Here is a 56687-nt window from a genome sequence, read left to right on the forward strand (position 1 = left end):
TCCGCTGAAAAACCGCCGTCCCGAACAAAAAAAGGGCATCTCAAAATGTCGAGGCGGTCTTGCCGCCAAAAACTGGGGCCGCGCTGAAAATCGTCAATTGATCAGTGCTTCCCTAGACAATGTATTTCCTTCCGAATAATTAGGGTCAGGGTCGAATTAAAAGCAATTCTAAGGAATTGCTCAATAAATCTACTCTGACCCTGGGTTGGGGTGGGTGCACGGGTGAAGATTTTGCTTGCGTGGCATGGTGGCTCATATAGAATAATGAATGAGAATCATTATCATCTGATCGGGGGTGTTGCCGGTCGGCCTGCCGCTACCCTTGCGTCGAGAGGAACCACATGTGCGACAAACACGCTGCGAACGTACCCTGCCCTGCTGACAGCCTGCAGGGCTCGCGCCGGCGGCGCGTCTGGGAGCTTTCTCATGCATGCCATTGCCCGCTGGTAGGGGTTGGGTTGCCGCTCAACGGGTTGCGCAAGCTGGTGGAGAAGGTGACCGGAGGGAAGGTGCTGCACGACGACTACGATATCCACGTCGGCACCGTCAGCGAATGCGCGCTGCGTACGCCTGTCGCCGACGCGGTGCAGAAGGAGCTCGAGCGCCGCTATGCGCACCATGTCCAGCGCTTCCGCGCGGCCAAGACGACCGGTCAGGTCGAGGCCTTGTGGGACGCCGCGGTCGCTGCCGGCGATGTCGCAGGCGCATTCTGGGCGGGGCTGTCGCATCCGCGCTGCAGTACGGCCCTCGAAGAAAAGATGTGCCGCGACATCCATATGGTGCAGCACCAGGCCGGGGCCTGCGCGCGCGCCGATATCAACAAGTTCAACGCCGTCGTCGCCGACAACGCGCGCCTCGAGCGCGAAGTGGCGCGGCTGCAGGAACGCTGCAATGCGCTGGGCCAGGAAAAGACCGTCGAGAGCGAACGCCACGAAAACCAGCTGATGGCGGCGCGCGCGGCGACCATCGCACGCGATGCCGATGTCCAGGCCCTGCGCGCCGGACTGGCGCGGCTGCAGGCCAGCGTCCCCGAACTCGATACGCGCGAGCGCCTGGTCGAGCGCGTGGCGCAGATGGAAGCGCGCGAGCAGGCGCTGCGTGCGCAGTTGGCCGAGCTGAAAACGGTGCGTGCGCCGGCACCGGCGCTGGACGCCGAGGCGATGCCCGAGCCGATCCAGGCGGTGCCGGCGGCGATGCCGGTGCGCCTGGAAAACCGCAGCGTCCTGTGCGTCGGAGGCCGCAGCAGCAGCGTGCCGATCTACCGCAATATGATCGAACGCGTCGGCGCCCAGTTCGCCCACCATGATGGCGGCCTGGAGGACAGCAGCAGCCAGCTCGATGCCAGCCTGGCCGCGGCCGATCTCGTGATTTGCCAGACCGGCTGCATCAGCCACAGCGCCTATTGGCGCGTGAAGGACCATTGCAAGCGCCACGGCAAGCGCTGCGTCTTCGTCGACAATCCAAGCGTCTCGAGCCTCGTGCGCGGCCTGCAGGAAGCCGCCACCAGAGAACCCCAGGCCAGCTGAATCACGCGGCCAGCGCGCGGATCGCCGCCACCAGGCGCTCCAGCTGCGCCGTGGTCGTGAAATACGAGGGCGTGACGCGGATGCAGCTGCCGCCGACCGGACCTTCGCGCGCCACCGTAAAGACGCCGTAGCGGTCGAGCAGGGTGCGCGCCAGCGCCACGTTGTCCTCGAACGCGGTCTTGCCTTTCAGGCGGAACGACGTCAATGCGCCCGCCATTCCCGCGTCGTCCGGCGTCAGCACCTCGACCTGAGGCATGCCGCGCACCTTTTCTACCCAGTAGTCGCGCAGCGAGCGCAGATGCGCGGCGCGCGCGGCCAGCGGAATGCGCGCATGGAAGGACAGCGCCTTCGGGATCGTCATCACCGCCGCCACGTTCAGCGTCCCGGCGTTCACCCGCGCGCGGATGTCGGTCGGCGGATACTCGGTATTGCCGCAATCGATATCGATGTCCTGCAGGCGACCGTCGCGGATGTACAGGAAGCCCAGCCCGAGCGGCGCGCCGATCCACTTGTGCAGGTTGGCGCCGACGAAATCCACGCCCAGGTCGGGGATGCGAAAGTCGAGCTGGCCGAACGAATGCGCGATGTCGGCCACCACGTCCACGCCGCGCGCGCGTGCGATGCGCGCGATGTCGGCCACCGGCAGCACCAGGCCGGTGCGGTGGTTCACGTGCGTGAGCAACAAAAGCCGCGTGCGCGGATGCCGCTGCAATGCGTCGGCATAGGCGTCGATGACGTTCTGGCGCGTGGCCGGCTCGGGAATCGTCACCGACACCAGCGCAGCGCCGCGGCGCTGCGCCAGCGCGCGCATCGCGTCCATCACCGTGCCGTAATCGAGGTTGCAGATCATGACCGTGTCGCCTGCCTGCAGCGGGCGGTAGTTCAGGATCAGGTTCTGCAGCGTTTCCACTGCGCTGCGCGTGATCGCGATCTCTCCGGGCGCGACGCCGGCATACGCCGCCAGTTGCGCCCGGATTGCAGCCAGGTCCTCGCGGTCGAAACGCGTGCGCAGATAATGCGTGTTGTGGCGGTTCAGGTAGTCGAGATTGCGCTTGTAGTCCTCCAGCACCGGACGCGCCATGATGCCGTAGTAGCCGTGTTCCAGGTTGACGATGTCACCGGCCACGTCGTACCCGGCATCCTGGCCCGTATCGCGCTCGGCACGGGACGCGGCCGGCGCGCCCCCTCCCAGCGTCAGGCCGGCGGCGCCGCACAGCAGGCTGCGACGGCGATAGGCGAATGGTTTCATGAAAAGACTCCCGCAAGATTGGATGTGCAGGAAAGTATAGGCAGCCGCAAGCCGGCCGGCGCAGCCCCTGGATGATCACCCCATAAGCGCCATTGATACCCCGGTCCCGCACGCCGGCCGCCGGGTTAGACTCCATTTACCCGCCACCACCGGAACACCCCCCATGCTCAGCCGCGACATCGAGATCTTCCGCACCGTGATGACCTCGGGCTCGGCCACCCGCGCCGCACGGGTGCTGGGCTTGTCGCAGCCGGCCGTCAGCATGGCGCTGCGCCGGCTCGAGAAGCGCGCCGGCCTGGAACTGTTCCAGCGCCCGGGCGGCAAGCTGCAGCCCACCCAGCAGGCGCAAGCCCTGCTGGCCGAGGTGCAGCGCCACTTCGTCGGCATGGACGTGATCGAGCAGCGCATCCGCAGCCTGAAGCAGTTTGGCGCAGGCCGGGTGCGCATCGCCGCCTTTCCCGGCCTGGGGACGGGGTTCGTGCCGCGCGTGCTGGCCGACCTCGCGGCCGCGGGCACGCGCAGCATGGTATCGCTTCAAGTCATGGGGTCGCAGGACGTGCGCAGCCAGGTCCTGCGCGACGAGGTGGAGCTGGGCATCGCGGCCCAGGACATCTCGACCGCCGGCGTCGAGCACGCGCTGTTCGCGCACTACTTTGGCGTGGTCGCCCTGCCGCAAGACCATCCGCTGGCGCGCAACAACGTGATCACCCCGAAGCAGCTGGCGCGCCATCCCTTCGTCGCCCTGCATCCGGACGACGCGGTGAGCCTGCGCCTGGACGCGATCTGCCGCGCCCACGGCGTGCAGTTGCAGACGGCGGTCGAAACCTCGTACACCTTCAGCCTGTGCGAACTGGTGCGCAACCAGATCGGCGTCGCCGTGGTCAATCCGGTCACGGCGGTCGACTACCTCGATGCGGGCATCGTGTTTCGCCCGTTCTCGGAACGGCTCGCGTTCACGGCGCTGACGATGTGGCCCGCAGGTCGGCCGCTGTCACCATTCGTACGCCAGATGCTGGCGGCGATGCGCGGGCGGCTGCAGGTCGACATGGATGGCTTGCGCGCGACGATGCCGCAGGGTTCGGCCAAGCCGGTGCTGCACCAGTTCCATTCCGTCATTAGTTAAAAATCGATAACATTGCCTTAACTACCACGATGCTGACGTCAAATGGCCTTGCCTCGTCATTGAATACAACGGTGTCGGCCATCTGACCGCGCACGATTGCAATTCTATTTGCCATCGGAAAACTCTACGCCTATAGTGGCTCTTGTTCCCAATGTGACAATTTGCATTTTAAAAATCACGATCGTATGAAACTCAACCGCATCGGCATCATCCTGATCGCCTGCGCGCTGGCGGCAATCACGCTGGTCGTGGCCTTGCTGGTCGTGCGCCAGCAGGACAGCCAGGCGGCGCAGGTACGGATCAAGGGCGTAGGCCTGGTGAAGTCGCTCAGCACCGTGCCGATGACGCTCCTTACCGACAATGGCAAGAGCGGCGGCCTGCTGGCGGCGCTGCTGGCCTACCACGACAACGGCGACTTCGCCTACGCCACCATCGGCGACGCCAGTGGACGCACGCTGGCCGAAGTCGCGGGCCGCGGCAGCATGACGCCGGCCGTGCCGCTGCCGGCGAGCGCCGCGAACGGTTTCGGTGAACGCACGCTGCCGGCCAGCGCGGGCATGGCCGCCCTGCGCGAGTTCTACGGCCCGCTGGCCGACCGCAGCATGGGCACGGTATTCGTGCGGGTTGGCTTCTACCAACCGAGCTATACGGTGCTGGCCCAGGACGTGTCCTTCCTCGCGGTGCTGGCGTTGGCCATGTTCCTGGTCGTGCCGGTGGTCTACCTCGTCATCAAGCGCGAGATGCGTCCACTGGCCGCGCTGTCGGCCCAGCTGCGCACCCTGGCGGCGCCCACCCGGCGCGACGACGGCGACAGCGGCGACATGCGTGAACTGATCGCCAATATGCAGGATTACCTGACCCAGGCCAGCGCGCGCATCGCCCAGCTCGAACAAGGCGCCCTGAATACCACGGCCGACAACCGCCTGCTGCAATACGGCAGCAAGAAGCTCAACGCCGCGCTGCAGTCGCTGCCCGACGGTCTGCTGATGCTCGATCCGGCCGGCGACGTCACTTTCGCGTCGGGCAAGATCGAACCGCTGCTGGGCATTCCGATGGAGCGCATCGTCGGCCAGCCGGTCGACAGCTGGTGCTGCGACCCGGCCCTGCGCGGCCTGCTGGCCCGCTACAGCGGCGACGTGCGCGACAACGCGCGTTCGCATGCGGTCGGCTTCGCGCCCAGCAACGTCGAGGGCCGCCAGTTGCAGGCAAGCGCGCAGCCGCTCAGCGGCGGCCACGGCACGATGTCCTTCGGCACCCTGGTAGTGCTGCGCGACGTCACCCGCGAACACCTGGCGCGCCAGGCCGGCAATGATTTCGTGGCCCATGTCTCGCACGAGCTCAAGTCGCCGCTCAACGTCATCGGCATGTACGCCGAGATGCTGGCCGACAGCGACGAGGAAAGCCTGCGCGTGGAATCGCTCAACGTGATCCAGGACGAGATCGAGCGCATGAACGCGCTGGTCGGCAACCTGCTCAACGTCAGCAAACTGGAAACAGGCAGCATGAGCCCGGAGCGTAACCGGGTCCGTCTCGACGACCTCTTGCGCGACGCCTATGACCAGGCCTTGCCGCGCGCCGAGGGCAAGGAGCTGCGCGTGCTGCTCGACTTGCCGCGCGAACTCGAGGCGGTAGCCATCGACAAGGACCTGTTCCGCATCGCGCTCAACAACTTGCTCACCAATGCCATCAAATACAACCGCCCCGGCGGCAGCGTGACGCTGGCCGCCCGCAATGAGGACAATGAAATCGTGATCAGCGTACGCGACACCGGCATCGGCATTGCGCCCGCCGACCAGGGCCGCATTTTCGACAAGTTCTACCGCGTCAGCGAAAGCGACGCGCCGGTCAAGCGCGGCGGCCACGGCCTCGGCCTGTATTTGGCGGCCCAGATCGTGGAACTGCACCATGGCCGCATTGTGCTCGACAGCGAACCAGGCATCGGCAGCACCTTCTCGATCCACCTCAAGATCGTGTCGGCTCCCGCCGGCGCCGCCGTGCTGTGAGCGCGCGCCGCATCCTGCTGGTCGACGACGAGCCGCATGTGCTGCGCGTGCTGCGCCTGGCGCTCGAACGCGAAGGCTACGCCGTCGACACCGCCGCCGACGGCCATGCGGCGCTGGCCTGCATGGCCGAGCAGCTGCCCGATGTGCTGATCAGCGATATCCAGATGGACGGCATGGACGGCCGCACCTTATGCCCGCTGGCGCGCGCCACCTATCCCGACCACCCTTTCCTGATCCTGGTCATGACCTCCATGACAGCGCTCGACGAGCGCGCCTGGGCGCGCGAACTCGCCAATACCGAGTTCCTGGAAAAACCCCTTAGTCCGCGCCAGCTCGTGGCGCGTCTGTCCCGCCATTTCGCCGCCCTGGCATCCACGCCAGGCCATCCGCCGGAGCCCGTCCATGCCGCATAAGTTGTTGCCCGCCCTTGATTTCACCCGCCATGCGCGCTGGCTGCAACGCAGCACCGGCAGCGTGCATGCGCTGGCCGTGTGCGACGCCAGCGGCGCGCCATGCTGGAGCGCGCCCGGCCACGAAAGCCTGGCGGACTGGCTGGCGGAACTGAACGCCGGCGGCTTCGCCTGGCCGTGCAACGGCGACGGCATGCAGCGCCACGACAGCGGCGAATCCAGCCTGCTGTACCTGCCGATCAAGGCCAAGGGCCAGCTCATCGGCTACCTGGCGGTGCGCGGCGCGGCCGGCGCCGACGGCGCGCCGTTCGCATGGGATGCGCTGGCCGAGGCGCTCGAAGACATGGCCGCCGCCATCGGCGAAGAGTGCAGCGTGCAGGGCGAACTCGATGCCATGGCCGGCGAACTGTCGGACCGCTACGAAGAACTTCACCTGGTCTATGCGATCGACCGCCAGGTCCAGGACATGACCAGCGGCGACGACATCTTCGGCAGCCTGCTCGAAAGCTGGGCCGCCCACATGGACGCCGACGTGGCCGCCTTCATCAAGCCGGGCGACAACCTGTGCGTGTCGGCCACCAACCTGTCCAAGCCGATCCATAACCTCGACCTCGTGCTGGTGGAAATGCGCGGCGACCTGTATCGCTTCGCGCATTCCTCGCGCCAGCCGATCGTGATGAACGAGCCGGGCGACCCGCGCCGCGCCTACATCTTCACCGACATGCCGTTCAAGATCCTGTGCTGCCCGGTATTCCAGGATAAATCGGTGGTGGCGATCCTCGTGCTGCTGAACCACGCCCACAAGGACGACTTCAGCAACAGCGACCGCAAGCTGGGCGAAGTGCTCGCCAATCACCTGTCGAGCCTGTCGCGCATGCACAGCATGCTGGCCGAGACGAGCAAGTTCAACCAGCAGATGGCGGCGGCCCTGATCGAGGCGGTCGAAGCGAAAGACCCGTACACGCGCGGCCACAGCGAGCGCGTGCACCACATCGCGATGGAGATCGGGCGCGCGCTGCGCCTGCCGGCGCGCGAACTGGACAACCTGTTCTGGGGCTCGCTGCTGCACGACGTGGGCAAGATCGGCATCCCGGACGCGGTCCTGTGCAAGCCGGGCCGCCTGACCCGCGACGAGTTCACCTTCATCATGGTGCATCCTGAGCGCAGCTATGAGATCCTGCGCCACATCGACCGCCTCAAGGGCGCCGTGCCGGGCGCGCGCCACCACCAGGAAAAATACGACGGCACCGGCTATCCGCATGGCCTGGCCGGCAACGATATCCCGTACAACGCGCGCATCATCGCGGTGGCAGACACTTACGATTCGATTACCAGCTCGCGCGCCTACCGCGCCGGCCGCAGCCACGAAGTGGCGCTGGCCGAGATCGCGCGCTGCGCCGGCACCCAGCTCGATCCGGGCGTGGTCGCCGTGTTCGAACAGGTCTGCCGCGCCGAGCCGGACTGGATCGCCGCCTTCGGCATCGCGCGCGACCCGGCGGCCGCAGCGGCGGCCTGCGCCGCATGAGCATCGACGCCGTCTCCGCCGAACGGATCACGAAGAGCCGCATCGGCGCGATGACCTACCTGGCGCCGCTGACGGCGCTGGTGGCGGACGACGCGGTCCAGACCCTGCAGGCGGCGCTCAATGAATGCGTGGCCCAGCACCAGGTGTCGATCGTGGTTGACCTGGGCAAGGTAACGCTCTTGTCGGGCCACGCGCTGGGCATGATGGCCGACATGGGCGAGCGCCTGGCGGGCCTTGGCGGCTGGCTCAAGCTGGCCTATCCGAATCCGCTGCTGCAAGAGATCCTGGCCGCCACTGGCCTGCTCGAGCAGTTGCCGCTGTTCGACGCGCGGCCGGCCACGCCACGCCGCGCGCGCGAGCCGGGCAGCAAACTGGGCGACATCCTGGTCGAACGCGGCGCCGCCAGCGCCGAGCAGGTGGCCGAAGCGGCGCGCCTGCAGGACCAGACCGGCAAGCGCATGGGCCTCATCATGGTCGAGCGCAAGTGGATCACCGAGGCGGCGCTGTACCAGGCGCTGGCCGACCAGCTGTCGCTGCCCTACGTGAACCTGCGCACCGGCCTGTACGATCCGGGCGCGCTGGCGCTGATCGAACGCGACGTCGCGCGGCGCCTGAACGTGCTGCCGCTGTTCCGGGTCGGCGACACCCTGACCGTGGCCAGCGCCGAGCCGCAGGCCATCCACGCCATCGACGAGATCCGCACCCGCACCGGCAACCGGATCCGCATCGTGGTGGCGCCGCCGGCCGACATCCGGCGCCTGGCCGACGAAGCCTATGGCGGCGCCCTGCCCGACTTCATCCATACCGAAGCGAGCGACCTCGAACTGATCGAGTCGACGATTCCCGACGATTACACCCAGATCGACGAGATGGCCGGCGCCAGCCCGGTGATCAATATGGTCAACGCCGTGATCCAGCGCGCGATCCGCGACGGCGCCAGCGATATCCATATCGAGATCTCGCGTAACCGCGCGCGCATCCGCCTGCGCATCGACGGCGTGCTGTACGAAGTCATGTCGCCCAAGGTCGACCAGCATCCGGCCATCGTGTCGCGCCTGAAGGTGATGGCCAACCTCGACATCGCCGAACGGCGCCTGCCGCAGGACGGCCGCATCCAGGTCGCGACCCAGGGCCGCACGGTCGACCTGCGCTTTTCTTCGCTGCCCGGCATCTATGGCGAGAAGGTGGTGCTGCGGGTACTGGACAAGAACCAGTCGATCCTCGATGTCGACAAGCTTGGCATGCAGGTGAACGCGGCCAGCGCCTTCAAGCGCCTGCTCGGCCGCAGCCACGGCCTGATCCTGGTCACCGGACCGACCGGCAGCGGCAAGACCACCAGCCTGTACGCCGCGATCAGCCATCTCAAGAGCATCGAAAAGAATATCGTCACGATCGAGGATCCGGTCGAATACCAGCTCGACATCATCAACCAGAACCAGGTCAACGACGCGATCGGACTGACGTTCCCGAAAATCCTGAAGCACGTGCTGCGCCAGGACCCCGACATCATCATGATCGGCGAAGTGCGCGACCGCCAGACCGCCGAGATCGCGGTGCAGGCCGCGCTGACCGGCCACCTGGTGCTGACGACGCTGCACACCAACGACACGCTGGGCGCGGTGTCGCGCCTGGTGGAGATGGGCGTGGAGCCCTATCTGCTGTCGTCGGCCCTGATCGGGGTGATGGCGCAGCGCCTGGTGCGGCGCGTGTGCCAGGGCTGCCGCACCAGCTATCTGGCCACGCCCGAGGCGGCCGCCGCCTACCGCTGGCAGGGCCAGGGCGACCTGCGCCTGATGCGCGGGCGCGGCTGCCCGTCGTGCTACGACTCGGGCTACAAGGGCCGCATGGGCATCTACGAGCTGCTCGAAGTCGGCCCCGAACTGCAGCGCATGATCGTGGCCAACGCCAGCAAGGACCAGCTGACCGCGCATGTCGCGGCCGCCGGCCACCGCGACCTGTACGCCGACGGCATGGCGCGCGCCTTCGATGGCCACACCACGCCCGAGGAAATCGCGCGCGTGGTGCATTCCTTCTAGACCCGATGCCCATCGAACTCGATCCCCCCGCCGCCGCCCGCGCTGGCGCGGCGCCCGCTCCCTCCCGCCGCCTGTTCGCCGGGCTGGGAGAGAGGCCTCCTGGACTGCGCGAACGCGCGCTGTTCACCGAGCGCCTGGCGCTGCTGCTCGAGACCGGCGTGCCGCTGCACGCGGCGCTGCAATCGCTCCTTGAACAGACCGAACACCCGCAACTGCGGTCCATGATCGCGGCGATGTGCGACGACATCCTGGGTGGCGAGCGTTTCTCCGTCGCGCTGGCGCGCCACCCCCTGTTCCCCAGCACCTATGTCAACCTGATCGCCGCCAGCGAGGCAGGCGGCTTCATGGCCGAAGTGCTGGTACAGCTGGTCGAGATGGACGAGAAAGAAGAAAAGCTGCGCGCCACGCTGGTCTCTGCCCTGTCGTATCCAGTCATCCTGCTGGTGTTCTCGTTCGCCGTGGTGCTGTTCATCCTGGTGTTCGTGTTTCCCAAGTTCGAGACGATGTTCGCGTCGATCCACGACCAGCTGCCCTGGACCACGCGCGCGCTGCTGGCGACCAGCCAGGTGCTCACGGGTCACGGCGCGGTGGTGGCCGCAGCAGCCGCGGCGCTGGCTGGCGCCGGCTGGATGCTGTCGCGCCAGCCCGAGGTGCGGGTGGCCATCGACCGCGCCAAGCTGCGCCTGCCGGTGGTGCGCGAGATTTTCGCCCGTATCTACCTGACCCGCCTGCTGCGCGTGATGGGCATCTCGCTCGAACGCGGCGTGACCATCCTCGCCACGCTCGAAGCCTGCCGCGCCGTGGTGCCCAATGCCGACATCCGGCGCTTCATCCGCGCGCTCGAGGACGATGTTACCGAGGGCAAGGGCATCGCCGCCGGCTTCCAGGCCAGCGGCTTCGTGCCGGTGGCGGTGCGCCAGATGATTACCACCGGCGAGGCGACCGGCACGCTGGGGCGCGTGATGACGCGCATCGCCGACGCCTACGACCGCGAATTGACGCGCGAACTGGCGCGCCTGTCGAAGATGGCCGAGCCGTTCATGCTGCTGGTGATGGGCATCGTGGTCGGAACCATTGTTAGTTCATTAATCTTGCCGATATTTAAATTATCACGAAGCATGGGATGAAGTGTTAACCAAACACCACACCTCCCCACGCACTGTTGAATATTGATGACATGAGGCAACACGTGCGTGTTACGCTTGAGCATTAATAATTTCAATGAATAAAGTCACATTCTGGGCTTTATCAAATAGGGCGGAAAATCCATGACCACTTCATTCAAGCGCACCGCGATGGCCGGTTTTACCCTGATCGAATTGCTGATCGTGGTGATCATCCTGGCGATCATTTCGGCGATTGCGATCCCACAGTTTTCGTCGGCGACTGGCGATGCGCAGCAGGCGGCGCTCGACGCCAACCTGGCAACCGTGCGTAACTCGCTGGAACAATACCGCGCCCAGCATACCGGCAACGTGTATCCGGGCGCCACTGCAGCCACGGCTGGCACCGGCTGCACGCAAGCCCCGCCTGCGCCCGAGGGCGGCGTCACCACCGCCGGTTCGGCCGGCGCGATGCTTAATCAACTGCGCTATCCGACCAATGCCGCAGGCGAAACCTGCGCGGTCGGCGACGCGACCAACTTCCGCTTCGGCCCTTACCTGCGCCAGGGCCTGCCGGTGGAACCAATCAATAATATCGCCACTGTCGTCGTGACCGATGACGGTGTGCCGATCACCGCGACCGCCGCCGGCGGCTGGGCCTACGATACTCGCTCGGGCCAGTTCATCATGAACAGCACCGTCGAGTTCAACGGAGTCCCTTACTCGCAGCGCTGATCGATCAGCTCCTTTCGGGATGGAAACGGGGTGCCAGGACGGCTATACGCTGCTCGAGCTGCTGGCGGTGGTGGCGATCCTGTCGATCGCCGCGCTCGTCGCCATTCCGTCGTCGCATCCGGTGGCCGAAGCGCGCGCCGACGCCGCGGCCGGTGAAGTGGCGCTGGCGCTGAAGTTCGCGCGCGACGATGCGCGCCGCACCGGCCAAGAGCGCCTGTTCGGCTGCGACCAGGCGCTGAACCGGATCATGGTGCGTCCGATCGCGAGCGCCGGCGCCGATACCGTTGTTTCTTCAGCCTATGTCGACCACCCCGCCAGCCGCGCCCCATACCTGGTGCGGCTGGCTTCCACTCCCGCGGGTAACACGATGACCCTGACGCGCTGCACCTTCACCTTCGCTGACAACACATCGGCCGCCACCGTCGTCTTCGACGCGGACGGCAACCCGGTGCGCGGACTGGGCAAGGCGGCAATGCGCACGCAAGCCCTGCGCAGCGGCACGGTCGTCCTCGGCGCCGGCAACGCCACCCGCACCGTGGTCGTCGACACCACCGGCCGCATCACGATTTCCTGACGATGTCTGTTTCGCTGTCCAAGCGCGTCTGGCGCCACCGCTGCGCCGGCATGACGCTGCTCGAAGCCGTGCTGGCCGTGCTGCTTCTGTCCATCTGCCTGGTGCCGGCGGCCAACGCGCTGCGCGGCGCCATCGCGGCGCCGCTCGACAACGAAAGCGCCGCGCGCGACCTGGACTGCGTGAGTTCGCGCATGGAAACCGTGCTGGCCGAGCCCTACCAGCGCCTGCTCGCGGCCGCCGGCGACCCGGCCGCGCCATCGAGCTACTCCAGGCCGGCAAGCGGCGCCTGTCCAGCGGTCGCGGTGGTCATCACCCGTTACGGGAACGACGTGACCCGCCGGATGGGGCCGGCCGGCAACGGCGAGCACCTCCTATACGTCGGCGCCGAAGTGGCCGATCCCGCCGCAGCCCACCGTTTTCCACTGGCGACGCTGGTGACCCGATGAGCGCGCCGCGTCTCCACGCCGGCTACACGCTGGTCGAGCTCATGGTAGGCCTGGCGATCGCCGCCATCATCCTGCTGCCGCTGGCCGACCTTCTGCGCTCGAGCGCCGACAGCGCGCACCTGGTGCGCACGCGCCTGGACCTGCACGCCGACGCCGGCTTCGCCCTCGACCGCATCGCGGACAAGGCGTCCCGGGATGATACGAGCATGCAGGAAGCGGCCGGTTTCAGGGTGACCGTGCCGGCTGACGCCAGCGCAACCATCAAGGCTGAGGCGATCAGGGAAGAAACGACAAAATGGCTCACGAAGCTGGGCTTTTGCGAATACCACGACGTGAAAAAGAAGATTCCTCCCGAGTTGCGTGAAGCCGTTAGCTGTACTGGTCCCTCGGGCAGCGGCGTCATCGCATCGAACCAGACGCGGCTCGAGGTGACGTCGCCCGATACCGACGTCGCCGCGCTCACCGTGCGCATCGTATTGACGCTGGCCACTGCCGATGCCGCAGTGACGCGCAGCCGCACGGTGCGGATTGGAGCCTATCGATGAGACGCCGACTCCAGGATGGCGCGGTGCTGCTGGTGGTCTCGCTCGCGCTGGCCACGATCGCGGCGCTGGCCGTCGGCATGAACCGCGCGGCCGGCGCGCAGGCCGGTTCGGTGCGCGTCGACTACGAACAGCGCGCGGCCGGCTACCTGGCCGAAGCGGGCGTGGCGGCGGCCAAATGGAGCAGCCAGGTCAGCGGCTGCACAAGCGCCTCGGTGGCGGCGACGCCACTGGGAGCCGGCAGCTTCGCCGCCGAGGTGCCATTCCAGAACGGTCGCGTCAAGAAAATCCACATCGTCGGCACCGGTACCGTCAACGGCGATACGGTGCGCAGCGTGGCAACGCAGGGGTCGGTTTCCCTGTTCGACCTGTCGAAACAGGAGCCGGCGGCGGCGCTCAAGGGATCGAGGGACATCACGATCGATATCCTGCGCAGCGAATCCGACGACGAGGACGAGCGCCTGACGCTGGTCCACGAGGGTGCGCACGCACTGCTGCAATTTTCGACCGCCGAGATCAAGAACGGCTGGCAGGTGCTGGCGGCCACGCTCACGCTGACGCCGTACGGCAGCAACGGTGTGGGCGGCGCGGTGGCGGTGCACCGCCTGACGACGCCCTGGAACGACGATGCCAGCTGGAGCCGACCGACTGAAGAAGGCACGCGCTGGAACGGCGGCAACTACGTCGGCCAGCCAGCGGCCAGCGCGCTCGTCTCCGGCACCGCCAGCACCAGCTGGGACGTAACGGCACTGGTCGACGACTGGTCCAGCGGCCGGGCCTCCAACCATGGCATGCTGCTGCGCCTGGCCGCTCCTTCTTTCCCCGTGCGCTTCTACAGCCTCGACGCCTCGTCCAGCCGGCGTCCGCAACTGCGCGTGTTGAGCGCCAAACCATGCTGACCGACGACACAATGATCAAGCGCTTTCTTGCCCGGCTGCGCCCCGGCCTGCGCGGCGCGCCGGCGCGTCCGATCGGCGCCGACTTCGCCGCTACCCGCCTGAACCTGGTGCAAGCCGAGCTGCAGGGCGACTGCTGGCAACTGCGCGCGGCGGCCTCGGTCGTCTATCCGGCGCCGCGCGAGACGCTCCTCGCCAGTCCGCGCGAACTGAAACGCTTCGTCGACGCCGCGCTGGCGATGGCCCCGTTCGCCGGCCGGCGCGTGGTGTCGGCACTGGCCCCGCATGACGTGCGCATCCTGCCACTGACGGTGCAGGTGCCGCAGGGACAGAGCGAGGCGCAGGCGGTGGCGCGCGCGGCGAGCGAGCAGCTGGGCGAGCGCGCCGCGCAGCACGTGGTCGACTATTACCAGGTGCGCGGCGCCGACCAGGATGGCGGCGAGCGCCAGGTGCTGCTGGCGGCGGCGCCGACCGAGCGCGTGCTGGCTCACCTGGCGATGCTGGAAAGCGCGCGCCTGACCCCGGTGGCGCTGGACATCGGCCCGGCCGCCATCGGACGCCTGCTGGCCGCACTGCATGGCAGCGACGTGGGCCAGTCGGTGGCGCTGCTCAACTTCGGCGCCGCCAGGAGCTACCTGACCGTGATCTGGGGCCGGCGCCTGATGCTCGACCGCGAGCTGGCCTTCGGCGAAGACATGCTGGCCACCGCCGTGGCAGGCGCGCTCGAACTGCCGTACGACACCGCCGCGCGCCTTCTGCGCGAGCACGGCATCGGCGCGCGCGACGCGGTGCTGGACGATGGCGCGCACGGCGAGCTGCGGCGCACCATCCGCGCCATCCTGCACCCGGCCTGCCAGGCGCTGGCCGACGAACTCGCGCACACGCAGGTGTACGTGGCATCGCGCACGCGCGGCAGCTCGATCAGCCGCGTGTACCTGAACGGCAGCCTGGCGCGCTACCCTGACATCGAGTCGCGCATCGCAGAGCTGATTGACGTGCCGGTTCACCTGCTCGACCCGTTCGACGCCTTCCCCGCATCGACGCCGACACCCGGCGCGGCGCAGGCAACGACCGCGATCGCGCTGGCGACCGGCCTGGCCCTGCGCGGAGACGCCAATGGCTGATATCGACATGATCCCGCGCAGCTACCGCGACCGCGTGCGCCTGCGCCACACGGCGCGCCGCACCGGCGCCGCCCTGGCCGCGATCGTCGTGCTGGCCGGCGCCGGCCAGGCGGTGCTGCGCTGGAACGGCGCGGCTATCGACCGCAAGTCCGCGGCGCTGCGCACCGCCGCCGCCAACGCACAATCGACCCAGGCACGCGCCGCGACCGAACGCGAGGCCAGCCTGCGCGCGCAGCAGCGCGCCGCCCTGCTCGGCGCCGTGCGCCGCGAAGGCGAGCTGGCGGCGTTCGCCCGGGCGATCGACACCGCCCTGCCGGCCGATACCTGGCTCACCGCGGTGATGCTGCGACGCAATACGCGCGCGGCGCCACCGGGCGCTGCGCTGCCGAAGGGCAGCTCCGCGCACGAAGCCTTCGCCACCGGCAGCGCCGACGGCGCCGTGCTCCTGCTCGACAGCCAGGTGGAGCTGAGCGGCCAGGCCGCCAGCTATGAAGGCGTCACGAGCTTCCTGGCAAACCTCGGCCGCATCCCCGGCCTGAAGTCCGTGCAACTGCAGTCGAGCGGTGCCAATCTCGAGGCAGGAGCCATCGAGTTCCACGCCACCCTGACGCTGGCGCGACAAGGGGACGCCCAGTGAAACCACGCATCCACGAAGCGCTGGCCGCGCTGCCAGCCAGGCAACTGAACCTGCTCGCCATCGGCCTGGTATTCATTGCCCTGGCGCTGGCCTGGAGCGTTGGCCTGCGTGGCCCGCTCGCGGCCTACCGCCAGCAAAGCGCCGCGCTGGCCGCGCTCGAAGCCTCGCTGGCCACCGCGGAGGGGGGAGCGCCAAGCACGCCTGCCCCATCCAATCCAGCGCTGCCCGCCGCGCCGGTACTGGCCCCGGCGCCGCTGGCGCTGATCGCGGCGGTCAGCGCCAGCGCCGCGCGCACGGGCGTGGCGGTCTCGGCGGCCGCCCAGGGCGCCCAGTACCCGCTGGCGGACCTGCAGGTGCACCTGCTCGACATCACCGCCAGTGGCAGCTACACCGCCATCGTCGACTGGCTGGCCGACATCGAGGCAAGCCAGCCAACGGTCGGCATCGTCCAGCTCTCCCTGCAGCCAGGCGCCGCTACGGACACGCGCACGATCAAGCTGCAACTGGCCATTTATGACATGGGAACCGCGCCATGATCCGCCTACATCTCCTGACCGCGGTGCTGCTCCTGGCCCATGCCTACGCCGAGGCCACGCCCCGCGCAGTGCTGCGCGATCCGTTCGTGCGCCCGGCCGCGGCCCGCCTCGCGCCGCCCGCCGACACTGTCCAGCCAGCGCCGCGCCTGCGCGCGCTGGTACTGGGCGGCGCGCGTTCGCTCGCCAATATCGATGGCCATATCGTGGCCGCCGGCGAGCAGTTCGCCGGCTACACCGTATTGCGCATCGACGCCAACGGCGTGCTGCTCGCGCACGCCGGCCGCGAACTGCGCCTGACCATGCAAGACAAGGATCCCCAATGAAAACGCGCCCGCTCCTTTGTGCGCTGCTCACTCTCCCCGCGTTCGCGTGCGCCGAGGGCGCCGTGGCGCCGGTCAGCGCTGGCGCGCCAGCGCCAGTGGTGCTGGCGGCGCCGGCAACCATGTCGTACACCTTCCGCGACACGCCGATCAGCGAACTGTTCAACATGATCGCGCGCAGTGCGCGCGTGAACATCATGCTTGGCCGCGGCGTGGGCGGCACTGTGTCGATCAACCTGTACGACCTGACGGTGCGCCAGGCGATCGAGGCGATCGCCCAGGCGGGCGGCTACACCGTCACCGAGCGCGCAGGCGGCTTTCTGGTGGAAGACCCGAAGACGGCGCCGAAGGAAGGTGCCGTGCCACTTCAAGTGAAGGCGCTCAAGGTCCGCTACGCGGACGTGACGAAGGTCGGCGCCATCCTGGCGCGCCAGGTCGAGCCGCTGGGCGCGGTGACGGTGCTGGACCAGACCAAGACCGTGGTGATCGAGTCGGACGAGGCCGGGCTTGCACGGGCGACGATGGTCTTGCGCGAAATCGACCGCGCACCGCAGCAAATCCTGATCGAGGCGAAGATCCTCGAGATCACGCTCGACCAGACCGAGAATTTCGGCGTCGACTGGTCGCGCGTGTTCAGCGAGGGGCCTGACATGTTCGGGGCGACCGGTTTCGCCACCCGCGCCGGCCCGCGCTTTTTCCTGAACGTCGTCAACAAGAATATCGAGGCCTACCTGAGCGCGCTGAGCAACAAGGGCCGCGTGCACACGCTGGCCACGCCGCGCCTGCTCGCGCTCGAGGACCAGGAAGCGACGACCAATGTCGGCGACCAGCTCGGCTACCGCCTGACGACGACGATCAACAACGTCACCTCCGAATCGATCCAGTTCCTCGATACCGGCGTGATCCTGCGCGTGACGCCGTCGGTCGACGCCGACGGCCGCATCATGCTCAAGGTACGCCCGGAAGTGAGCTCGGGCTCGGTCTCGGCCGGCATCCCGTCGAAGAAGACCACCGAGGTCAATACCCAGTTGGTGGCCAACGATGGGCAGCCGGTACTGATCGGGGGCCTGATCAAGCGCAGCGCGACCTACCGCCGGCTGGGCGTGCCGCTGCTGTCGGACATCCCCGTCATCGGCGGCATCTTCGCCAGCACCGACGACGGCGGATCGGCCACCGAGACGATCGTCGTCATCACGCCGCGCATCGTGCCGGTTGGCGGCGTGGCGATCGACGGGGTGACCGAGCGCACGCTGGAACAGGCCGAGCAGGCCATGCGCACGCGCAACGAGGTGCTGGACCGGAAACTGGACAGCATCGCGCCCTGAACGCGTCGCGCGGTCAGTCCAGCGCGAGCGAGGTGCTCAGCATGCCGACCAGTTCCACCATTTCGTTTGAATCGGCGATCGCGAGCAGCACCTCGCCGCGGCTCAATGCGCCGCTGTCGATATGCCCGACCCAGCCCGCGATTTCGCCCGGGCTGCCCGTGCGTTCGAGGCCAGCCTGGTACAGGTGGGCGACGAAATCGGCATTGCTCATGGCGCCGGCCGAGAATTCGGAGCCGGCCACGAAGGCGTCGGCGATCCGCGCCAGCGCGGTGCCATCCTCGCTGACGCCGATCCAGTGATTCAGGCCGTCCTGGTCCGGCGCGCGGTCGAACAGGGCGTCGTACATGCGCACCAGGGAGCCGACGTCGGTGGCGCTGAAGTCCATCTCCAGGCCCCGGGATTTTTCGTGGGCCAGCATCGGCCCTGGCTCGGCGGCGAACGCCAGCAGCACGTCGGCGCGGGTGTGGCCCAGTTCGCCGAAGCGCCAGGTGTACTGGCTCAGCTCCTTGAGGTTGCCCGGGCGGTCCAGGCCATTGAGGAACAGCAGGTCGACGAATTCGACATTCGACAGGCCGCCCTGGGTGTCGCTTGAATCCACCAGTGCGGTGGCGATGTCGCGCAGCGACAGTGCGCCGGAGGCGTGCATCCCGTTCCAGTAAGCGAGCCCCTCGTCATCCGGGGCGGTATCGAACAAGGCTTCGTACATGCGCCCAATGACGCCGCCCGGCGACATGTCGGGGTCGCCGCCGACGAAGCGCAGCTTCTCGACATTGGCAACGGTGTCGACGCCATCGAGACCTTCGTGGCGGTGGGACAGTACGATGCGCCCGGGCTCGACGCGGATCGTGTAATAGTCGCGGCTGATGCCCCTGAGGATCAGGGTATCGATGCCCAGGCCGCCGTTGACCGCCTCGGGGCCGGGCTGCTCGTACAGGAGGTTGTCGCGATCGTCGCCGGCCAGCACCTGGCGGGCAATCGCGGATTGGGTACGTGGATTATCGCTGCTGGTGATCATGGCCGCTCCCGATATCGTGTGACCAACAGTATATCGGGACTATGTATCGAACGGCTCACGATACGTGCAGACAGGCCGCCCAAAAAAACGATAGGACCGGGACAGTCACCTTCATCTCGCACATCCGAGACGCGTTGGGGTGTTACGCCATCCAGAGTCACCAGCGTCGCAACCGCGGGCGGCCATACAGCGGGCATCGAGATGGGCATTCATCCGATTCGCGGCCCCACGAAACACTCCGAGCACCAGGAGAAAGATCTATTGTGAATTCCCAATCCCTAGGAGGTTTGGCTGAGGAAAAATAGCGATGCACTCAGCTCATCGGAGACGACACATGGCACTCGACGCATACTTGCAAATCGACGGCATCAAGGGAGAGTCGGCTGATTCAGCACATCAAGGCTGGATTGAAGTCGCCTCGACTCATTGGGGTGTGACACAACCCAGAGTCACCACCGCATCGACGGCAGGCGGCCACACGGCCGGGCATTGCGAGCATCGCACCTTGTCGCTTACTAAACCAGTCGACCTTGCCTCGCCAGTCCTCATGCAGCACTGCTCGATGGGAAAGACCATTCCAAAGGCAAAGCTTGAGTTCATGCGTGCCGACAGCGACGGCAAGCCCGTCAAGTACTACCAGGTCGAACTGGAGAATGTGCTGCTGTCACACATGGACCAAGTAATGCATGACGGTGGCCTGCTCCAGGACGAGATAGGACTCTGCTTCTCCAAGATCAAGTGGACTTATGTTCGGCAGAAGATCGGTGGCGGCGCAAGCGGCAGCACCTCAGGTGGCTGGGACCTCGCGGCCAAAAAATGCTGCGCATGAGGACGGGCCACGCCTATCCCCATTCAACCACGCGATCAACTTGGCCACTTCATGCTTCCCCAAGCGCCAGAGGAAGCGGGCTACTACGTCTATGGCAACGTCAAAGGCGTGCGCGGAACTGGATACCTGGCCCAGTACGCTCATCCCAACATGCTGTCCGTTATCTTCCGGGTTGAACGAGAATGGCAGGCGATTGATGATCGGAAGTTCGGCATCGGGAACATCAGTGTGGCCGGTGGCCTCAGGTTCGACCATGCCACCCATATGAAGGGTATCGAGATGGACATCCGCCCGGTCCGCAAAGACAAGTTGGTCGGCCGGGCTGCCCGGTGTTCGTACAGGGATGCGGTCTATGATCAAGCGGCCACGATCAAGCTGGCCGGTCTTTTTTTCCAGCATCCGATTGTCAGAATCATCTACTTCAACGACCCCAAAGTACGCGAGGTTTGCGGGCCGCGCGTGAAGCCCTGGCCCGACCATGATGATCATCTTCACATCGGACTTTGGGAGCGGCCATGAACCTTCGTTTGACTTGTCTTGCTGGCGCAATAGCGCTGGCATCGATCGCCCATGCAGGCGCGAGCAAGAGCCAAGGTCGATATTTGGCTGAACCGCTTACCGGCGATTTTTACATGTATGGTGGCAGCATCGGCGACTCGACTCCGCCGACAGAGAAGGACAGGAAATTGTCATTGATGGTGACAGGGGCGCTTGCGAAGGATTTGTTCGATCATCTTGGACCGGACCTGAAAGAAGCTTGCGGCGCTGGCCCTGAGCAACGGCAGCGAAGCAAAGGCGATCTTAGCTGCCTCTGGACGAAGGGTGAAGGCTACTCATGCTACGTCGGCCTCGATGTTCGAACCGGGAAGAGCATGCGAGGACTGAGCTGCTGACAGTCCATGCCAAATATGAAGACTGGAAGGAGACCAGCGTCGTCCCGGACACGGGTCCATTACAACAATGCCGTAGCCGTAAGGGGAAGCGTGTCACTCACGTCGCAGCATCCTGGACGCATCGGACAGGGTCAAGTATTTTTTGATCCGGGTTACATAGCGGTTACACGAACAACGCGAGTGCGACGAGAAGAAAAAAGGGTCACAAGCTTTCGCCTGTAACCCTTTGATCCGACTACTGAATTTGGTGCCGCTGACCGGAATCGAACTGGTGACCTTCGCATTACGAATGCGCTGCTCTACCGACTGAGCTACAGCGGCGAAACCTGTGCTTCGCCTTGCCTTTCGACGCCCGACGAAACCGCCTCGCTGACGAAAGAACCATATTCTAGCAAACAATACGGCAAACTTGCTAGTGTGTATTCCAACCGTGATTGCAACTGTGCCGCATCACGCGCTGAAAACAGGCGATTCAAGCCTGGTGATAGCCTGTCACGACCTCGACCTCTTCCTTCGACCCCAGGAATACCGGCACGCGCTGGTGCAATTTGGTCGGCGGGATGTCGAGGATGCGGCCCTGGCCGTCGGTCGCCGCGCCACCGGCCTGCTCGACGATCATCGCCATCGGATTGGCTTCGTACATCAGGCGCAGCTTGCCCGGCGATTGCGGATCGCGCAGGTCGGCCGGATACATGAACACGCCGCCGCGGTTCAGGATGCGGTGCACGTCGGCCACCATCGAGGCGATCCAGCGCATATTGAAATCCTTGCCGCGCGGGCCGGTTTCGCCCGCCAGCAGCTCGTCGACATAGCGCTGCACCGGTGGGTGCCAGTGGCGCTTGTTCGACATATTGATGGCGAATTCCTTGGTCGACGGCGGGATCTGCATATCGCTCTGGGTCAGCACCCACGAACCCATCTCGCGGTCCAGCGTGAAGCAGTGCACGCCGTTGCCGGTAGTGAGCACCAGCATCGTCTGCGGGCCGTAGACTGCATAACCGGCCGCCACCTGGGCGGTACCGGGCTGCAAGAAGTCCTGTTCGGTCGGCTGGTTCATGCCTTCAGGCGCCTTCAGGACCGAGAAGATGGTGCCGATCGAGACGTTGACGTCGATGTTCGACGAGCCGTCCAGCGGATCGAACAGCAGCAGGAATTCGCCCATCGGATAGCGGCTCGGGATCTGGCGGATGGTTTCCATCTCTTCGGACGCCATCGCCGCCAGGTGGCCGCCCCACTCGTTCGCCTCGAGCAGGATCTCGTTGGAGATCACGTCCAGCTTCTTCTGGACTTCGCCCTGGATGTTCTCGGTCTCGGCGCTGCCCAGCACCTCGCCCAGCGCGCCCTTGCTCACCGAATAGCTGATGCGCTTGCAGGCGCGGGCGACGACCTCGATCAATAGGCGCAGCTCGGCGTTGATGTTCTGGTGCAGGCGCTGCTCTTCGACCAGGTATTGCGTCAGACTTACGCGTTTCATGACTTCCTCAGGTTTGGTTTGGATTTCGTTGTTGTTGGGCGAACGCCGGTTGTCGTTAATTGGCGAGCGCCTTGGTGACCACTTCACGTACGTCGTTGGAGAGCTTGCCCTGCCCCGCCACCCGCTGCAGCGCGGCCTGCATCTGCGCCTGCAGCGCCGGCGCATAACGGCGCCAGCGGTCCATGGCGCGCGCCAGGCGGCTCGCGACCTGCGGGTTGAGTGCGTCGAGCGCGATCACCTGCTCGGCCCAGAAGGCGTAGCCGCTGCCGTCCGGCGCGTGGAACTGCACCGGATTGTTCATGCAGAAGGCGGCGACCAGGCTGCGCGCACGGTTCGGATTGCGCAGCGTGAAGGCCGGGTGGCGCATCAGCGCGCGCACCGCCGCCACGTCGGTGGTCGGGGCCGTGGCCTGCATCGAGAACCACTTGTCCACCACCAGGGCTTCGTTCTGGAACTCCTGGTAGAACTCGTCCAGCGCATCGGCCGCTTCCGGTACCCGCGAAGCGATCAGGGCGGCCAGCGCGGCGGCGCGGTCGGTCATATTGTCGGCCTCATCGAACTGGCGCTGGGCCAGCGCCACGCTCTCGTCGTCCGGCGCCGCGTTCAGGTAGGACAGCGCCAGGTTCTTCAGCGCGCGCTTGCCGGCGGATGCCGCGTCCGGGCTGTACGGCCCCGGTGTCAGGTTGGCCTGGTACTGCGCCAGCAGCTCGCTGCGCAGGCGCACGCCGATGTCGGCGCGCACGAACTGGCGTGCGATGTGCACCGCCAGCGGGTCGACGCCGTCGATCTGCTCGGCCACCATGCTCTCGGACGGCAGCATCAGGGCCTGCTCGCGGAAGGCCGGGTCGAGGCTGTCGTCGACCAGCACCTTGCGCATCGCCTCGATGAAGGTCTCGTCCAGGTTCAGGCTGGCGCCGCTATTGCCCTTGGCGGCGGCCTCGCCGGTCAGCTTGAGCAGGCGGCTCATGGCCAGGCGCTGGCCCGCTTCCCAGCGGTTGACCGGGTCGCTGTCATGGCTGAACAGGTGCAGCAGGTCGGCGTCGGTATAGCTGCCCTGCAGGATCACCGGAGCCGAGAAGCCGCGCAGCACCGAGGCCACGGGCTGGCTCAGTACGCCACTGAAGACGAAGGTCTGCTCGGCGCCGAACAGCTCCAGCACCGTCGTCGTGCCCAGCGGCTGGCCATCGATCATCAAGGGCATGTCGTTGCCGTCGGCGTCGAGCAGGCCCACCGCCACCGGGATGTGGAACGGCAGTTTTTCGGGCTGGCCGGGAGTCGGCGGGCAGGATTGCGACAGGGTCAGCGCATAGGTCTTGAGCGTCTCGTCGTAGCGGCCCTCGAAGCGCAGCACCGGGGTGCCGGCCTGGCTGTACCAGCGCTCGAACTGGGTCAGGTTGCTGCCGTTGGCGTCGGCCATCGCGCGGCGGAAATCGTCGCACTCGACCGCCTGTTCGTCATGGCGCTCGAAGTACAGGTCCATGCCCTTGCGGAAGCCGTCGACGCCGAACAGCGTCTGGTACATGCGCACCACTTCGGCGCCCTTCTCGTACACCGTCACCGTATAGAAATTATTAATCTCGACAAAGGAGTCGGGACGCACCGGGTGCGCCATCGGGCCCGCGTCCTCGGGGAACTGGTGCTGGCGCAGGGTGCGCACCTGGTCGATGCGGGTCACCGCGCGGCCGGTGTCGGTGCCGATCATGTCGGCCGTGAATTCCTGGTCGCGAAACACGGTCAGGCCTTCCTTGAGCGACAGCTGGAACCAGTCGCGGCAGGTCACGCGGTTGCCGGTCCAGTTGTGGAAATACTCGTGCGCCACCACCGCCTCGATGCCCTGGAAATCGACGTCGGTCGCCACGCGCGGGTTGGCCAGCACGAACTTGGTGTTGAAGATGTTGAGGCCCTTGTTCTCCATCGCGCCCATGTTGAAGTCGCTGGTGGCGACGATCATGAAGCGGTCCAGGTCGAGTTCGAGGCCGTATTTCTCTTCGTCCCAGCGGATGCTGTGCTTGAGCGACTGCATCGCGTAGTCGGTCTTGTCGAGGTTGCCGTCTTCGACCCACACCTGCAGCAGCGCGTCGCGCCCATCGGCCAGGCGGAAGGTCTCTTCCTGGCACACCAGCCTGGCGGCAACCAGGGCGAACAGGTAGGACGGCTTCTTGAACGGATCTTCCCACAATGCATAGTGGCGGCCGTCGTCGAGCTCGCCTTCCTGGATCAGGTTGCCGTTCGAGAGCAGCACCGGGAAGCGCGCCTTGTCGGCCCGCAGCATCACGGTGTACTTGGCCATCACGTCCGGGCGGTCCGGGAAATAGGTGATGCGGCGGAAGCCCTCGGCTTCGCACTGGGTGAAGAAGTTGCCATTCGATACATACAGGCCGCTGAGCGTCGTGTTCTGCTCGGGCACGCACACCGATTCGATCTCGAGCACCACCTCGTCGGGCGCCTCGTGGATGACCAGGAGATTGTTCGCCAGCGTGTAGTCGGCGCCGGCCAGGGCCTTGCCATTCAGGCGCAGCGCCACCAGTTCAATGTCCTCGCCATGCAGTTCGATGGCCCGCCCCACCGCCAGCGGATTGCGGCGCAGGGTCAGGCGGTTGGCCACGACGGTGCGCGCGGGATCCAGGTCGAAGCCGAGCTCGACAGTATCCACAAGGTAATTCGGCGGGGTATAGTCTTTCCGGTAGATGGTCTGGGGCGTATCGGTGCGCATGGGAAGGTTCCGAGAACACAGTGGAGAAGTGCTTATTCTACCAACAAGCTTTTCGCCTGCTTCGTACGTTTCCATGTATCGAAGTGTATGCACGGTAACGGGGTGTAAAACCCCGTCCATTGATACTGAACAAACAGTAAGCTTGATCATTGGGGAAATTCCGCATATATATTTTGGAGATCGGGTATGAAACGCCTCATCATGGTCGCCGCCGGCACGGCGCTCGCACTGCTCCTGGGCGGTTGCGCGACCACCATCCGCAGCGATGTCACCACCTTCCATCAATGGCCGGCCCAGATGGAAGACAAGAGTTATGTATTCGAAGTCCCACCTCCGCAGGACGATACGCTGGAATGGCGCAGCTACCAGGAACTGGTGCGCAACCAGCTGGCGCGCCAGGGTTTCCGCGATGCTGACGGCGCCACCCCGGCACTGACGGTATCGATGCGCTTCACCACCACCGACCTGCCGGTGCGCGTGCTGGAGCCGGTCATGACGCCGTATTTCTATCCGAGCGCGCGCTTCGGCTACGGCTACCGCGGCTTCAACCGCCGCTACTGGGGCGGCTGGTACAGCCCGTTCTACGATCCGTTCTGGGGCCCGTATCCGGCTTACCAGACCTCGGTCGAGCACCATTACCGGCGCGAGCTGCAGGTCTCGATCAAGTCGTCGCGCGACGGCAAGCGCCTGTTCGACGTCACGGTGCACAACACCAGCCGCAATATGTCGACGCCGGAAATCATGCCGGCCCTGGTGCATGCCGCCTTCGAGGGCTTCCCCGGCCCGTCGGGCGTGGCGCGCCGGGTCGAGGTCAAGAAGGAACCGAACAGCTGATTCGGCCGCGCAGGCAGCCAGGTAGTCAACCGACCACGTCATCCCTGCCTGCGCGGGGGTGACGTTTTTTTTCTGCTAACGGGTTTCATGATCGGTGCGTCCGCGCCGACGCAAAAAAGGCCCGCCACGCGACGCGCGGCAGGCCAAGAGACAAACGGTCAGTCTGGCGCGGCTAGCGCACCATGCACGGCGTCTTGCTGTCGAATTTCCAGTTCGGGATCAGGTACTGCATGCCGATGGCGTCGTCGCGCCCGCCCAGGCCCATCGCCAGGTAGCACTGGTGGGCCGCCTCCACCGCCTCCATGTCCAGCTCCACGCCCAGGCCAGGCGTGGTCGGCACCGCGACCATGCCGCCTTCGATGCGCAGCGGATTGCGGGTCAGGTGCTGGCCGTCCTGCCAGATCCAGTGAGTGTCGATGGCCGTGATGTCGCCCGGCGCCGCCGCCGCCACATGGGTGAACATTGCCAGCGAAATGTCGAAATGGTTGTTCGAATGCGAGCCCCAGGTCAGGCCCCAGGCCTCGCACATCTTGGCCACGCGCACGGTGTCCTGCATGGTCCAGAAATGCGGGTCCGCCAGCGGAATGTCGACCGCCTGCAGCTGCACCGCATGCGCCAGCTGGCGCCAGTCGGTGGCGATCATATTGGTGGCGGTGCGCAGGCCCGTGGCGCGGCGGAATTCGGCCATCGTCTCGCGGCCCGAATAGCCGCCTTCCGCGCCGCACGGGTCCTCGGCATAGGCCAGCACGCCCTTCATGTCGCGGCACAGCCGGATGGCGTCCTGCAGCAGCCAGCCGCCATTCGGGTCGAGCGTGATGCCGGCTTCCGGGAACGCTTCCTTGAGCGCGCGCGCCGCCTCGATTTCCTGTTCGCCGCGCAGCACGCCGCCCTTGAGCTTGAAGTTCCTGAAGCCGTAGCGCTTCTGCGCGGCGCGGGCCTGGGCCACAATGGCGTCGGTGTCCATGGCCGGCTCATGGCGCAGGCGCAGCCAGTCGTCGTCGGCATCCGGTTCGCTGGCATACGGCAGGTCGGTGACCTTGCGGTCGCCCACGTAGAACAGGTAGCCCAGCATCTCGACGTGGTCGCGCTGGCGTCCATCGCCCAGCAGGTCGGCCACCGGCACGCCCATGAACTTGCCGAGCAGGTCGAGCAGCGCGCATTCGACGCCCGCCACCGCATGGATCATGACGCGCAGGTCGAACGTCTGCTGGCCGCGGCCGCCGGCGTCGCGGCCGGCGAAGGTGGTGCGCATCGAGCGCAGCACGGCGTTCCAGGCGCCGAGCGGCTGACCGACCACCAGGGAACGCGCATCCTCCAGCGTCTGGCGAATGCTCTCCCCGCCCGGCACTTCGCCGACGCCCTGGTTGCCGCTGCTGTCGGTCAGGATGACCAGGTTGCGGGTGAAATAAGGCGCATGGGCGCCGCTCAGGTTGAGCAGCATGCCGTCGCGTCCCGCCACCGGCACCACGCGCATCGCGGTGATCGTGGGCGTCGCGCCCGGGGCCAGGACCGGCGCGGTCGTCGTCTCTATGGTCATCGTTCTTCCTTGAATGTTACCGGTATCAAAGCGAGACCTATGATACCGGTATCTTGAAGAACAAGTCAATCGGATGAATAGCTCAGCTGCTGGCGCGTTCGACGATGACGAAGCCGACGTCGCGCACCGGTTCCTCGACCGGCCGGCCTTCGGCGCGGTCGATGATCAGCTGAGCCGCGGTGGAGCCGATGGCAGTGCCGTCGATGCGCACCGTGGTGAGGGGCGGGTACAGGTCGCGCGAGAACGCCAGGTCGCCCAGGCCGACGACGGCCAGCTGCCGCGGCACCTCGATGCCCAGCGCCAGGGCCTCGAGCAGCACGCCCTGCGCCATCATGTCCGAGCTGCAGAAGACGGCGTCGATGGAAGGGTCCTGGGCCAGCAGCTCGCGCAGGCCGGTGCGGCCGCTGCCCAGCGTGGTCGGTGCCGGCACGATGCAGGTCGGCACCGCCGCGCGGTCCGGGCCCAGCCCTGGCTGCAGCGCCAGCACGGTGTCGGCGAAATGGCGGTTGCGGCGCACCGCCCGCTCGTCGTTGGCGCTGATGGCGGCGATCCTGCGGCGGCCACGCCGGATCAGGTATTCGGCCACCGCCTTGCCGATCTTTTCATGCGAGAAGCCGACCAGCATGTCGATCGGGTTGTCGGTCAGGTCCCAGGTCTCGACCACCGGAATGCCGCTGGCCAGCAGGCGCCGCCGGCCCTGCTCCGAACGCATGATCCCGGTCAGCACCACGCCATCGGGGCGGCGGCCGATGATGGCCTCGAGCAGTGCGTCCTCGCGCGAATTCTCGTAGCCGGCCTGGCCCAGCATCAGCTGGTAGCCGCGCGCGGCCAGGCCGTCGGTCAGCGCCTGCACCATCTCGAGGAAGACCGAGCCGCTGATGGTCGGCACCACGGCCGCCACCATGCGGCTTTTCTTGGAGGCCAGGCCGCCGGCCAGCAGGTTCGGCACGTAGCCGACCCGGTCCACCACCTCGCGCACGCGCTGCAGGATGTCGGGCGAGACCGAATCGGGATTGTTCAGCGCGCGCGAGACGCTCATCGGCGCCACGCCGGCCAGCCGGGCGACGTCGCGCACCGTGGGCGTGGCGCCCTTGCGGCTCTTGCGCGCGGTGGCTGGGGCGTCCTTCGGGGCGGGTTTTTCCATGGCCGCGATTCTAGCATCGCCCGCCTGGCGCCCCTGGTTCACGGTCCCCTGGCGGTACTTCTTCTGCATCTCGTCGTAGTAGCGCTTGAGCGTATGGAAGGCTTTTTCTTCTGGCCGGTGTCCGAGATCAGTCCCTTGCGGTTCCAGAAATCCTGGTAGCGCGGGTGCGGCCGGCGCGGCGAGCGGAAGTCGGCGAGGATCCACGGCGTGATGCCGCGCAGGCCGGGGATCGCAGCCAGCATCCTGAGCTGGTTCCGGTACAGCCGTTCCTGGTATTGCTCGCTCCAGCGCGTCGTGGCGTCGGCATGGTAGCCGCCCAGCGCATCGGCCCCGAACTCGCTGACGGCCACCGGCTTGTCCAGCTTGATGTCGAAGCGGTAGTCCAGCATGTCCTGCGGATCGCTCCAGTACCAGCCGGCGTATTCGTTGAAGCTGGCCAGGTCCAGCTTGTCGGCCAGCGGGTCCTCGACCACGACCTGCCGGCCCTCGCGGTGCACCTCGAGCGCCGCCGCCAGGCGCGTGTCGTCCAGGCCGCGCACGGTGTCGGCCAGCTTGCCGATGAAGATGTTGCGCGGCTCGCCTACCGGGGTCTCGTTCCCGATCGACCAGATGATGACGCTGGCGCGGTTCTTGTCGCGCGCCACGGTGAGTGGTTTAGTTACCGGTATCTTATTATTCGGCCATCGAAGCGGCACGGCTTTTCCATGTCAACAACATGCGGCGCGCCGGCAGGCTCACAGCTGCGGCAGGATGTGTTCGCCCAGTTCACGCACCATGTCCTCGACCGGGCGCGGTCCACGGTGCAGGTTGAACAGGATGTGGGCGACCCCGGCTTCGCGCATGCGTTCGAGATAGGCAGCCAGCGCATGGCGGCCGGTGCGCAATCCCAGCTCGATCGCCTCGGCCGGCGCATCGGCGTCGTCCAGCAAGTCCAGCTGCACCGACTGGATGAAGGGCTTGCGCAGACCAGGCGAGCGCTGGTCCTGCGCCATATGCCATAGCGCGATGCGGCCCTTCTGCCGGTCTTCTTCGCGGTGATAACTCGCCCAGCCGTCGGCATGCCCCGCGATCCATTGCAGCGACTGGCGCGCGCTGCCCACCGCGATCATCGGAATGCGCGCCTGCGGCGGCGGCAGCACGCGGTACTGCCCTTCCTGCACGCCGCCGACAGCGTCCGGCGCGAGCGCGCTGCGCACCGCCTCCCAATGCGCGCGGAAGCTGGCGTCGCGCGTTTCGAGGTCGGCGCCGAAACGGGCGAATTCTTCCGGCCGGTCGCCCGAACCCACGCCCAGCAGCAGGCGGCCATGGCTGATCCGGTCCAGGGTCAGCGCCGCCTTGGCCACGTGCAGCGGGTGGCGCAGCGGCAGCACGATGGCGCCGGTGGCGAGCACGACATCCTGCGTGACCGCCGCCAGCGCGGCCAGCCACAGGAAGGGATCGTCCAGCGCCGCGGTCTCGCCCGCGCTGCCCTGCGGGATCATCAGGGGCACGTCACGGGTCCACAGGGCGGCAAAGCCCAGCGCGTCGGCCAGGCGCGCATGCTGCTGCGCCAGCGCCAGGTCGGCCAGCGCGCCCGGTGCGCCCTGCATGGGCGTCATCAGCCCGACCGTCAGGCGGTCGGGAACGAAGACCCGATCATATGCGCGGTTGAAGTCGCCCATGGCGTCAGGTGAAGTAGGCTTCCGAGCCGAAGGTCAGCGCCACGACCACCAGCATCGCCAGCACCAGCACGATCAGCAGGCGCCCGAACTTCGGCGCGCCGTCACCTGGCGGCGCGGAGGGCGGCAGCGGCGCCGCGGCATCGTCGTCAGGCGCATCCCTCATGGCAGCAGCACCGTCGAACCGGTCGTGCGGCGCGCTTCCAGCGCCCGGTGCGCGTCGGCCGCCTGCGCGAGCGCAAAGCGCTGGCGCACCTCGATCTCGACCTTGCCGCTCGCGACCATCTCGAACAGCTCGCCCGTCATCGCTTCTTGCTCTTCCTGCGTGGCCATGTAGTCGAACAGGGTCGGACGGGTCAGGAACAGCGAGCCGCGCTTCGACAACTCGGCGGGGGCAAACGGCTCCACCGCGCCCGACGCATTGCCGAAGCTGACCATCAGCCCGCGCCGCCGTAGGCAGTCGAGCGAGGCGACGAAGGTATCCTTGCCCACCGAGTCGTACACCACCGGCACGCCTTCGCCGCCGGTGATCTCGCGCACGCGCGCGACGATGTCTTCCTTGTTATAGTCGATGACGTGGGCCGCGCCATGGCGCAGCGCCAGCTCACCCTTCTCTGTCGAGCCGACGGTGCCGATCAGCCGCACGCCGAGCGCGCGCGCCCACTGGCAGGCGATCAGGCCGACGCCGCCGGCCGCGGCGTGGAACAGGACCGTGTCGCCGGCCTTGACCGGATAGGTCTGGCGCAGCAGGTATTGCACCGTCAGCCCCTGCAGCATCATGGCGGCCGCCGTATCGAAGGCGATCGCGTCCGGCAGCTTGACCAGGAAGCGGGCCGGCATGGTGCGCACGCTGGCGTAGGCGCCGAGCGGGCCGCCGGCATAGGCCACGCGGTCGCCCGGCTTCACGTGGGTCACGCCCTCGCCCACCGCCTCGACCACGCCCGCGCCTTCCTTGCCCAGGCCACCGGGCAGCGGCTGCGGGTAGAGGCCGGTGCGGAAATACACGTCGATGAAATTCAGGCCGATCGCATGCTGGACGATGCGCGCTTCGCCGGGTCCGGGCGCGGGCGCCTCGACGTCGACGTATTCCATTACTTCTGGGCCGCCGTTGGCGGCGATCCGGATCGCTTTGGCGAGCATGGGTTCTCCTTTAGTCGGTGGCGCGCGAACGCATCAGTTGCGACAGCACCAGGCGCGCGGTCGAGACGTTGGTCGCGCATGGGATGTTGTGCACGTCGCAGGCGCGCACCAGGGCGTTGATATCGGGCTCGTGCGGCTGCGGGGTCATCGGGTCGCGCAAAAAGATGACGCAGTCGATCAGGCCGTCGACCAGCAGCGAGCCGATTTGCAGGTCGCCGCCGACCGGTCCCGAGTGCTTGCGCTCGACGGCCAGGCCCAGCTCGTTGATCAGGCGGCCGCCGGTGGTGCCCGTGGCCGACAGCGCGCAGCCCTGCAGGAACGCGCGGTATTCGGCGGCGAGCGCGATCATGTCGTCTTTTTTCTTGTCGTGGGCGATGAGCGCAATGCGTGGGACGATCGGCGCGGTGGTCGTGGTGGTGGTTGTCATGGTGTGGGCGACGGCGGTTGGTCCCGGATACACAGGATGATGGCTCATAAGAATACCGCATTCGCGCACGCGACCATTCAAACCACATTTGGCACCTTGGCGTTCTGAACGGGATCAAGGTCGGCGCACGGCTGTGGCGGCAAAGCCGAAGTTCGGCGCCTTGCCCGGGCCGATCGTGACAGCGCGCCGCAGGGGGCGTGGTAAGGGAGTTGCACCATTGTCCCATCCTGATAGGGCTCCCGGCAACGGCGGACTCGGCATCCCGTCGCATCCGGCCGCGTTCGCCGAACGGGCCGGGCGGCGCGGGGTCGAAAAGGTGTACCTCAACAAAAGGAGAAACCATCATGACCTGGAAGACAGCGCTCACGGGTCCACCAGGAGCGCCGCCATGAAGCTGGGCGACATCGAAGCGCGCCTGGGGCGCGACCGATTGGTCCTGCTGGCCCTGATCGTCGTGTCACTGCTGGCCAGCCTGTGCTGGGCCGGTCTCGTGCTGGGCGGCCTGGTGCTCAGCAGCCCGCCACTGGCCGACGCCGCCGCTCCGGTCGGCGCCGCGAGCGTCGCCGCACCGGTCGCGGGCCCGAACGGCGCAGCCGGCGCCACTTCCGCCGCCATCGCCTCGCCCTCCCTTGCCTACCAGGCCGCCCAGCTGGCGCTGGTGTTCCTGACCTGGGCCGGCCTGTGCACGGCGCTGATGCTGCCGCTGGCCAGCCGCGCCACGGTGCTGTTCGCGCGCCTGGCCGGGCATCGCGCGGCCCAGCGGGCGCGCCTGTGCACCTCCCTGTTCGTGCTCGGCTACCTGGGCGCCTGGACGGGCTTTGCCCTGCTGGCCGCGATCGTCCAATGGAGCCTGCATGAGTCGGGCTCCAGCGACGCGGTACGTCACCCCCTGCTCCTGGGCCTGACCATGGTGGCGGCCGGCGTCTACCAATGGACGCCCGTCAAGCATGCCTGCCTGGAACATTGTCGGGCCCCGCTTCCCGGCATCCTGGCCGGCTGGCGCGACGGCCTGGCCGGCGCCGTCGGGCGCGGCGCGGCCCACGCCCGCCAGTGCCTGGGCTGTTGCTGGCTCCTGATGCTCCTGTTGCTGGCCGCCGGCCCGGACAACCCGGCCGCCATCGTCGTCGTGGGCCTGTTCGTGCTGGCCGAGATCCGCCTCGCCAGCGGCCACTGGATCGCCTGCGCGGGCGGCCTGGCGCTGCTCGCACTGGGAACCGGAGTGTTGTTTCCGTGACATTTGAGCCTGTGTCGGCGACGAATTTACAAGGGGGGCCTATGCTAGAATATCGGCCACTCTTGCATACCGTCTAAGGAATTCTCGACATGGCTGGACACAGCAAATGGGCCAATATCAAGCACAAGAAAGCCGCCACTGATGCCAAGCGCGGCAAGATCTGGACGCGCCTGATCAAGGAGATCACCGTGGCCGCGCGCATGGGCGGCAGCGACATTGCGTCGAACCCGCGCCTGCGCCTGGCGGTCGAGAAGGCCGCGGACGCGAATATGCCGAAGGATAACGTCACCCGTGCGATCCAGCGCGGCTCGGGCGAACTCGAAGGCGTCAACTACGAAGAAGTGCGCTACGAAGGCTATGGCATCGGCGGCGCGGCGATCATCGTCGACTGCCTGACCGACAACCGCGTGCGCACCGTGGCCGAGGTCCGCCACGCCTTCAGCAAGTTCGGCGGCAATATGGGCACCGAAGGCTCGGTCGCCTTCATGTTCACGCACACCGGCCAGTTCCTGTTCGCACCGGGCGTCGAAGAAGACAAGCTGATGGAAGCGGCACTCGAGGCCGGCGCCGACGACGTCGCGGCCGACGAGGAAGGCGGCTTCGAAGTGCTGTGCGATCCGCACGCCTTCTCGAGCGTCAAAGAGGCGCTGGAGGCGGCCGGCTTCAAGGCCGAAGTGGCCGAAGTTATCATGAAGCCCGCCACCGAGACCGTGTTCACGGGCGAGGACGCGGTCAAGATGCAGAAGCTGCTCGACGCGCTGGAAAACCTGGACGACGTCCAGGAAGTGTTCACCAACGCCGTGATCGAAGAATAACCTTGGTACGCAATATGAAAATCCTCGTAGTCGGCTCGGGCGGCCGCGAACACGCGCTGGCGTGGAAACTGGCCCAATCGGAACGCGCCCAGACGGTCTTCGTCGCGCCGGGCAACGGCGGCACCGCGCTCGACGATCGCCTGGTGACGGTCGCACTCTCCGAGCCGGAAGCGCTGGCCGACTTCGTGGTGGCCGAGGGCATCGCCCTGACCCTGGTCGGCCCGGAAGCACCGCTGGCGGCCGGCATCGTCAACCTGTTCCGCTCGCGCGGCCTCAAGATCTTCGGCCCGACCCGCGAAGCGGCCCAGCTCGAGAGCTCCAAGGATTTCGCCAAGGCCTTCATGCAGCGCCACGGCATCCCGACCGCCAGGTACGAGACCTTCTCCGACGCGGCCGCGGCCCATGCCTATATCGACGCCAACGGCGCACCGATCGTCATCAAGGCCGACGGCCTGGCCGCCGGCAAGGGCGTGGTGGTCGCGATGTCGCTCGAAGAGGCACACGGCGCGGTCGACCACATGCTGTCCGATAACGCCTTCGGCGACGCCGGCGCGCGCATCGTGATCGAAGAGTTCCTGGCCGGCGAGGAAGCCAGCTTCATCGTCATGTGCGACGGCAAAAACGTGCTGGCGCTGGCCACCAGCCAGGACCACAAGCGCCTGAAGGACGCCGACCAGGGCCCGAACACGGGCGGCATGGGCGCCTACTCGCCGGCGCCGATCGTGACGCCGTCGATGCATGCGCGCGTGATGCGCGAGATCATCGACCCGACCATCCAGGGCATGGCGCGTGACGGCATCCCGTTCAGCGGTTTTCTGTACGCCGGCCTGATGATCGATGGCGAAGGCAATCCGCGCACGCTCGAGTTCAACTGCCGCATGGGCGACCCGGAAACCCAGCCGATCATGGCGCGCCTGAAGAGCGACTTCGCCACTGTGCTCGAACACGCCTGCAACGGCACCCTCGATGCGGTCGAGCTGGAATGGGACCGCCGTACCGCCGTGGGCGTCGTGCTGGCCGCCGCCGGCTATCCGGACAGCCCGCGCAAGGGTGACGTCATCGCCGGCATCCCACCCGAGACCGCTGAATGCATCACCTTCCACGCCGGCACCAAGCTGGTCGATGGCAAGCTGCAGACCAGCGGTGGCCGCGTGCTGTGCGTGGTGGGCCTGGGCGACAGCGTCAGGATGGCGCAGAAGCAGGCCTATGAAAGCGTCGAGAAGATCCATTTCAATGGCGCGCAGTACCGGCGCGACATCGGCTGGCGCGGCGTGAAATAAGCGCCTGCCACAGTAGGCGCCAAGCCTTCCCATCCAACGCCAGATGTAAGCATCACGTGGGCCGGTGTACAATCGGCCCACTTTTCATTGTCCGTTATCCCATCTTCATGTCTGCCCCCCACCCCACCGTCATCAAGGCCTGGCTGCTCGAGCTCCAGGCGCGCATCGTCCATGGTCTCGAGCAGGTCGACGGCAAGCCGTTCCTGCGCGACGAGTGGGTGCGCCCCGAAGGCGGCGGGGGCATCTCGCGCCTGGTCGAGGAAGGCAATGTATTTGAACGGGGCGGCGTGAACTTCTCGCACGTGCGCGGCGCGGCCCTGCCGCCATCGGCCACGGCCGTGCGGCCCGAGCTCGCGGGCCGGGCCTGGGAAGCGATGGGTGTGTCGCTGGTGCTGCATCCGCGTAACCCCTATGCGCCGACGGTGCACATGAACGTGCGCTTTTTCGAAGCGACCGCGCCCGGCAAGGAGCCGGTCTGGTGGTTCGGCGGCGGCATGGACCTGACCCCATACTACGGCGAATTCGAGGACGCGCGCCACTTCCACCAGGTCTGCCACGACGCGCTGGCGCCGTTCGGCAGCGCGCAGTACCCACGCTTCAAGACCTGGTGCGACGATTACTTCTACCTGAAGCACCGCAAGGAACCGCGCGGCATCGGCGGTATCTTCTTCGACGACTTGAACGAACTCGGCTTCGAGCAATCGTATGCGCTGGTGCAAAGCGTGGGCGATCGCTTCCTCGACGCCTACCTGCCGATCCTGCAGCGCCGCAAGGACCAGCCTTACGGCGAACGCGAACGCGACTTCCAGGCCTACCGGCGCGGCCGCTACGTCGAGTTCAACCTGGTCTGGGACCGCGGCACCCTGTTCGGCCTGCAGTCGGGCGGGCGTACCGAGGCGATCCTGATGTCGATGCCGCCGATCGTCAAATGGCGCTACGACTGGCATCCCGAGCCCGGCAGCGCCGAAGCGCGCCTGTATTCCGACTTCCTGGTGCACCGGGACTGGCTGGCGCCGTGACGCAGGCCGCCGGCGCGCTTGGCCGCAACCGCTGCATCGCCGTCCTGGGCGGCAGTTTCGATCCGGTGCACCAGGGCCACGTGGCGCTGGCGCAGCTGTTCACGCGCCTGCTGCGGCCCGACGTGCTGCGCATCCTGCCGGCCGGCCAGCCGTGGCAAAAAAAAGGCCTCGAGGCCAGCGACCCTGATCGCATCGCGATGCTCGAACTGGCCTTCGCACCGCTGCGCAGCGCTGCGCTGCCGGTGACGATCGACCTGCAGGAAGTCGAACGCAAAACGCCGACCTATACGGTCGAAACCCTGCGCGCGCTGCGCCAGGAACTGGGCCCGCGGGCCTCGATCGTGTTCCTGATGGGCGCCGACCAGTTGCGCAAGCTCGACAGCTGGAACGAATGGCGCGAACTGTTCGCTCTCGCCAACCTGGGCGTGGCGACGCGTCCGGGCTACGACCTGGCGCAAGAAGCATTGCCACCCCTGGTGGCCCAAGAACTGTCGGCGCGGCTTGCAACGCCCGACACCGTACGCCTGCTGGCGCACGGAAAAGTCTGCCTCGCGCCCACGCTGGATGTGGACCTCTCGTCCAGCCAGCTCCGGGCGGCCCTGCAATCCGGCGCGGATGCAAGCGCGCTCGGTATGGCGCAAGTGCTAGACTATATTCAACAACATCACCTATACAAAAACTAATGGATATCAAGAAACTGCAAACCCTCGTCGTGGACGCCCTGGAAGACGTCAAGGGCCAGGACATCGTCCTGTTCGACACGACCCACCTGACCAGCCTGTTCGACCGCATCGCCGTGGTCTCGGGCACCTCGAACCGCCAGACCAAGGCGCTGGCCGCTTCGGTGCGCGACAAGGTCAAGGCGGCGGGCGGCGACGTCATCGGCCTGGAAGGCGAAGACACCGGCGAATGGGTGCTGGTCGACCTGGGTGACATGATCGTCCACATCATGCAGCCGGCGATCCGCCAGTACTACCGCCTCGAAGAAATCTGGGGCGAGAAGCCGGTCAAGCTGGGCGCCGCCAAGCGCAAGTCGACCGCCGAGGGCATCGAAGCCGACGCCGCCAAGCCGAAGTCGAAGCACCTGGCCGCCAACCAGGCGCAGGACGAAGCCAAGCCGGTCAACGAGCGCAAGCCGGCCGCCAAGCGCGCGACCAAGGCCGCCGCCACCGATACCGTCGCCGCCAAGAAGCCGGCCGCCAAGAAGGCCGCCGCCAAGGCCGTCCCGACCGGCAAGACCGTGAAGGTCGCACCGAGCAAGACCGAAGTCGCCGCCGTCGAAGCGACCAAGGCCAAGCCGCCGAAGCGCGTGGCCAAGGCGGCCGCGCCGAAGGCCGCGCCAGCCGCCGAGGCACCGGTCAAGAAGGTGATCCGCCGCATCAAGAAGGATGCCGAGTAAGGGCAAGGCATGCAGTTGATCATTGCCGCGGTCGGCCACAAGATGCCGGCCTGGATCGAGTCCGGCTTCACCGAGTACACGAAGCGCATGCCGCCCGAGCTGCGCATCGTGCTCAAGGAAATCAAGCCGGTCGAGCGCTCCGGCAGCAAGACCGCCGCCACCGCGATGGCGCTCGAGCGCGAGCGCATCGAGGCGGCCCTGCCGAAGGGCGTGCGCATCATCGCCCTGGACGAGCGCGGCAAGGACCTGACCAGCGTCGGCCTGTCGCAGCAGCTGGAAACCTGGCAGCGCGACGGCCGCGACACCGCCTTCCTGATCGGCGGGGCCGATGGCCTCGATCCCGAGCTGAAGGCGCGCGCCGAAGGACTGATCCGCATCTCCAGCATGACCCTGCCGCACGGAATCGTCCGGGTCATGCTGGCGGAACAGCTGTACCGCGCCTGGTCGATCACCCAGAATCATCCGTACCACCGCGTTTGACCCGACGTCGACATACAAGCCGCGATGAAAAACCAGAACACGATCTACCTCGCCTCGAAAAGCCCGCGCCGGCGCGAACTGCTGCGCCAGATCGGCGTGGATTTTGAACTGATGCTGCTGCGCAGCGCTCCGGGTCGCCCGGTCGACGTCAGCGAAGACGTTTTGCCGGGCGAGGACGTGCACACCTATGTGGCACGGGTGGCGAAAGCCAAGGGCGCCTTCGCCTACAACCTCCTGGCGCGGCGCCGCCAGCCGCTGCGCCCCGTACTGACAGCCGATACCACCGTCACCATCGACGGCGAGATCCTCGGCAAGCCGGCCGACGCGCGCGAGGCGGTGGCGATGCTGGAACGCCTGTCCGGCCGCACCCACCAGGTGCTGACCTCGGTCGCGGTGCATGCCCAGAACGTGGCCGAGCAGCTCACGCAAGTGTCGAACGTGCGCTTCGCCACGCTCACCCCGGGCCAGATCAAGGCCTACTGCGCCACCCCCGAACCCTATGACAAGGCCGGCGGCTACGGCATCCAGGGACCGGCGGCGCTGTTCATCGAGCACATCGAGGGCAGCCACTCTGGAATCATGGGCTTGCCGCTGTTCGAGACGGCGAACCTGCTGCGCAAGGCGGGATTGGCGATTTAACGTTGAACGCGTGGACGGCAAGCCGTCCACGCCACCTTGCCAGCCGCTTCCGGGGTGTATCATGTCACCCTGAACAATACGCACGGCAGGGTCCATGAACGAAGACATCCTCATCAACATCACACCGCAGGAAACGCGCGTGGCGCTGGTCTTGCAGGGCGCGGTGCAAGAGCTGCACATCGAGCGCACGCTCACGCGCGGGTTGGCGGGGAACGTCTATCTGGGCAAGGTGGTCCGCGTGCTGCCGGGCATGCAGTCGGCCTTCATCGATATCGGCCTGGAGCGCGCCGCCTTCCTGCACGTGGCCGATATCTGGGAAGCGCGCAGCCACGACGGCGGCAATGCCCCGCCGACCCCGATCGAAAAGCTGCTGTTCGACGGCCAGGTGCTGACCGTGCAGGTGATCAAGGACCCGATCGGCACCAAGGGCGCGCGCCTGTCGACCCAGATCTCGATCGCCGGGCGCATGCTGGTCTACCTGCCGCAGGACCACCACATCGGCATCTCGCAAAAGATCGAGAAGGAAGCCGAGCGCGAACGCCTGCGCGCGCACCTGCAGAGCATCCTGCCAGCCGAGGAAAAAGGCGGCTACATCGTGCGCACGATGGCCGAGGAAGCGTCGAGCGACGACATCGCGGCCGATGTCGACTACCTGCGCAAGACCTGGGGCGCCATCGTGCAGGGCGCGCGCACCCTGCCGCCCACCACCTTGCTGTACCAGGACCTGAGCCTGGCCCAGCGCGTGCTGCGCGACTTCGTGCACGACGAGACGGCCAGCATCCAGGTCGACTCGCGCGAGAACTTCATCAAACTGGCCGAATTCGCCAAGATCTATACCCCGAGCGTGCTGTCGCGCATGGCGCACTACACGGGCGAGCGGCCGCTGTTCGACCTGTACGGCGTGGAAGAGGAAATCCTGCGCGCACTGGGTCGGCGCGTGGACCTGAAGTCGGGCGGCTACCTGATCGTCGACCAGACCGAGGCGATGACGACCATCGACGTCAATACCGGCGGCTATGTCGGCGGCCGCAATTTCGCCGACACGATCTTCAAGACCAACCTGGAGGCGGCGCACGCCATCGCGCGCCAGCTGCGCCTGCGCAACCTGGGCGGCATCATCATCCTCGACTTCATCGACATGGAGAACAACGAGCACCGCAACGCGGTGCTGGCCGAGCTCAAGAAGACCCTGGCGCGCGACCGCACCAAGGTGTCGGTGAGCGGCTTCTCGGCCCTGGGCCTGGTCGAGATGACGAGGAAGCGCACCCGCGAATCGCTGGCCCACATCCTGTGCGAGCCCTGCCCGGCCTGCTCGGGCAAGGGACAAGTCAAAACCAGCCGCACGATCTGCTACGAGATCCTGCGCGAACTGCTGCGCGAAGCCAAGCAGTTCAACCCGCGCGAATTCCGCATCGTCGCCTCGCAGGAGGTGATCGACCTGTTCCTGGAAGAAGAATCGCAGCATCTCGCCATGCTGGGCGACTTCATCGGCAAGCGCATTTCGCTGCAGGTCGAGAAGGGGTATCACCAGGAGCAGTACGACGTCATCCTGATGTAGTGCGCGAAAGGTAGTCAAGGCATCCAGTTCGGCCAGGTCGTCGTAGGTCGCTATTGAACGGCCAGCCAATGCGGAAACCCATGCGCCGCCTTGCCCACCTGATCCTCGACCTTCAGCTTCGCCTGCCCTGCTTGGGCCCTTGCGCACGAGGCGTCACCCGCCAGGGCGCCATCCGGGCTCACTATCGGCGGCTAGGTCGAACACACCCTGACCCTGGACGCCGACGCATGACGCAAACGGCCGGCGACCGAACTTTCCCGAGTGAGCCTGGCCGACAAGTCCGGCGCCAGGAGCCGCTGTCCCGCGCCGAAGACCCGCTGGCGCTCGTGTCGGCGGACGACCTGCGAACCGGCGTCGCGCCACGTCAAGCGGCTGCGGTCGATCGAGGTACGCCAGGTCGTGCAATGAGGTATCGATAGACGTTTGCTATCTTGTGCATAGAAATAATTTGATGCCTTTATTGTATTAGGTGCGTCAACTCACGGAGTGTGTGCTTCTTGCTGAGCTATGTTGTAGAGGTTATTTATTTACACCTAACAACCAGCGAGGAACAGGATGACAACTTCCAAACACGCCAGCCCGGTCGACGGCGCGGGCTCGATCTTGAGTACCGTGTCCGGTCCCTCGGACGCCGATCCACCGCAGAGCCTGGGCGTCGGCAACCCGGTCGCCGACCGGCTGCTCGACAAGATTCCTTCCGAGCAGGACCTGGCGGCCGACCGCCCCTACAACGCCACCAAGGCCGGCGAATACGGCGAAGCCGCGCGCACGCCGCCAGAGGGCGAGCAGTTCAAGCCGTCCACCCATGCCGCCACCGGCAGTACCGCCAGCGAGATCATTGCCAACGACAAGGTCGGCGACGGCAACCCGCCGAAGGGCGAGAACCCGACCACCGATCCGCTCGACCGCGTGCGCGTCGACCCGGCCAAGCGCCACCTGACCACCAACCAGGGCGTGCCGGTGGCCGACAACCAGCACTCGCTCAAGGCCGGCCTGCGCGGCCCGACCCTGCTCGAAGACTTCATCCTGCGCGAAAAGATCAGCCACTTCGACCACGAGCGCATCCCCGAGCGCGTGGTGCACGCGCGCGGCTCGGCCGCCCACGGTTACTTCGAAGCCTACGAGGACTTGAGCGCGCTGACGCGCGCCGTCCCGTTCGCGAAGAAGGGCAAGCGCACGCCGGTGTTCGTGCGCTTCTCGACCGTCGCCGGCGAGCGCGGCTCGACCGACACCGCGCGCGACGTGCGCGGCTTCGCCGTCAAGTTCTATACCGAGGAAGGCAACTGGGACCTGGTGGGCAATAATATGCCGGTGTTCTTCATCCAGGATGCGATGAAGTTCCCCGACCTGGTGCACGCCGCCAAGCCGGAGCCGCACCACGCCATGCCGCAGGCGGCCACCGCCCACGATACCTTCTGGGACTTCGCCTCCCTGTCGCCCGAGATCGCGCACATGCTGATGTGGACGATGTCGGACCGGGCCATTCCGCGCAGCTACCGCACCATGCAGGGCTTCGGGGTGCACACCTTCCGCCTGGTCAATGCGCAGGGCGAATCGCGCTTCGTCAAGTTCCACTGGACGCCGCTGGCCGGCACCCACTCGCTGGTGTGGGACGAGGCGGTGCGCATCTCGGGCGCCGATCCCGACTTCCACCGGCGCGACCTGTGGGAGGCGATCGAGGCCGGCAACTTCCCCGAATATGAACTGGGCCTGCAGGTGTTCACCGAAGAAGAGGCCGCCGGCTTCGCCTTCGACATCCTCGACCCGACCAAGATCGTGCCGGAAGAGCTGGTGCCGCTGCGCCCGGTGGGCAAGATGGTCCTGGACCGCAACCCGGACAACTTCTTCGCCGAGACCGAACAGGTGGCGTTCTGCACCTCGCACGTGGTGCCGGGCATCGACTTCACCAACGACCCGTTGCTGCAAGGCCGTAATTTCTCTTACCAGGACACCCAGCTGACGCGCCTGGGCGGCCCGAACTTCCACGAGATCCCGATCAATTCGCCGATCGTCCAGATCCAGAACAACCAGCGCGACGGGTTCCACCGCCAGGCGATCAACCGCGGCCGCGTGAACTACGAGCCGAACTCGCTGGGCGGTGGCTGTCCGTTCCAGGCCGGGAAAATGGGCTTTACCAGCTTCCCGGAACGGGCCGGCGAAGACAAGGTGCGCGGCAAGCCCGAGCTGTTCGCCGACCACTACTCGCAGGCGCGCCTGTTCTGGCAAAGCCAGACGCCGGCCGAGCAGAACCACATCGTGAATGCCTTCCGCTTCGAGCTGACCCGGGTCCAGACGCCGGCCGTGCGTATCCGCACGCTGGCCCTGCTGGCCAACGTCGACGCGACCCTGGTGGCGCGCGTGGCCGAGGGCCTGGGCCTGGAAGTGCCGGAGCCGCTGCCGCTGGCGACCGACGCCCCGATCCCGGCCTATCCGCCGTCGCCGGCATTGTCGCTGCTGAGCCGTCCGGGCCAGGCCGGCGTCAAGGGCCGCCGCGTGGCGGTGCTGATCGCCAGCGGCGTGGACGACAAGGCGGTCAAGAAGCAGTACGCCAGCCTGCTCAAGGATGGCGCCGTGCCGCGCATGGTCGGCAATATGCTGGGCAAGGTGAAGGCGCGCGACGGCGATCCGATCGACGTCGAGATCTCGGTCGAGGCAGGCCCCTCGGTGATGTACGACGCCGTGATCGTGCCCGATGGCGCCGCGGCCGTCGAGACGCTGGCCAGGAATGCGCAGGTGCTCGAGTTCCTGCGCGAGCAGTACCGCCACGGCAAGCCGATCCTGGCTTTCGGCGACGGATCAAGCCTGCTGGCCAAGGCCATGGTTCCACAGAAGCTGCCGGACGGCTCGGCCGACCCGGGCCTGATCCTGGGCGACCCAGCCAATGCGGATGTCGCGCTGGATGCTTTCAAGACCGCGCTGGCCGGGCACCGGGTCTTCGCGCGCGAGACCGATCCGCCGTCGGTCTGATCGCGAGCGCGTGAAAATGGGTTAGTTTCGATCCTGCCGACGATCGTTATAATCGTCCAGCGGCGCCGCGATGTTCGCGGCGCCGTTTCCTTTTCCTTCCGCGAGAAAGCCCATGTTCTGTTCTCACTGCGGCGCGCAAATGGCGCCGGACGCCGCATATTGCTCGGTCTGCGGCCAGAAAGCCGGGGGCGACGCCGCCGCCGTCAACCTCGACAAGCCTCGCATGACCGGCCCGTCGACGCCGGACGGCATTCCCGACGGCGTGAAAGGCTGGAGCTGGGGCGCCTTCTTCCTCAATGGAATCTGGGCGATCGGCAACCGCACCTGGATCGGACTGCTGGCCTTCGTGCCCTATCTCGGCTGGCTGGTAGCCTTGTGGCTCGGCTTCAAGGGCCGCGAGATGGCCTGGAAAAACAAGCAGTGGGACAGCCTCGAACACTTCAACCGGGTCCAGCGCAGGTGGTCGCAGTGGGGCGTGGGCGTCATGATTGCCGCCGTCATCCTCGGCGTGCTGGGGGCGCTCGCCATGCCCGACGAAGCGCTCGATCCGGAAGCGCCGCGCGCCACCCAGGCGCAAGAAGACACGGGCGATGCCGCCGTGACGGAGCGCGGCCTCATCGACAGCAATGCCGACAACCTGCCGGCCTCGCTGTCGACCGTCGCCGGCCTGCTCGACCGCCGCACCAACGCCGACGGCAGCCGCGCCGTGACCCTGGGCGGCCGGGTCCTGTTCACTGGCGAGGACGCCGGCTGGCAGTTCCCGCTGCGCAGCTTCAACCTGTCCGGCGGGAGGGAAGCGATCCTGATGGCCAGCAGCGGCGGCCGCGGCAACAGCTGCGAGACGCTGTTCTTCTTCCTGCTGGCCGATGCGTCCGGTGTCAGGCCGACGCCGATGTTCGGCACCTGCGCGGCGCGCGGCAGCTTCGTGCAGCGCGGGGACACGATCGAGCTCCAGCTGCCCGACGTCAGCGGCACGTCGACCGTCGTGCTCAGGGACGGCGTCGTGACCGTGGGCGGTCATCCGCTCGGCCTGACCGGCATGAACGACCCGTCCCGCTGAGTGGCCAGGCCCGCTTTTAACGCAGCGGCGCGAAGAACAACTGTTCGCCGGCTGGCTTGAACGAGACGATTCTAGCCTGCCCTTCCGGCGAAGTGATCCACTCGATCAGCTGCTTCGCGCCCTTGTAGTTCACGCCGGCGTGCCTGGCCGGATTGACCGCGATGATGCCGTAGGGGTTGTACATGCGCTTGTCGCCTTCGACCACGATCGCCAGTCCGGTCTTGGCTTTATAGGCGCCATAGGTCGCGCGGTCGGTCAGCGTATAGGCGCGCATCTCGGCCGCCATGTTCAGCACTTCGCCCATGCCCAGGCCGGCCGAGACGTAGTTGGCGCCCTGCGGCTTGCTCGCCGCGCGCTGCCAGTAGCCCTTCTCCATCACGTCGGTACCCGAGTTGTCGCCGCGCGAGATGAACTTGGCGTTGGTCGCCGCGATGCGCTTGAAGGCGTCGACCACGTCCTTCGAGCCCTTGATGCGCGCCGGATCGGCCTCGGGGCCGACCACGATGAAATCGTTGTACATCACGTCGCGCCGGTCCACGCCCCAGCCTTCTTCGACGAACTTGTCTTCCATCTCGCGAGCATGGACCAGCGTCACGTCGACGTCGCCGTTCTTTGCCAGTTCGAGCGCTTTGCCGGTGCCCACCGAGATCACTTGAACCTTGGTATTGGTCTTGGCTTCGAACACGGGCAGCAGGTGCTTGAGCAGGCCCGAGTTCTCGGTGCTGGTCGTGGTCGACAGCTTGATGACATCTTGCGCCAGCACCGAAGGCGAGGCGAAGGCGGCGCACAGCAGGACGGCTAACAGGGAACGGCGTTGCATGGTCTTTCTCCTTTGTTGTGGTTGGATATGCTTACCTTGCTTCGAGCTGCCCCTCGCGCAACTTGAGGCGGCGCACGCCGGGCAGGTTGATCAGGTCGCGGTCATGGCAGGCCATCACCACGCTTGCGCCCTGCTCGACCAGGGTCGGGATCAGCCCGATCACCTGCTCGCGCGCGGCGCCGTCGAGATTCGCCGTCGGCTCGTCCAGCAGCAGCAGGCGCGGCTGCAAGACCCGCGCGCGCGCCAGCGCCACGCGCTGCTTTTCGCCGCCCGACAGGCGCGCAGGGTCATTGTCGCGCAGGTGGAGCACGCCGGCCCAGGCCATCGCCTCGTCGACCATGCCGCGCACTAGCTGCCTGTCCACCCCGCGCACCAGCAGGCCGTAGGCGATGTTGTGACCGACGCTGGTCGAGAACATGATCGGGTGCTGGTGCACGTAGACGATGCCGCGTCGCAGCGCATGCGGATACGGATACAGCGGCAGGCGGCTTCCTTCGAATTCGACCGTGCAGGCATCGCACCGTTCCAGGCCGCCGAGCATGCGCAGCAGCGTGCTCTTGCCCGTGCCGTTGGCGCCGGTCAGCACGTAGGCGCCACCCTTCTCGATCTCCAGCCGCTCGATGTCGAACAGCAGGCGCTCGCCATAGGCCTTGCGCAGCGCGTGCACCGTCAGCAATGGGGCCACATCGGCGCTCACAGCCGCGCTCCCGGATTGTGGGCCTCGCCCTGCAGCAGCACCAGCACGCCATTCATCAGCAGCGCCAGCGTCACCAGCACGATGCCCAGCGCAATGCCCTGGGCGAACTCGCCCTTGCTGGTCTCGAGCGCGATCGCGGTGGTGATGGTGCGGGTCTCGCCCTCGATATTGCCGCCCACCATCAGCGCGCAGCCGACTTCGGAGATCACGCGTCCGAAGCCGCTGATCACTGCCGCCATCACGCCGTAGCGCGCCTCGTGCAGCACGGTGAACATCACGCGCAGGGGCGAAGCGCCGTGGGCGATCGCGGTCTCGGCGTAGCGCGGGTCGAGCGCCTGCACCGCCGCCAGCGTGAAGGCCAGCAGCACCGGCATGCCGATGATGAGCTGTCCGAGCACGATGCCTGGCTGCGAGAACAGCCATTCGAGCCCGCCCATCGGTCCGCGCCGCGACAGCATCAGGTACAGCAGCAGGCCAATGAGGACGGTGGGCAGCGACAACGCGGCCTGCGCCAGCCAGACCGCGATGCGCCGTCCGCGAAAGCGATGCATGGCGATGAGGTAACCGAGCAGCACCGCCGGCGGCGTGGCCAGCATCAGGCCCAGCAGGCTGGTCTTGATCGAGACCCAGACGATATGCCACAGGGCCGCATCGCCGCTGAACAGCAGCGCGAAGGCGTGCGTGGTGGCGTCCAGCAGGGCCATCTAGTCGCGAACAGGGGCGTCCGCGCGCAGGTCCGGGCGCACATAGGGCGTGTCCAGCAGCTGCGGTTCGAACACCAGGCGCTCGTGCCCTGCCAGCAGCAGGAAATGGCGGCCGCTGCAGCGCGCCAGCAGCGACATGCCGACCCGTTCGGCCACCATCTGGCCCATCTGCGTGGTGCCCGAGCGCGACAGCAGGAACGGGATGCCCATCTGCGCCCCCTTGATCACCATTTCGGAGGTGAGCCGGCCGGTGGTATAGAACACCTTGTCGGCGCCCTCGACGCCGTCGAGCCACATCAGGCCGGCGATGGCGTCGACCGCGTTGTGGCGGCCCACGTCCTCCACGAAGTACAGCAGTTCGCCGTCGGCCGTGAACAGGGCGCAGCCGTGCACCGAGCCGGCCTGCTTGTAGACCGATTGCTGGGTGCGGATGGTGTCGACGATGCGGTAGACGCTGGCCTGCGCCAGGCGCGCATGCGCCGGCAGCGCGATCTGGTCCACCTCGTCCATCAGGCCGCCGAATACCGAGCCCTGGCCGCAGCCGGTGGTGACCACTTTCTTTGCGGTGCGCGCCTCGACGTCCTGGATGCCGTGCCGGGTGACGACAACCACCGCGTCCACCGACCAGTCGACCTGGATCGACACGATGTCTTCGAGCGCGCGCACCAGGCGCTGGTTGCGCAGGTAACCCAGCACCAGCGCCTCGGGTGCGCCGCCCAGGGTCATCAGGGTGACCAGTTCGCGCCGGTCGACATAGATCGTGAGCGGCCGTTCGGCGGGAATGGCGATGGCGCTGCGGCGCCCGCGCTCGTCGATGGCGAGTACGTCGTGGGTCAGGACCGCGCGCGCCTCGGACAGCACCGGCCGGCCGGCCGGGGCGCCGTAGCGCGCATCGCTGCGCATCATATTGCCGCTTGCGTCCTTCCGTGCCAAGACAGTGTCTCCTCTGGTTGTTGGCGGATTTACAAAAATAGTATAAACCTCCTGGCTAGCGCACGGCTGAAATCATGTACTTTCATGCAAGTCCACTTGCGGTGCATCGCGCCAGGCGGTATAACGTGTGCCCCTGTCGATCCACCGTCCGCCTCATGCCGTCCACCGACTATCGCCGCATCAGCGACATCCTGCGCCACGGCGCCGACCGCAGGCCGGACGCTCCGGCCCTCGTCGAGGACGGCCGCACCTGGTCGTATGCGCAGCTGGCCGCCGCCGCCGGCACGCATGCGGCACTGCTGCGCGATCTCGGGGTGCGTCCCGGCGACCGCGTGATGCTGGTGGCCGAGAACTGCGTGGCCCAGGTGGCGCTGCTGTTCGCGGCCGCCGCCATCGACGCCTGGAGCGTCATCGTCAACGCGCGCCTGAGCGAGGGCGAGCTGGAATCGATCCGCGCGCACAGTGGCGCGCGGCGCGTGCTGTACCTCACGGCCAACTCACCAGACGCCGCCCGCCATGCGGCGCGTACCGGCGCCCTGCCCTGCCGGGACGCCGCCGCCGGCGTGCTGGCTGGCCCGATCGACACCGCCTGCAGGCCCGAGCCGGTGCAAGCGGGCAGCGACCAGGTCGCGGCCCTGATGTACACCACCGGCACCACCGGCCAGCCCAAGGGCGTGATGCTGTGCCACGCCGGCCTGCTGTTCGTGGCAGCCACCTCGAGCCGGCTGCGCGGCCTGGCGCCGCAAGACCGCGCCTGGGGCGGCCTGCCGATCTCGCACGTCTATGGATTGACCTCGGTGCTGCTCGGCACCCTGTACGCGGGCGCCTGCCTGCAACTGGCGCCGCGCTTCGATGCCGGCGCCCTGCTGGCCGCGATCCGCGCCGGCGAGCTGACCATCGTGCAGGGCGTGCCGGCGATGTATGCGCGCCTGCTGGCGATCGCGGCCGGCCCTGCCGAGCCGATCCCCTCGCGCCTGCGCTTTTGCTACGCCGGCGGCGCGCCGCTCGATCCAGCCCTCAAGCGCGCGGTCGAAACCATGCTTGGCCTGCCCCTGCACAACGGCTACGGCCTGACCGAGGGCGGGCCGACCGTCAGCCAGACCCGCCTCGACGCCCCGCGCAGCGACACCTCGGTCGGCCTGCCGATCCCCGGCGTCGAGGTGCGCATCGTCGATCGCGCCGGTCTCGACGTCGCGCCGGGCGGCGCCGGCGAGCTGTGGATACGCAGTCCGGGACGGATGCGCGGCTACTACCGCGACCCGATCGCCAGCAGCGCCGCCATGCCGCCGGACGGCTGGCTGGCCACCGGCGACCTGGGGTGCCAGGAGCCGGACGGCGCCCTGTTCCTGCTGGGCCGCACGCGCGAACTGATCATCCGCTCCGGCTTCAATATCTATCCGCTGGAAGTCGAGACCGCGCTGAATGCCCATCCGGCGGTCGTGCAGTCGGCGGTGGTCGGTCGTCCGTTGCCCGGCGCCGAGGAAGAAGTCGTGGCCTTCGTCGAGGCGCATGGGGTGGACGAGGCGGCGCTGCAGGAGTGGTTGCGCCCGCGCCTGGCGCCCTATAAACGGCCCGCGCGCATCGTGTTCATGGACGCGCTGCCCGCCGCGCCGAGCGGCAAGATCCTCAAGAGCCGCCTTCCCTAGCACGGCCTGCGCGTGAAGCGCGATCCAGGCTCACCTGCGCCGTTTCTTCCAGTTGTATTCGGGCCCGGTGATGTCGACCCCCGGATGCCCCACCACATCCGGGTGCTCCGAGCACATGGTGATGAAACGCACGCCTTCGCCCGCGCGCTGGCGTGCGCGCAGCCCTTCCATGAACTGCATCGCCGGGACCATCTCGCTGGTGTCGAACGGTTCGGAATGCGGCTGCGCTCCTCCCTCGTCCACCACCGTCCAGTACACCATATACATGCCGCAATCCTTTCATATTGGCTCCGCGCGCATTGTCTCCCGAAGCACGGGCCGGCGGCGCACCGACGGTGCATACCCGGTTCATGCGCGCATCCGACGCTGCGCCAGGATGTCACAGGAACCCTGTAAAAACGCGTAAGCCGTTGAGTTAAAAAGGGTAATTATTGAAATTCCGACATAAAGTAGGAATTGTCCGAAAAAGACGAATTGTGTTGGCTACCTCACATATGCGCTCGCATCTGGCCGTTAGGCTGGGATCTGTGTTCATCACGCAGGTACAGCTTTCATGAATATTCACAACGACTCTTCCATGCCGGACCTGGCCCTGTGGGGCGGTCTCGAATGCACGGTCAACCGCGTACGCGACAACTACTTCAGCCAGATGGACCGCAATGGCCACGCCGAGCGCCTGCAGGACATCGAACGCTTCGCCTCCCTCGGCATCCAGGCGATCCGTTACCCGGTGCTCTGGGAGCGCACCGCACCCGACGGCGTCGACAAGGCCGACTGGTCATGGGCCGACGAGCGCCTGACGGCGCTGCGCCAGCTGGGGGTCAACCCGATCGTGGGGCTGGTCCACCACGGCAGCGGCCCGCGCCACACCAGCCTGGTCGATCCCGCCTTCCCCGACCTGCTGGCAGACTACGCCGGCGCGGTGGCCGCGCGCTACCCGTGGGTCGAGTACTACACGCCGGTCAACGAGATCTGCACCACGGCGCGCTTCTCGGGCCTGGCCGGGGTCTGGTACCCGCACGGCGGCGATGAAGCGACCTTCATCCGCGCCTTGCTGGTCCAGTGCCGCGCCACCGTGCTGTCGATGCGCGCGATCCGCGCCGTCAATCCGGACGCTAAACTGGTCCAGACCGACGACCTGTCGAAGACCTATGGCACGCCCGAGATGGAAGAGATCACCGGCTTCTTCAATGAGCGCCGCTGGCTGGCCTGGGACCTGCTGTGCGGGATGGTCGACGAGCACCACAAGCTGTGGGGCTACCTGCTCGATTCCGGCGCGACCGAGGACGAGCTGCGCTGGTTCCACGAGAACCCCTGCCCGCCCGACGTGGTCGGCGTGAACTACTACATCACCAGCGAGCGCTGGCTCGACCATCGTCCCGAGCGCTATCCCGAGACGCACCGCCACGTCTACCGCGGCGTGGCGCATGCCGACGTCGAGGCGCCGCGCGCACTGGCCACGCCGACGCCCGGCATCGCCCCACTGCTGGTGGAAACCTGGGAACGCTACGGCCTGCCGATCGCGATCACCGAAGCGCATATCGACGCCAACCGCGAAGACCAGATGCGCTGGCTGCTCGAGATCTGGAATGCCGCGCTCAAGGTGCGCCAGCAGGGCGCCGACGTGCGCGCGGTCACGGTCTGGGCCCTGCTCGGCTCCTTCGACTGGAACTGCCTGGTGACCGAATGCCGCGGCTACTACGAGCCTGGCCCGTTCGACGTGCGCGGCGCCACGCCACGGCCGACCGCGGTCGCCACCCTGATGCGCGAGCTGGCCAGCAAGCGGCCGCTGTCGAATCCCGTGCTGCAGGGCGAGGGCTGGTGGCGCCGGCCGGGACGCTTCCTGTGCAAGCCGGTCGCGACCCGCACGGCGGTTGCCGACATCGCCGTGCGCAGCCAGTTCAAGTCCAGCCGCGTGCAGCCGATCCTGATCTCGGGCGCCAGCGGCACCCTGGGGTCGGCCTTCAAGCGCATCTGCGAAAAGCGCAACCTGGCCTGCCACGTGCTGACAAGGCAAGAGATGGACATCACCGATCCGGCCTCGGTCGAGGCGGCGATCATGCGCTTCAAGCCATGGGCGATCGTCAATGCGGGCGGCTACGTGCGGGTGGACGAGGCCGAGGGCGACACCGAGCGCTGCATGCGCGAGAACACACTGGGGCCGACCGTGCTGGCGCTGGCCTGCATCCGCCACGCGCTGCGCTTCATGACCTTCTCGACCGACCTGGTGTTCGACGGCGCCAAGGAGCAGCCGTATGTCGAGTCCGATCCGGCCAATCCGCTCGGCGTGTACGGGCGCAGCAAGCTCGAAGCCGAGCAGCGTGTGCTGGACGCCGACCCGCAGGCGCTGGTGATCCGCACCAGTTCCTTCTTCGGTCCCTGGGACCAGCACAATTTCGTGACCCAGGCGCTCAATGCGCTCGACGCCGGCCTGCCGTTCCAGGCGGCGCGCGACGTGACGGTGTCGCCGACCTATGTGCCCGACCTGGTCAACGTCTCGCTCGACCTGCTGATCGACCGCGAACGCGGGGTCTGGCACCTGACCAATGGGGAGGCGGTGAGCTGGGCGGAACTCGCGCGGCGCGCCTGCGCGGCGGCCGGCGTGTCGGACGAGAAGCTGCAGGAAGTCTCGACCGACGCGTGCGGCTACGTGGCGCGCCGGCCGGGCTATAGCGCGATGAGCAGCGAACGCGGTTTGCTGCTGCCGTCGCTCGACGATGCGCTCAAGCGGTATGTGGAGGCGGTGCAGGAACGGGCCAACGGCATCGGCCTCGGTCAGGAGCAAGCGGGGGAAGCAGCGCATTACGCGCGTTGAGCGCGCAGACGCGTGAGGCGATGCGGGGCGATGTGGGGTGGCGTTGGGCGATGTGGGGTGGTGTCGGGCGATGTGGGGTGGTGTCGGGTGATGTGGGGTGGCGTTGGGTGATGTGGGGTGGCGTTGGGTGATGTGGGGTGGCGTTGGGTGATGTGGGGTGGACGGCTTCGCCGTCCACGCGGTGATGGTGATCGCTTCCAGCGTCGCGCCGGATGATCTGGTGGCCAACTATCACCGCGTGGACGGCAAGCCGTCCACCCCACATTGATTGCGTCGGTCGTTTATGTTGCCTCGGATGCCGTGAACTACAGGTGATACAGATTGGCATACATGCCCTTCAGCGCCAGCAATTGTTGGGTGATGTGGAGTGATGCTGTGTGATGTGGGGTGGCGTTGGGTGATGTGGGGGTGGCGTTGGGTGATGTGGAGTGATGCTGTGTGATGTGGGGTGGCGTTGGGTGATGTGGGCGATGTTGGGTGATGTGGCGTGGACGGCTTCGCCGTCCACACGGTGATGGTGATCGCTTCCAGCATCGTGCCGGATGATCTGGTGGCCAACTATCACCGCGTGGACGGCAAGCCGTCCACCCCACATTGATTGCGTCGTCGCTTATGTTGCCTCGGCTGCCGTGAACTGCAGGTGATACAGATTGGCATACATGCCCTTCAGCGCCAGCAATTCATCATGCGTCCCCTGCTCCACGATCCGCCCGGCTTCCATCACCACGATGCGGTCGGCCCGCTCGATGGTCGACAGGCGGTGCGCGATCACGATCGTGGTGCGGCCGGCCATCAGGGTGTCGAGCGCCGCCTGGACCGCGCGTTCGCTCTCGTTGTCCAGCGCCGAGGTGGCCTCATCCAGAATCAGCAACGGTGCGTCCTTGTAGATCGCGCGTGCGATCGCCACCCGCTGGCGCTGGCCGCCCGACAGGCGCGAACCGTTCTCGCCGATGCGCGTGTCGATCCCGTCCGGCAAACGCGCCACGACATCGGTCAAGTGCGCCGCGCGCACCGCCGCCGCCAGGCGTTCGTAGTCGACCTGCTCGGCGCCATAGGCGATATTCGCCGCCAGCGTATCGTCGAACAGCACCACGTTCTGGCTCACCATCGCGATCTGGCCGCGCAGCGACGCCAGCTTGATGTCGGCATACGGCACGCCATCGAGCAGCATGCGGCCGCCTTCCGGATCGTAGAAGCGCGTGACCAGGTTGACGAACGTCGACTTGCCCCCGCCCGACACGCCCACCAGCGCCACCGTCTGTCCCGGCTGCACGTCGAGCGAGACGCCGTTCATGGCCGGAGTGAGCGCATTCGGGTAGCGGAAGACCACGTCCTCGAGCACCAGGTGGCCGCGCGCGCGGCCCAGTTCGCGGCTGCCGGTATCGCGCTCGGGTGCCGAGTCGATGATACCGAACACCGTCTCGGCGGCCGCCATCCCGCGCTGCATCGGGCCGTTGACCTCGGCCAGCGATTTCAGGGGCGTGAGCAGCATCAGCATCATGGTGACGAACTGGGTGAACTCGCCGACCGTCATGTCGGCCTGAATCGCCAGCACGATGACGAGCGAAAGCGCCAGCGAGGTGGCGATCTGGGTCACGGGGGTGGTGGCGGCGAAGGCCACCGTCATGCGCTGCGAGAAGCCGCGCAGCGCCTCGCTGCGCTGGTGGAAGCGCTGGCGCTCGTAGCGCTCGCCCGAGAACACGCGGATCACCTGGTGGCCGCGCGCGGCTTCCTCGACCACGCCGGTCATCTCGGCGGTGACACGCTGGCTCTCGCGGTTCAGGTTGCGCAGGCGCTTGGTGGTGGTGCGCACGATGACGGCGGTCAGCGGGATCACGATAATGGCGACCAGGGTCAGCTTCCAGTTCAGGTACAACAGGGTGCCGAGCAGGCCGATCACGACCAGCACGTCGCGCACGCAAGCCACGAACACCGACTGGATCATGTCGACCACCTGGCGCACATCGTTGACGACGGTGTTGATGATCTTGCCCGTCGATTCGTCCTGGTAGCGCGCCACCGGCAGGCGCAACACCTTTTCGAAGGCCATGGCGCGCATGTCGTTCAGGACCCGGGACAGCACCCAGTTGTTGAAGTAGGCCGTGCCGAAGGTGCCGACGCCGCGCAGGACGAAGATCGACACCAGGATGGTCGGGATCCACCACAGGCTGAAGGCGATGTTTTCCTTGAAGCCGTCGTCGAGCAGGACCTTGAGCGCCTCGCCCAGCAGCGGCTGGGTGGCGGCGGTGACGGCCATCGACAGCAGCGCCATCCAGGCGCGCGATTGGTACGGTTTGACCAGCGCCAGCAGGCGCCGGGCGATGACTTTAGTTTCCACGTTGTTCAACCTTTACATCCCTCGCCGGCTGCGCAACCAGGCAGAATCCCATGAGCAGGAACACCATCAGCGCATAGAACATGCTGCCCTTGAGGGACCAGAAAATGACTTCGGTCAGGCCGAAGCTGAAGTAGCACAGCACCACCAGCATGCCGGCCAGCGCCGGCGCGAAGCGTCCGGCCCGTTCGGCGCTGGCGCGGCCCATCTGGCGCGCGAAGAACACGAACGGCGCCACCAGGATGCCGACCCAGGCAAGAAACCCGAACACGCCGCCGGTGGCGAGCGCCTGCAGGGCGTCATTATGCAGGTGTTCGAGCGACAGGATCGCCGGATCGAGCGTGCCCTGCTCCACCAGGCGGCGGATCTCGGCGCGCACCGTGTTGCGGTCCAGGCCGAACAGCGGCCGCTCTTCGATCAGGATCGCCGCCCCCTTCCACAATTCGAGCCGGGTGCCGACGTTGGTGAAGACATTGCCGCCGTCGACCCAGGTCTGGACGTCGTCCACGCCCTGCAGCGCACGCTCCTGCATGCCGGTGGCCGGCACGAAGAAGGCGGCGGCGACCAGGGTAAAACTCCCGGCCAGCAGCAGGCGCACCTTGCGGCTCTGGAGCAGCTGGGCATAGCTCAGGAACAGCAGTGCCGCCAGCGCCAGCGCGATCCAGGCCCCACGGGTGCCGGTCAGCATGCAGGCGGCCAGGCCGGCCAGCGCGCCGACACCGGCCAGCACCGCCTTGCGCGTGTGGTGGCGGTAGTCGATCGCCGCCGCCAGCGCCACCAGACCCAGGACCATGGCCAGGTCGCCGAAGGTGATCGCATTCAGGAAGCCGCCGGGACGCTCGATCTGCAGCACGATGCGCTGCCAGGCCACGAAGGGCAGCGCGGCCACGCTGCCGGCGACCACGCCCCACCACAGCGTGGCGGGCGCCGGACGCGCCACCAGGACCAGCGCCATGGCGGAGAGCGCGAGCAGCATGCGCGAGGGCTTGTCCAGGTAGTCGAGACCGGCCTCGGGCCGGATCAGCACCGCCACGATGGCAAGCGCGAACTGGAACCAGAAGGCCGCGACGACCCAGCGCACCTCTTTCCAATGGGGGGTCAATGCGGTCCAGGCCTTGCGCGGCACGCACAGCGCCGACAGCAGGAACAGGAGGCTGCTGAAACCGATGCCGGAAGGAGTGGTCAGGCTAAGGAAGGGAAACAGGAAGGCCTGGAAGCCGATCCAAACCTGCATTGGCTCCCGGGACATCATCGGCTTATTGTTCATTCAGGTTCTTGTGGGATATTCTTGCGGCCTAGGCGCTCAATTGGACAGCAATGCAGCAAACACAGACAATGTCGGTCGTGATCACCACATACAACCGTCCCGACGCCCTGGAGGCGGTGGTGGAAGCCTGTTTTTTACAGGACGACAAGAATTTCGAAATCATTATCGCTGATGACGGCTCGACTGCCAACACGCGGGACTGCATCGACCGCCTGCGCGCACGGGCGCCAGTGCCGGTAAAACACGTGTGGCAGCCGGACGACGGCTTTCGCGCCGCCATGGCGCGCAACCGCGGCACGCTGGCGGCAACAGGCGACTATATCATCTTCCTGGACGGCGATTGCGTTCCGCAACGTGACTTCATCAGCCGCCACCGGGCCTTGGCGCAGCCGGGATTCCTGGTCTCGGGCAGCCGCATCCTGCTCAGCCAGCGGCTAACCGAGCGCGTCCTGCGCGAGCATATCGACGTCGCCGGCCTTGGCATGGGCGAGCGTGTGCGTTACCGGCTTGCCGGCGACATGAACAAGGTGGTGCAGACGATGCTGCGCTGGCCCGACGTCGGCCGCGTGCGCCGGAAGTTCAGCTGGCGCCGCATCAAGAGCTGCAACCTGGGGGTGTGGAAGTCGGACCTGGTCAAAGTGAATGGCTTCGACGAGAGCTTTACCGGCTGGGGGCACGAGGATTCGGACCTGGTCGTGCGCCTGTTCCATGCCGGGGTGCTGCGCAAGGACGGCGCGCTGGCCACCGAGGTGCTGCACCTGTGGCACCGCGAGGCGCAGCGGGACCAGGAGTCGAGCAACCGCAAGGTGGTGCTGGAGCGGGCCAAGAATGGGACGACGCAGGCGACGGTTGGCTTGCGGGAACACGCACAGCCGGAGCGCTAGCCTCTGCCGCGCGAAGGGCGGCCAGACACCGTGGGGGGGACGGCTTGTCCGGCCACGCGTGCAAATAACCGCAGTGTCGCGACAGTGCTTGCCTGGATTTATGGCAGTGGCGCGACAACGCCCGCCTGGATTATGGCAGTGGCGCGACAACGCCCGCCTGGATTTATGGCAGTGTCGCGACAGCGCCCGCCTGGATTGAACGCGTGGGCGGGAGACCCGCCCACCCCACATACAGGCTGACCTGGCTCTCTACTGTCACGTCCTCCGGCCCCAGCTTCTTCGCTGCCACTACGGTCGAACACGGCCACTACGCACGCGAACTGGGTTCGCTCCTGCGCCGGAAACGACGGTCAGTAGCCGC

53 protein-coding genes and 1 tRNA gene are annotated in these 56687 nt (G+C 66.8%); 35 read left to right on the forward strand and 19 right to left on the reverse strand.

Annotated features, from left to right (window positions below):
* The first annotated feature begins 341 nt into the window (after nt 1–341).
* On the forward strand, nt 342–1526 hold the full coding sequence (locus AC56KW_RS18740; protein ID WP_497172185.1) for a DUF2325 domain-containing protein: 1185 nt from the start codon (nt 342–344) through the stop codon (nt 1524–1526).
* Between the two features lies 1 nt (nt 1527).
* On the opposite strand, the gene AC56KW_RS18745 is transcribed toward AC56KW_RS18740, so the two are convergent.
* Nucleotides 1528–2775: an aminotransferase class V-fold PLP-dependent enzyme gene (locus tag AC56KW_RS18745; protein WP_497172186.1), complete on the reverse strand. Its 1248-nt coding sequence runs from the start codon at nt 2773–2775 to the stop codon at nt 1528–1530.
* 163 nt (nt 2776–2938) lie between these two features.
* Here AC56KW_RS18745 and AC56KW_RS18750 point away from each other — a divergent pair, with 163 nt between their 5' ends.
* The 16 genes from AC56KW_RS18750 to AC56KW_RS18825 all read left to right on the forward strand — a co-directional run bounded on the left by AC56KW_RS18750 (nt 2939) and on the right by AC56KW_RS18825 (nt 18110).
* Entirely contained in the window at nt 2939–3898 is a 960-nt protein-coding gene (locus AC56KW_RS18750) for a LysR substrate-binding domain-containing protein (protein ID WP_497172187.1), read from the forward strand.
* A gap of 185 nt (nt 3899–4083) precedes the next feature.
* Nucleotides 4084–5901 carry a sensor histidine kinase gene (locus AC56KW_RS18755; protein ID WP_497172188.1) on the forward strand — a complete coding sequence of 606 codons (1818 nt, stop codon included), beginning with the start codon at nt 4084–4086 and terminating at the stop codon, nt 5899–5901.
* Nucleotides 5898–6314 (forward strand): response regulator transcription factor, encoded by a 417-nt coding sequence (locus AC56KW_RS18760; protein ID WP_497172189.1) that lies wholly within the window; start codon nt 5898–5900, stop codon nt 6312–6314. The genes AC56KW_RS18755 and AC56KW_RS18760 overlap by 4 nt, the downstream gene beginning before the upstream one ends.
* Nucleotides 6304–7836: an HD-GYP domain-containing protein gene (locus AC56KW_RS18765; protein WP_497172190.1), complete on the forward strand. Its 1533-nt coding sequence runs from the start codon at nt 6304–6306 to the stop codon at nt 7834–7836. The genes AC56KW_RS18760 and AC56KW_RS18765 overlap by 11 nt, the downstream gene beginning before the upstream one ends.
* Nucleotides 7833–9872, forward strand: a complete 2040-nt coding sequence (locus tag AC56KW_RS18770) for an ATPase, T2SS/T4P/T4SS family (RefSeq protein WP_497172191.1) — start codon at nt 7833–7835, stop codon at nt 9870–9872. The genes AC56KW_RS18765 and AC56KW_RS18770 overlap by 4 nt, the downstream gene beginning before the upstream one ends.
* 5 nt (nt 9873–9877) lie before the next feature.
* Nucleotides 9878–10999, forward strand: coding sequence for a type II secretion system F family protein (locus AC56KW_RS18775; protein ID WP_497172192.1), 1122 nt, complete (start codon nt 9878–9880; stop codon nt 10997–10999).
* Between the two features lie 141 nt (nt 11000–11140).
* Nucleotides 11141–11710 (forward strand): prepilin-type N-terminal cleavage/methylation domain-containing protein, encoded by a 570-nt coding sequence (locus AC56KW_RS18780; protein ID WP_497172193.1) that lies wholly within the window; start codon nt 11141–11143, stop codon nt 11708–11710.
* A 19-nt stretch (nt 11711–11729) separates the two neighbouring features.
* Complete coding sequence (locus AC56KW_RS18785; protein WP_497172194.1) at nt 11730–12284, forward strand: pilus assembly FimT family protein; 555 nt, start codon at nt 11730–11732, stop codon at nt 12282–12284.
* Nucleotides 12285–12286: 2 nt separating this feature from the next.
* The gene (locus AC56KW_RS18790) at nt 12287–12730 is read left to right on the forward strand and encodes a hypothetical protein (RefSeq protein ID WP_497172195.1); all 444 of its coding nucleotides are present in this window, start codon (nt 12287–12289) and stop codon (nt 12728–12730) included.
* Nucleotides 12727–13275, forward strand: coding sequence for a PilW family protein (locus tag AC56KW_RS18795; RefSeq protein WP_497172196.1), 549 nt, complete (start codon nt 12727–12729; stop codon nt 13273–13275). The genes AC56KW_RS18790 and AC56KW_RS18795 overlap by 4 nt, the downstream gene beginning before the upstream one ends.
* Nucleotides 13272–14171 (forward strand): DNRLRE domain-containing protein, encoded by a 900-nt coding sequence (locus AC56KW_RS18800; protein ID WP_497172197.1) that lies wholly within the window; start codon nt 13272–13274, stop codon nt 14169–14171. Before AC56KW_RS18795 ends, AC56KW_RS18800 begins: the two co-directional genes overlap by 4 nt.
* Nucleotides 14165–15292, forward strand: a complete 1128-nt coding sequence (gene pilM, locus AC56KW_RS18805) for a pilus assembly protein PilM (RefSeq protein WP_497172198.1) — start codon at nt 14165–14167, stop codon at nt 15290–15292. The genes AC56KW_RS18800 and pilM overlap by 7 nt, the downstream gene beginning before the upstream one ends.
* On the forward strand, nt 15285–15929 hold the full coding sequence (locus tag AC56KW_RS18810) for a PilN domain-containing protein (protein ID WP_497172199.1): 645 nt from the start codon (nt 15285–15287) through the stop codon (nt 15927–15929). The genes pilM and AC56KW_RS18810 overlap by 8 nt, the downstream gene beginning before the upstream one ends.
* The gene (locus AC56KW_RS18815; protein WP_497172200.1) at nt 15926–16465 is read left to right on the forward strand and encodes a GspMb/PilO family protein; all 540 of its coding nucleotides are present in this window, start codon (nt 15926–15928) and stop codon (nt 16463–16465) included. Before AC56KW_RS18810 ends, AC56KW_RS18815 begins: the two co-directional genes overlap by 4 nt.
* Nucleotides 16462–16788, forward strand: a complete 327-nt coding sequence (locus AC56KW_RS18820) for a hypothetical protein (protein WP_497172201.1) — start codon at nt 16462–16464, stop codon at nt 16786–16788. The genes AC56KW_RS18815 and AC56KW_RS18820 overlap by 4 nt, the downstream gene beginning before the upstream one ends.
* Nucleotides 16785–18110, forward strand: coding sequence for a type II secretion system protein GspD (locus AC56KW_RS18825; protein WP_497172202.1), 1326 nt, complete (start codon nt 16785–16787; stop codon nt 18108–18110). Before AC56KW_RS18820 ends, AC56KW_RS18825 begins: the two co-directional genes overlap by 4 nt.
* Nucleotides 18111–18123: 13 nt before the next feature.
* On the opposite strand, the gene AC56KW_RS18830 is transcribed toward AC56KW_RS18825, so the two are convergent.
* Complete coding sequence (locus AC56KW_RS18830) at nt 18124–19125, reverse strand: DUF4214 domain-containing protein (RefSeq protein ID WP_497172203.1); 1002 nt, start codon at nt 19123–19125, stop codon at nt 18124–18126.
* A 334-nt stretch (nt 19126–19459) separates the two neighbouring features.
* Here AC56KW_RS18830 and AC56KW_RS18835 point away from each other — a divergent pair, with 334 nt between their 5' ends.
* The 3 genes from AC56KW_RS18835 to AC56KW_RS18845 are packed head-to-tail and all read left to right on the forward strand — an operon-like array spanning nt 19460 to nt 20847.
* Nucleotides 19460–19954 carry an Hcp family type VI secretion system effector gene (locus AC56KW_RS18835; protein WP_497172204.1) on the forward strand — a complete coding sequence of 165 codons (495 nt, stop codon included), beginning with the start codon at nt 19460–19462 and terminating at the stop codon, nt 19952–19954.
* Between the two features lie 51 nt (nt 19955–20005).
* Complete coding sequence (locus AC56KW_RS18840) at nt 20006–20473, forward strand: M74 family metallopeptidase (RefSeq protein ID WP_497172205.1); 468 nt, start codon at nt 20006–20008, stop codon at nt 20471–20473.
* Nucleotides 20470–20847: a hypothetical protein gene (locus tag AC56KW_RS18845; protein WP_497172206.1), complete on the forward strand. Its 378-nt coding sequence runs from the start codon at nt 20470–20472 to the stop codon at nt 20845–20847. Before AC56KW_RS18840 ends, AC56KW_RS18845 begins: the two co-directional genes overlap by 4 nt.
* Before the next feature lie 245 nt (nt 20848–21092).
* Here AC56KW_RS18845 and AC56KW_RS18850 read toward each other — a convergent pair.
* The 3 genes from AC56KW_RS18850 to pepN all read right to left on the reverse strand — a co-directional run bounded on the left by AC56KW_RS18850 (nt 21093) and on the right by pepN (nt 25034).
* Nucleotides 21093–21168: transfer RNA gene (locus AC56KW_RS18850), tRNA-Thr, on the reverse strand.
* A 151-nt stretch (nt 21169–21319) separates the two neighbouring features.
* Nucleotides 21320–22321, reverse strand: coding sequence for a class 1 fructose-bisphosphatase (locus AC56KW_RS18855; protein WP_497172207.1), 1002 nt, complete (start codon nt 22319–22321; stop codon nt 21320–21322).
* Nucleotides 22322–22376: 55 nt separating this feature from the next.
* On the reverse strand, nt 22377–25034 hold the full coding sequence (gene pepN, locus AC56KW_RS18860; RefSeq protein WP_497172208.1) for an aminopeptidase N: 2658 nt from the start codon (nt 25032–25034) through the stop codon (nt 22377–22379).
* A gap of 186 nt (nt 25035–25220) precedes the next feature.
* Between pepN and AC56KW_RS18865 the strand changes: the two genes are divergently transcribed.
* Nucleotides 25221–25868 carry a DUF4136 domain-containing protein gene (locus tag AC56KW_RS18865; RefSeq protein WP_497172209.1) on the forward strand — a complete coding sequence of 216 codons (648 nt, stop codon included), beginning with the start codon at nt 25221–25223 and terminating at the stop codon, nt 25866–25868.
* Nucleotides 25869–26040: 172 nt separating this feature from the next.
* Here AC56KW_RS18865 and AC56KW_RS18870 read toward each other — a convergent pair whose 3' ends face one another.
* From AC56KW_RS18870 to AC56KW_RS18900, 7 genes are all read right to left on the reverse strand, one after another.
* Complete coding sequence (locus AC56KW_RS18870; RefSeq protein ID WP_497172210.1) at nt 26041–27405, reverse strand: enolase C-terminal domain-like protein; 1365 nt, start codon at nt 27403–27405, stop codon at nt 26041–26043.
* Between the two features lie 82 nt (nt 27406–27487).
* Nucleotides 27488–28549 carry a LacI family DNA-binding transcriptional regulator gene (locus AC56KW_RS18875; RefSeq protein ID WP_497172284.1) on the reverse strand — a complete coding sequence of 354 codons (1062 nt, stop codon included), beginning with the start codon at nt 28547–28549 and terminating at the stop codon, nt 27488–27490.
* Nucleotides 28550–28587: 38 nt separating this feature from the next.
* Nucleotides 28588–29193, reverse strand: coding sequence for a glycoside hydrolase family 2 TIM barrel-domain containing protein (locus AC56KW_RS18880; protein WP_497172211.1), 606 nt, complete (start codon nt 29191–29193; stop codon nt 28588–28590).
* A 90-nt stretch (nt 29194–29283) separates the two neighbouring features.
* Nucleotides 29284–30210 (reverse strand): TIGR03571 family LLM class oxidoreductase, encoded by a 927-nt coding sequence (locus tag AC56KW_RS18885; RefSeq protein WP_497172212.1) that lies wholly within the window; start codon nt 30208–30210, stop codon nt 29284–29286.
* A gap of 4 nt (nt 30211–30214) precedes the next feature.
* On the reverse strand, nt 30215–30373 hold the full coding sequence (locus AC56KW_RS18890; RefSeq protein ID WP_497172213.1) for a hypothetical protein: 159 nt from the start codon (nt 30371–30373) through the stop codon (nt 30215–30217).
* A complete protein-coding gene (locus AC56KW_RS18895) occupies nt 30370–31347 on the reverse strand; it encodes a quinone oxidoreductase family protein (RefSeq protein WP_497172214.1) in 978 nt (325 codons plus the stop codon). The genes AC56KW_RS18890 and AC56KW_RS18895 overlap by 4 nt, the downstream gene beginning before the upstream one ends.
* A gap of 10 nt (nt 31348–31357) precedes the next feature.
* On the reverse strand, nt 31358–31774 hold the full coding sequence (locus AC56KW_RS18900; protein ID WP_497172285.1) for a methylglyoxal synthase: 417 nt from the start codon (nt 31772–31774) through the stop codon (nt 31358–31360).
* A gap of 217 nt (nt 31775–31991) precedes the next feature.
* On the opposite strand from AC56KW_RS18900, the gene AC56KW_RS18905 reads away from it, so the two are divergent.
* The 11 genes from AC56KW_RS18905 (at nt 31992) to AC56KW_RS18955 (ending at nt 44225) form a co-directional block, all read left to right on the forward strand.
* Nucleotides 31992–33008: a copper chaperone gene (locus AC56KW_RS18905; protein ID WP_497172215.1), complete on the forward strand. Its 1017-nt coding sequence runs from the start codon at nt 31992–31994 to the stop codon at nt 33006–33008.
* A gap of 89 nt (nt 33009–33097) precedes the next feature.
* Complete coding sequence (locus AC56KW_RS18910; RefSeq protein ID WP_306392920.1) at nt 33098–33823, forward strand: YebC/PmpR family DNA-binding transcriptional regulator; 726 nt, start codon at nt 33098–33100, stop codon at nt 33821–33823.
* A 14-nt stretch (nt 33824–33837) separates the two neighbouring features.
* Nucleotides 33838–35103, forward strand: a complete 1266-nt coding sequence (gene purD / locus AC56KW_RS18915) for a phosphoribosylamine--glycine ligase (protein WP_497172216.1) — start codon at nt 33838–33840, stop codon at nt 35101–35103.
* Between the two features lie 107 nt (nt 35104–35210).
* Nucleotides 35211–36122, forward strand: a complete 912-nt coding sequence (gene hemF, locus AC56KW_RS18920; protein ID WP_497172217.1) for an oxygen-dependent coproporphyrinogen oxidase — start codon at nt 35211–35213, stop codon at nt 36120–36122.
* On the forward strand, nt 36119–36805 hold the full coding sequence (locus AC56KW_RS18925) for a nicotinate-nucleotide adenylyltransferase (RefSeq protein ID WP_497172218.1): 687 nt from the start codon (nt 36119–36121) through the stop codon (nt 36803–36805). The genes hemF and AC56KW_RS18925 overlap by 4 nt, the downstream gene beginning before the upstream one ends.
* Nucleotides 36805–37521 (forward strand): ribosome silencing factor, encoded by a 717-nt coding sequence (gene rsfS / locus AC56KW_RS18930; RefSeq protein WP_497172219.1) that lies wholly within the window; start codon nt 36805–36807, stop codon nt 37519–37521. Before AC56KW_RS18925 ends, rsfS begins: the two co-directional genes overlap by 1 nt.
* A gap of 9 nt (nt 37522–37530) precedes the next feature.
* The gene (rlmH, locus tag AC56KW_RS18935) at nt 37531–38001 is read left to right on the forward strand and encodes a 23S rRNA (pseudouridine(1915)-N(3))-methyltransferase RlmH (RefSeq protein ID WP_071361491.1); all 471 of its coding nucleotides are present in this window, start codon (nt 37531–37533) and stop codon (nt 37999–38001) included.
* 24 nt (nt 38002–38025) lie between these two features.
* Nucleotides 38026–38640: a Maf family protein gene (locus AC56KW_RS18940; RefSeq protein ID WP_497172220.1), complete on the forward strand. Its 615-nt coding sequence runs from the start codon at nt 38026–38028 to the stop codon at nt 38638–38640.
* A gap of 94 nt (nt 38641–38734) precedes the next feature.
* The gene (gene rng / locus AC56KW_RS18945; protein WP_497172221.1) at nt 38735–40198 is read left to right on the forward strand and encodes a ribonuclease G; all 1464 of its coding nucleotides are present in this window, start codon (nt 38735–38737) and stop codon (nt 40196–40198) included.
* Between the two features lie 555 nt (nt 40199–40753).
* Complete coding sequence (locus AC56KW_RS18950) at nt 40754–43165, forward strand: catalase (RefSeq protein ID WP_497172222.1); 2412 nt, start codon at nt 40754–40756, stop codon at nt 43163–43165.
* A gap of 112 nt (nt 43166–43277) precedes the next feature.
* Nucleotides 43278–44225, forward strand: a complete 948-nt coding sequence (locus AC56KW_RS18955) for a zinc ribbon domain-containing protein (protein WP_497172223.1) — start codon at nt 43278–43280, stop codon at nt 44223–44225.
* 16 nt (nt 44226–44241) lie between these two features.
* Here the strand turns inward: AC56KW_RS18955 and AC56KW_RS18960 are convergent, their stop codons facing one another.
* From AC56KW_RS18960 to AC56KW_RS18975, 4 genes are read right to left on the reverse strand one after another with little or no spacing between them, the layout of a single operon-like run.
* A complete protein-coding gene (locus tag AC56KW_RS18960) occupies nt 44242–45045 on the reverse strand; it encodes an ABC transporter substrate-binding protein (protein ID WP_497172224.1) in 804 nt (267 codons plus the stop codon).
* Between the two features lie 31 nt (nt 45046–45076).
* Nucleotides 45077–45730, reverse strand: a complete 654-nt coding sequence (locus tag AC56KW_RS18965; protein ID WP_497172286.1) for an energy-coupling factor ABC transporter ATP-binding protein — start codon at nt 45728–45730, stop codon at nt 45077–45079.
* 8 nt (nt 45731–45738) lie between these two features.
* Complete coding sequence (locus tag AC56KW_RS18970) at nt 45739–46446, reverse strand: ABC transporter permease (RefSeq protein WP_497172225.1); 708 nt, start codon at nt 46444–46446, stop codon at nt 45739–45741.
* Nucleotides 46447–47349, reverse strand: a complete 903-nt coding sequence (locus tag AC56KW_RS18975; RefSeq protein WP_497172287.1) for a formate dehydrogenase accessory sulfurtransferase FdhD — start codon at nt 47347–47349, stop codon at nt 46447–46449.
* Nucleotides 47350–47534: 185 nt separating this feature from the next.
* Here AC56KW_RS18975 and AC56KW_RS18980 point away from each other — a divergent pair, with 185 nt between their 5' ends.
* Nucleotides 47535–49025, forward strand: coding sequence for a class I adenylate-forming enzyme family protein (locus AC56KW_RS18980; protein ID WP_497172226.1), 1491 nt, complete (start codon nt 47535–47537; stop codon nt 49023–49025).
* Between the two features lie 30 nt (nt 49026–49055).
* Here AC56KW_RS18980 and AC56KW_RS18985 read toward each other — a convergent pair whose 3' ends face one another.
* The gene (locus tag AC56KW_RS18985) at nt 49056–49292 is read right to left on the reverse strand and encodes a hypothetical protein (protein WP_497172227.1); all 237 of its coding nucleotides are present in this window, start codon (nt 49290–49292) and stop codon (nt 49056–49058) included.
* A gap of 286 nt (nt 49293–49578) precedes the next feature.
* On the opposite strand from AC56KW_RS18985, the gene AC56KW_RS18990 reads away from it, so the two are divergent.
* Nucleotides 49579–51840: a family 1 glycosylhydrolase gene (locus AC56KW_RS18990; RefSeq protein ID WP_497172228.1), complete on the forward strand. Its 2262-nt coding sequence runs from the start codon at nt 49579–49581 to the stop codon at nt 51838–51840.
* 610 nt (nt 51841–52450) lie between these two features.
* On the opposite strand, the gene msbA is transcribed toward AC56KW_RS18990, so the two are convergent.
* A complete protein-coding gene (gene msbA, locus AC56KW_RS18995; RefSeq protein WP_497172229.1) occupies nt 52451–54178 on the reverse strand; it encodes a lipid A export permease/ATP-binding protein MsbA in 1728 nt (575 codons plus the stop codon).
* Nucleotides 54168–55409: an O-antigen ligase family protein gene (locus tag AC56KW_RS19000; RefSeq protein WP_497172230.1), complete on the reverse strand. Its 1242-nt coding sequence runs from the start codon at nt 55407–55409 to the stop codon at nt 54168–54170. Before AC56KW_RS19000 ends, msbA begins: the two co-directional genes overlap by 11 nt.
* Nucleotides 55410–55510: 101 nt before the next feature.
* On the opposite strand from AC56KW_RS19000, the gene AC56KW_RS19005 reads away from it, so the two are divergent.
* Nucleotides 55511–56326 carry a glycosyltransferase family 2 protein gene (locus AC56KW_RS19005; protein WP_497172231.1) on the forward strand — a complete coding sequence of 272 codons (816 nt, stop codon included), beginning with the start codon at nt 55511–55513 and terminating at the stop codon, nt 56324–56326.
* The last annotated feature ends 361 nt before the right edge of the window (nt 56327–56687 follow it).

It is taken from the genome of Telluria sp. RT2P19 (assembly GCF_059685725.1).

Bases quoted from the DNA above. Each gene is read 5' to 3' on its own strand.
- AC56KW_RS18740 (WP_497172185.1), top strand. From the start codon at position 342: ATGTGCGACAAACACGCTGCGAACGTACCCTGCCCTGCTGACAGCCTG.
- AC56KW_RS18745 (WP_497172186.1), bottom strand. From the start codon at position 2,775: ATGAAACCATTCGCCTATCGCCGTCGCAGCCTGCTGTGCGGCGCCGCC.
- AC56KW_RS18750 (WP_497172187.1), top strand. From the start codon at position 2,939: ATGCTCAGCCGCGACATCGAGATCTTCCGCACCGTGATGACCTCGGGC.
- AC56KW_RS18755 (WP_497172188.1), top strand. From the start codon at position 4,084: ATGAAACTCAACCGCATCGGCATCATCCTGATCGCCTGCGCGCTGGCG.
- AC56KW_RS18765 (WP_497172190.1), top strand. From the start codon at position 6,304: ATGCCGCATAAGTTGTTGCCCGCCCTTGATTTCACCCGCCATGCGCGC.
- AC56KW_RS18770 (WP_497172191.1), top strand. From the start codon at position 7,833: ATGAGCATCGACGCCGTCTCCGCCGAACGGATCACGAAGAGCCGCATC.
- AC56KW_RS18775 (WP_497172192.1), top strand. From the start codon at position 9,878: ATGCCCATCGAACTCGATCCCCCCGCCGCCGCCCGCGCTGGCGCGGCG.
- AC56KW_RS18780 (WP_497172193.1), top strand. From the start codon at position 11,141: ATGACCACTTCATTCAAGCGCACCGCGATGGCCGGTTTTACCCTGATC.
- AC56KW_RS18785 (WP_497172194.1), top strand. From the start codon at position 11,730: ATGGAAACGGGGTGCCAGGACGGCTATACGCTGCTCGAGCTGCTGGCG.
- AC56KW_RS18790 (WP_497172195.1), top strand. From the start codon at position 12,287: ATGTCTGTTTCGCTGTCCAAGCGCGTCTGGCGCCACCGCTGCGCCGGC.
- AC56KW_RS18795 (WP_497172196.1), top strand. From the start codon at position 12,727: ATGAGCGCGCCGCGTCTCCACGCCGGCTACACGCTGGTCGAGCTCATG.
- AC56KW_RS18800 (WP_497172197.1), top strand. From the start codon at position 13,272: ATGAGACGCCGACTCCAGGATGGCGCGGTGCTGCTGGTGGTCTCGCTC.
- pilM (WP_497172198.1), top strand. From the start codon at position 14,165: ATGCTGACCGACGACACAATGATCAAGCGCTTTCTTGCCCGGCTGCGC.
- AC56KW_RS18810 (WP_497172199.1), top strand. From the start codon at position 15,285: ATGGCTGATATCGACATGATCCCGCGCAGCTACCGCGACCGCGTGCGC.
- AC56KW_RS18820 (WP_497172201.1), top strand. From the start codon at position 16,462: ATGATCCGCCTACATCTCCTGACCGCGGTGCTGCTCCTGGCCCATGCC.
- AC56KW_RS18825 (WP_497172202.1), top strand. From the start codon at position 16,785: ATGAAAACGCGCCCGCTCCTTTGTGCGCTGCTCACTCTCCCCGCGTTC.
- AC56KW_RS18830 (WP_497172203.1), bottom strand. From the start codon at position 19,125: ATGATCACCAGCAGCGATAATCCACGTACCCAATCCGCGATTGCCCGC.
- AC56KW_RS18835 (WP_497172204.1), top strand. From the start codon at position 19,460: ATGGCACTCGACGCATACTTGCAAATCGACGGCATCAAGGGAGAGTCG.
- AC56KW_RS18840 (WP_497172205.1), top strand. From the start codon at position 20,006: ATGCTTCCCCAAGCGCCAGAGGAAGCGGGCTACTACGTCTATGGCAAC.
- AC56KW_RS18845 (WP_497172206.1), top strand. From the start codon at position 20,470: ATGAACCTTCGTTTGACTTGTCTTGCTGGCGCAATAGCGCTGGCATCG.
- AC56KW_RS18855 (WP_497172207.1), bottom strand. From the start codon at position 22,321: ATGAAACGCGTAAGTCTGACGCAATACCTGGTCGAAGAGCAGCGCCTG.
- pepN (WP_497172208.1), bottom strand. From the start codon at position 25,034: ATGCGCACCGATACGCCCCAGACCATCTACCGGAAAGACTATACCCCG.
- AC56KW_RS18865 (WP_497172209.1), top strand. From the start codon at position 25,221: ATGAAACGCCTCATCATGGTCGCCGCCGGCACGGCGCTCGCACTGCTC.
- AC56KW_RS18870 (WP_497172210.1), bottom strand. From the start codon at position 27,405: ATGACCATAGAGACGACGACCGCGCCGGTCCTGGCCCCGGGCGCGACG.
- AC56KW_RS18875 (WP_497172284.1), bottom strand. From the start codon at position 28,549: ATGGAAAAACCCGCCCCGAAGGACGCCCCAGCCACCGCGCGCAAGAGC.
- AC56KW_RS18885 (WP_497172212.1), bottom strand. From the start codon at position 30,210: ATGGGCGACTTCAACCGCGCATATGATCGGGTCTTCGTTCCCGACCGC.
- AC56KW_RS18890 (WP_497172213.1), bottom strand. From the start codon at position 30,373: ATGAGGGATGCGCCTGACGACGATGCCGCGGCGCCGCTGCCGCCCTCC.
- AC56KW_RS18895 (WP_497172214.1), bottom strand. From the start codon at position 31,347: ATGCTCGCCAAAGCGATCCGGATCGCCGCCAACGGCGGCCCAGAAGTA.
- AC56KW_RS18900 (WP_497172285.1), bottom strand. From the start codon at position 31,774: ATGACAACCACCACCACGACCACCGCGCCGATCGTCCCACGCATTGCG.
- AC56KW_RS18910 (WP_306392920.1), top strand. From the start codon at position 33,098: ATGGCTGGACACAGCAAATGGGCCAATATCAAGCACAAGAAAGCCGCC.
- purD (WP_497172216.1), top strand. From the start codon at position 33,838: ATGAAAATCCTCGTAGTCGGCTCGGGCGGCCGCGAACACGCGCTGGCG.
- hemF (WP_497172217.1), top strand. From the start codon at position 35,211: ATGTCTGCCCCCCACCCCACCGTCATCAAGGCCTGGCTGCTCGAGCTC.
- rsfS (WP_497172219.1), top strand. From the start codon at position 36,805: ATGGATATCAAGAAACTGCAAACCCTCGTCGTGGACGCCCTGGAAGAC.
- rlmH (WP_071361491.1), top strand. From the start codon at position 37,531: ATGCAGTTGATCATTGCCGCGGTCGGCCACAAGATGCCGGCCTGGATC.
- AC56KW_RS18940 (WP_497172220.1), top strand. From the start codon at position 38,026: ATGAAAAACCAGAACACGATCTACCTCGCCTCGAAAAGCCCGCGCCGG.
- rng (WP_497172221.1), top strand. From the start codon at position 38,735: ATGAACGAAGACATCCTCATCAACATCACACCGCAGGAAACGCGCGTG.
- AC56KW_RS18950 (WP_497172222.1), top strand. From the start codon at position 40,754: ATGACAACTTCCAAACACGCCAGCCCGGTCGACGGCGCGGGCTCGATC.
- AC56KW_RS18955 (WP_497172223.1), top strand. From the start codon at position 43,278: ATGTTCTGTTCTCACTGCGGCGCGCAAATGGCGCCGGACGCCGCATAT.
- AC56KW_RS18960 (WP_497172224.1), bottom strand. From the start codon at position 45,045: ATGCAACGCCGTTCCCTGTTAGCCGTCCTGCTGTGCGCCGCCTTCGCC.
- AC56KW_RS18970 (WP_497172225.1), bottom strand. From the start codon at position 46,446: ATGGCCCTGCTGGACGCCACCACGCACGCCTTCGCGCTGCTGTTCAGC.
- AC56KW_RS18975 (WP_497172287.1), bottom strand. From the start codon at position 47,349: ATGCGCAGCGATGCGCGCTACGGCGCCCCGGCCGGCCGGCCGGTGCTG.
- AC56KW_RS18980 (WP_497172226.1), top strand. From the start codon at position 47,535: ATGCCGTCCACCGACTATCGCCGCATCAGCGACATCCTGCGCCACGGC.
- AC56KW_RS18985 (WP_497172227.1), bottom strand. From the start codon at position 49,292: ATGTATATGGTGTACTGGACGGTGGTGGACGAGGGAGGAGCGCAGCCG.
- AC56KW_RS18990 (WP_497172228.1), top strand. From the start codon at position 49,579: ATGAATATTCACAACGACTCTTCCATGCCGGACCTGGCCCTGTGGGGC.
- AC56KW_RS19000 (WP_497172230.1), bottom strand. From the start codon at position 55,409: ATGCAGGTTTGGATCGGCTTCCAGGCCTTCCTGTTTCCCTTCCTTAGC.
- AC56KW_RS19005 (WP_497172231.1), top strand. From the start codon at position 55,511: ATGTCGGTCGTGATCACCACATACAACCGTCCCGACGCCCTGGAGGCG.